Genomic DNA, 55881 nt, shown 5'->3' on the forward strand with positions numbered 1-55881 from the left:
AGCGTGTTGATGGTGACGCCGATGGCGGTGTTCTGCATGATGATGGCGGGCCGTTTGCCCCCCATCCAGGCACCGGCACACAGGCCCATGCCTTCATCTTCCTTGTTGGAGGGGATGTGAAAAATCTCCTCCCGCGCGTCAATCTCGTCAATCACGCCAGCCAGCTGCTTGCACGGCACCGTCGTGACAAACGAAACGCCGTTCGCCACAAGATCGTCGGTGATCTTCTTGTCTATGTTCATGTGGTTATTTCCAATTCTTGGCCCGGCACTGGTGGTGCCGAGCGGAGTGTAATGCAGATATCGTCAAACCGCGGCGCAGCGGGATAACGCGCGCGGGTCAGCCATTGGCGGTCAGGTCGAATGTCTCGTCCGGGAAGTACTTGGCCAGCCGGACGTCAGCGGCGCGGGCGTGCCCCTCCATTCCTTCGAGGCGCGAGATGCGCGCGGTCGCCTCGGCCACGGGTTTGGAGCCCTCGCGGGTGGCGCGCTGCCACGTCACGATTTTCATATATTTGTGCACAGATAGCCCGCCCGTATAACCCGCCGCGCCAGAGGTGGGCAGAACGTGGTTTGTCCCCGATGCCTTGTCACCGTAGGATACGGTCGTTTCCTCGCCCAGAAACAGCGAGCCGTAGCAGGTCAACCGATCAAGCCACCATTCCAGATCTTGCGCCTGCACCGTCAGGTGTTCGGGCGCGTAATCGTCTGAACAGGCTGCCATTTCCTCGCGGTCGGAACAGACAATCACCTCGGCATAGTCGCGCCACGCAGCGGCCGCGTTTTCGCGGTTCACCTCCGGAAGGTCGTCGATCAGGCCGGGCACGAGGTCCATCACCTTTTCCGCCAGCGGGCGGTTGTCCGTCACCAGCCAGACGGGTGAATTGTAGCCATGTTCGGCCTGACTGACCAAATCTGTCGCCACGATATGCGCATCCGCCGTGGCATCCGCAAGAATGAGGCTGTCGGTCGGGCCTGCGATCATGTCGATACCGACACGGCCAAAAAGGATGCGCTTGGCTTCGGCCACGAACTGGTTACCGGGACCGACAAGGATGTTCGCCTTGGGCAGACCAAACAGGCCAAAGGTCATTGCCGCGACGCCCTGTACCCCACCCATGGCCATGATCTTGTCCGCACCGCAGATATGCGCCGCATAGACAATCGCCGGGGCCACGCCCACGTCCGGACGTGGCGGCGAACAGGCCGTAATATGGCGGCAACCGGCTACTTTGGCGGTTGTAACGGTCATGATGGCGCTGGCGATATGGCTGTACCGCCCACCGGGCACATAGCAGCCCGCCGCATCCACCGGGATTGCCTTTTGCCCTGCGATCAAACCCGGCACCACCTCGTATTCCACGTCCGCCACGGTCGATTTCTGTGCTTCGGCAAACCGACGCACGTTGTCATGGGCGAACCGGATGTCGGCCTTGAGCTTTTCGGGGACCAAGGCGTAGGCCGCTTCGATCTCTTCTGCACTCAACAGGATACTGCCGTCGTATTTGTCGAACTTCGCCGCAAAATCGAGCGCTGCCTGATCGCCGCCTGCTTCGATATCGGCCAGAATTTGCGTCACCGTTTCGTGGACATCAGTGGCACCTGTGGCCGCGGTCAGAGTTGCTTTTTTGAGGTATTCACGGGCCATATTTGTACTGGTTCCATTCAAAAGCGTAAAATCAAGGCGCGGTGTGCGACCGCAGGTGATACGCTAATTGCGCAACAGGGACGGAACAAGCGCGTCTCGCCGGGCAATGGATCGCTTCGGAAACAACAAGCCGTATATTTGATAAATGCAATACTGCGCAGCGGGTTCTCATCCCGCGAACAGACGTTTTGCGAAAAGAGGAAGTGGCGGACAGGAAGTACAAGTTTTTTTGATTTCACTCTTTTTCAGAGCCGTTCAATTTCGCTCTCTGTAACAAAAATTTTGTTGCAAAAACGGTAAGTTGCCGCCTTTTTCCCTTTCTATAGCGTTTCACAGTCGCTCAAGCTGTTTTTAAGCGAAAGCGTACCGAAAACGTACTGAACTGAGGGGAAGGACTCGAACAAAGTGGCAAAGGTTTTGACAGCATTGCAGGTAAAGAACCTGCCAAAGGGACAGCACACCATTGACCGTGGGCTACGGATGACGGCCAACGGCGATGGCACAGGCAAATGGCTGGCGCGCTATAAGTGGGGCGGTAAGGACAAGAGCATGGCACTGGGCGACTACCCGTACGTGTCGCTTGCCGATGCACGGGAGGCGCTGGCGGATGTTCGCGCCAAGGTGCGGCGTGGGATCGACCCGCGCAGCGAGATTGAACAGGTGAAGGTTGCGGCCAAAGTTGCGGCGACCACGTTCAAGGAAGTGGCCGAACTGGCCGTGGCCGACTTCAAACCGACATGGAAGTGCGGCGGTGCAAAAAACGGGTTCATTCCAAAACTGCACGCCTACGTGTATCCAGCTATCGGCCACCTCGCCCTATCGGACATCAACGGCAAAGTGTTGGCCGACATGGTGCGGCACATGTGGCACGGCAAGCATCCAACAGCGCACAAGTGCCTCTTGCATACTGGCAAGATTTTGGATTGGGCAGATGCTGCGGAATACGACTGCGATCCTTTAGCCGTCCGCCGCGCTCGCAAGCTACTCGGTAAAACGCGCCACACATCTACGCCTCAAAAGGCGCTGCATTGGACAGATGTGCCGGGGCATTACCAGTCGTTGACGCATCTGACCATGCAGGGCCTTGCCGAAGCGTTTTATTTGCTGAACGCGCCGCGCGCTGGTGACGTTGTGACCGCCACATGGGACCAGATAAGCAAGTGTGGGACGTTGTGGATCATCCCCGACACCAAGAACGGGCGGGAACACGTCGCACCGCTGAGTACGCAGGCGCAGGCGCTTTTGACCAAGGCCGACGCAATCTACAACGACCGCACGGGCTACATCTTTAAGAACCCGCACGCATGGAAAACCGGGCACGTCAGCTACAACAACTGGACGCAGTGGTATCGCCGAAACAACATCCAAGCGACGTCGCACGGTGCGCGGGGATCGTTCAAGACATGGGCGTCCGTGAACAAGGTCGAAGAAAACCAGATTATCGAGGAGTGCCTCATGCACGCCGTGCGACCGGCTCAAGAGCAAGTTTACTTGCGCGACCCTTTGACCGCGCGGCGACGCGTTATCATGCAAATGTGGGCCGATCTGCTAAGCGGTGACGCGTCGTCAAACGTTGTCCCGTTCGAACCCGTCGCCGTGTGATTCACTAGCGCGCCCCGCAAATTGTGGGGCGCGGTTGCACTTGGTGGTGTCAACAAAGGCCACCAAAACTCTGACTTTCCACAAAAATAATTTTGCCACCTTTATACCCGTTCGTTGTGCCTTGCGATGATCTGCCGTGTTCCTGTTTGCTTTGTGACGAAGCGAAAACAAACAAGGTGAAACATGACGCAAGTACCGCCAACCAACCCGCGCGAACCCGGAGACGTCCTTTGGAACCGGGGCGACACCCGCCAAGTGAATCCGGTTTCAAACGCGACGCACTGGCGGCATGTCAAACAAGGCATCCTGCCCGCGCCGACTGTCATTAACGGGCGAAATTATTGGTGGCGATCTGAGTACATGGCAGCGTTGCGCAGTCAGGCCACCCAATGAAAAACCCCTGCCGCTGGGTGAAGCGGCAGGGGTTTCTTATGAGAGCGCGGGCGCTGCAGACGACCGCTTGCGCAAGCACAACATACCGTTTCGCTCGGTGTTGTCAAAACTGAGAGTACCCAAATGAAAAAACGACAAATCAAAGGTCACTTTGGGCGTGTTGGGTTGAGCGTTTTACGAGATCCGCGCATCAAGCTAAGGCATCTCAAATTGCTACTATACGTGTCCGCTCAGGCCGATGATTTTGACGGATACAAGCGCGAGACGATTGCGAATGAAGCTGGCTTGGGGAGTCCTTCGCGGGTGTCCGAGGCGCTCGGCGAATTGCAGGACATGGGGTACGTTTCATCTGCCATTCGCACATACAAAAGCGGCTGGCGTCGTGGTCTTTCGATCCGATTAACGGATGCATTCTTTGATGATGACAGACCTACCCCAAACGCGGACGTCAGAGGTCCAGATTTAGGGGAGGTCAAGAGGTCCGCAAATGGGGTAGGTCATGACGTCCGCAAATTGGGTAGGTCAATAAAGGATACTACAAAATACAATCATCATAATACAGGCGCGCAAGCGCGCGAGGATGATGATTTTGCAGAATTGGAAGAGTCCGACCTGCAACCGTCTCACCCAGACTGGTCACCCCCGAACTCATGGCAAGCATTCGCTCATGGCGAAGGTCTGACGTCAGAGCGCGTGTCGGAATTGACGGTGCGTTTTGTTGAGTGGGCAGGACGTGCCAAACGGCCAGAACAAAATTGGCGCAAGACGTGGGCGAGCTTTGTGCAGCGTGAAGCTGGCGATCTGACGGACCAAGATCGACTAGACGCGCAAAGCCAATTAGCCCCCATCCTGTCGCCGTGCGCTTGTTTCTATCGGTACAAGGGCGAGTCGTACTGGACTGGCAGCTATTTTGAGTATGCCGAAAGCAACGGGCTTGCTGACGACCGAATTGCACTTGAACAGGAAAAACGCACGGCGTGGTTACTTGAACGGTTCCCCGATCTCGATCTACGTCCGCCGATCAACATGGATGATGCACAGGGCCGCATATATGCGCACTACATCGCGCAAGCACGTACCACATGACCGCCGCCGATCTAGACCGCCAAGCGGCGTGTCTGGATCGTGGCGGCGCAGACGGCATGTCAGCGGCGTCTGGCGGACGAATATGACAGCGCGAAGGAAGATGGGCGCATGGCAAAGGGGCGCCCCAAAAGTCCCCAAGGTCCGGGGACTTTTCAAGGCACCACGTCCAGCGCCGGATTGTCCAGCCAACGCCTGTCAGAAGCGCGCAAGGTCCGGGATGCGGAAGAAGCGCCAAATATTGTTACGTCAACGCCATGAACGCAACAAAAGACGCCAGATGGCGCGCTTTCTGACCTTGCCCGCCTTTGGTGCGTCTCGGAACGTCTGATCCAGCGCGCCAGTCGGCCCGTCACTGCAAGTGTCAACAAAACCAGCAACGGGCCACCCCGATCCGTCCAACCACGAATCGAGGCGATCCAAACTGTATCACTTTGATACCAAACGCCAAATTGAGATGACCGATTCACACCATTGCGCCCCCGGTGTATGTTTATGCGACATCAGGCGGGGGCCGAAAATGACCAGACGCGCGCTGCAACAGGGGCCACAAGCCCGCAAAGACGATCCGGCTACCCAACCAACACTGCGCGACCTACTGGCCATGAGAGGCGCGCTTTTGTGGACCTGCAAAAGGGCGGCACCATCGCCCGCGATCGAGGTGACCATTGCCGACGCGTTGGGACGAAAATGGACCTGCCACTGGGATGGTCAAACACATACGTGGCTAAGCTGTTCGACACGTCCATGTCAGCAAGCAACGCGTCGTGTTTTGGATGGTCTGTTTTTGCGGTGGCCGCGTGATCGTCTGGACAATGACGATTGGCGGGGAATCGGGCAACCGCTGATGTATCGCGGGCAATGGCAGTCGGGCGACTGATCCGAATCGCATGGGGGTGCGCGGCGATCTAAATGAACGGCCCCGACAAGCGTCATTGCCGGGGCCTGATCTACCCGCGCGAAAGGATAGCGCGCTGATCTTGTCGGTGTTCTGAGGCGACGTCTCCGACTATCTCCCCCACTGTTTCGGCAACCGGCTTTCGCCACCGAAGCCCAAGGACCGCGTGGGCCGGTCCCTGATTACAAAAACTTGCGGTAGTGCCCGTGCACGTTGACGTCCGGATCGTCGTTACGAACGTAGAGCGTGAACCCCACCGGAATCTCATCGTGCGTCACCCGGTCCCGTTGTTGCAGGATGTGATAGGCCGCGTGGTCATCCGCAGGCAAAGCGTCGGCAATGGCAACGCGCAAATGCCCATATGCGTGGTCATTGGCCAAGGTCAGAGTGGTCGCACCGCCACCTAGTGGCATGTAACTGCCCGATGCTGTAAATTTGACGATCTCATCAGCCATTTTGCACTCTCTTTGATAGCAATATTAATGGGTTACGCGTTTACACTCATTTGATACCATATGTGTCAATTCTTTTACACGGTTTTGGCGCATGCATATCATCAGAGGCGACATCAAGGCGGCGGTATCGCTGGACGACATCAAGGCTGTCGGGCGCGTTGAGCATGATGAGGACGACACCATGTTGGCCCTATTGGCGGCGTCTGTGACGTCTGAGTATTGCCAGCGCCTCAACATTGCGCTGCTGCCTGAGACCATCACTGTGACGTTCGACACGTGGCTGTGCAATGTGCCTTTGCGCCTGCCCATTGGCCCGCTGTCAGAGGCTAACGCAGCGACACTGACGGCAAGCCAGACGATTGAGACGATGCAGGCAATAGCGCCGATTGACCTGACAACGCGTCATGGCGAGCGCCCCACGCTGACTGTGAACGCGTTGCCACAAGGCCCGCTGGTGGTCACCTACACCGCAGGCTTGCCCGCTGCACCGCAACACGTGCGCGCCGCGCTGGCCATGCAGGTGATGCATCAAGTGGACGCTCAGGACGTCGAGACACAGTCACGCCGCTATTCGCCTGCCTTTGCCGCTGCACTCAACACACGCAAACGCGTGTCAATTTAGGGCGGTTTTCCAATGTCTTACCCCTCACATGGTCCCAATGCCCGCTCTCTCTCGCGGACCCCCTGCCGCCTGGCCAACTTACGCGCTCGCAATAGCCGGTGAAAAAAGTGGCAAATGACGCAACAAAATGCATTCGCTTCATCGAGGGTGATTTGAAAATCCCCGAAGGGCCAAAAGCTGGTCAGCTGATGAAACTTGCGCCGTTCCAACGCAAATTTATCCGGGGTGCCCTTGGTTCTGACATTCGAATTGCGTGCCTGTCCGTGGGCCGTGGTGCCGCCAAAACTGCGCTGTCGTCGGCTATTGCTTTGGCTGCTTTCCTTGGCGTGTTCGATCCACAGCCTAACCGTGACGTTGTCATTGCAGCACGGACCCGAGATCAAGGCGCTATCGCATTCCAATTCGTGCTCGGATTCCTGCGTTCGTTGCCCGAGGAACTGCAAAAGACGGTAAAAATCCGGCGTGCGCCGCGTCTGGAATTAGAGATCGAAACAGAGACGGGCCGCCACATTCTACGCGTGATCGCGTCAGACGGCATGACGGCACTCGGATCTTCGCCGACGTTCGTTCTTATGGACGAACGCGGTCACTGGGACGGCGTCAAAGGTGATGATCTAGAGGCCGCATTGCTGTCGGGTCTGGGCAAACGTGCGGGCCGCGCTCTGATTATCAGCACGTCAGCACGTGACGACGCGCACCCGTTTTCGATCTGGCTGGACAATCCCGGACCCGGTATTTTCATTCAAGAACACCGCCCACTGCCGGGGTTGCCTGCGGACGATCCGGACTCGCTGAAAGAGGCGAACCCCGGTGCCGAACACGGTATCGGTTCAAGTCTGGAATGGCTGCAAAGTGAGGCCAAGCGCGCCATTGCACGGGGCGGGCAAACTCTCATAAGTTTCCGCTTGTACAACCGCAATGAACGCGTCAGCGCCGAAGCCCGCGACGTCCTGCTAACGACTGACGAATGGTTGGCGTGCGAAGTGGACGAATTGCCGCCGCGTTCTGGTGACGTGGTGGTAGGGATTGATCTGGGCGGTTCTGCGTCCATGTCTGGTGTCGCGTTTTACTGGCCCGACACATCGCGCCTTGAAGCTTATGGCACCTTCCCCGGCTTGCCGTCGCTGGAGTCCCGTGGCGAGGCGGACGGCGTCAAAGGCCGTTACGTCGAAATGCACTTGCGTGGCGAACTCAATCAAATCGGTAAAAGCACTGTGCCTGTCGCTGATTGGTTGCGCAAAATCATCTCTCAAATTGACGGCGAAAAAATCGCGGCCCTAGTGGCTGATGGATATAAAAAAGCGGAAATTTCAGAAGCGCTTGTAGCAACTGGATTCCGCTGCCCGATCATTTGGCGGCGTATGGTGTGGCAGGAAGCAAGCGAAGACTGTGATCGTTTTCGCCGCGCTGCGTTCGACGGCGAAATTGCCTGTGACCCTTCCCTGTTAATGCGTTCCGCGCTGGCCGATGCCGTCGTACTCACCGATGCAAGTGGCAACATCAAAATCGCAAAAGGCCGCTCTACAGGCCGGATTGACGCGCTGGCTGCTGCCGTTTTGGCAGTCGCACAAGGTGCTCGGATCAAGAACGGTGCAGTCAAAAAATCGCGCGTGGTGTGGGCATGACAACGCGTCGTCAGGAACACAAACGGCATTCCGCCAAAGTCACCAGCACCAAACGGTGGGCCGTTCTGCGCCTCAAAATCATGGAACGCGACGAGTGGCGCTGCGTCAAATGTGGCGATTTTCGCCGCCTTGAAGTGGATCACATTGAACCCGTTCGAACGCACCCCGAACTGTCGTTTGATCCGGCAAATTTACAGACGCTTTGTCGTGTCTGTCATTCCGAAAAAACCCGTCACGAGGTGGGCTTTCGACCAATTTCCCAAGATCGCCAAGACTGGCGGCAACTACTAAAAAAAGAGGCAAAAACACATGCTTGAATCTGCAAAAATCATGCGCCGTCAGTCTGAGATTCGTTCTCAATTGTCGGAACTCGTCGGCAAAGAGACCACCGACGACGAAACGCGCCAGATTGACACTCTGGACGCCGAATATCGTGCAAACGAAACCAAATACCGGGGCGCTTTGATTGTCGAGGCGTCCGAACGTGACGCGGCGTCTGCCGAACTCGAAAACCGCTCTGCCGACGAGTGGCAGGGCCTTATTGACAACTTTGAACTGCGTCAGGTGGTGGCCAATCTGGACACGGGCGCAGCTATCAGTGGTCAAACTGCCGAAGTCGTAACCGAAATGCGTGCGCAAGGTTCATTTCAAGGTCAGCCCATCCCTTGGGGCGCGCTGGAGCGTCGTGCGGGCGAAACTACCAGCGCAACCACGCCTGATCCGACGCGCACCATGCCGCTTGTTGACCGCTTGTTTCCTACCTCAGTGGCGGCGCAATTGGGGGCGTCTTTGGTGCAGGTAGGCCAAGGTTCGCTTGAATATCCGGTGTCCACGGCAAGCACGGTTGCAAGCTGGCAAACGGACGAAGTCACTGACCTGCCGGACCCGGTTCCCTTCACCACGGCTGACGCGAAACTGTCGCCTGATTTTGCCCTTGGCGTCCGCATGAAAATCACGCGCAAGGCGTTGAAACAAAGCGGCGAAGGTCTCGAGTCTGCAATCCGTCGCGACATGAATGGCGCGATGCAAATGGAACTGGATCGCTCTTTGATCCTTGGCAGCGGTGCCGCTGGTGAGCCTCTGGGCATTATCCCCGGCGCGGCCACATACGGGATCAACGTTAACAACCTTGGCGCGGCGGCCACGTGGGCGGCGTTCCGGACTGAGGTGCTTGCATTCATGGTGGGCAATGCTGCAAGCGGCCCCGGTTCGGTTCGCGCGCTGATCCGGCCCGAAGTTTGGGACCGCATGGACGGTTCGTACATCACGGGCACCGCTGTTACCGAATTCGAATTGATGCGCAAAGCCATGCTTGGCGTGATCATGACCACCAACGCCCTTGAAGCGCCTGCGGGTGGTGAAACAACTGCCGTACTGGCGACGTCGGCAGGTGGCCTGCCACCTATCCACATCGGCGCGTGGGGCGGTATCGACCTGATCCGCGACCCGTACACCGACGCCGCGTCTGGCCAACTGCGCCTTACCGCTATCGCGACCATGGACCAGACGGTTGCCCGTGGCGCGCAACTGCGGATCGTAGAGGGTATTCAGTAACATGCTTGAAGGACGCGCGGCGGGGGCCGTTGAGACGCGTTTCGCGTTCGACGGGTCCGCCATTATCGAGGGTGTTTTTCCCTATGGCGAACGCGCCTCTTTTGGCGCTGATCGTTTTGAAACTTTCGCACCGGGTGCGTTCGCCGACTCGGTGCAAAGTGAGGCCGATATTCATTTTGTGTGGCAACACGACATGGGCAAACCGCTGGCCTCACGTGCTGGCGGTTCGCTGACACTTAACGATGCTGGCAACGCGTTGCGATTTGAGGCGCGTATCTCTGCCGATCATATGGCAATTGGCTTTGTAAAGGACGCGGTGGCCGCCATGCAGACCAGCTTGGTCAAGGGCTTGTCACCCGGTTTCCGCGTTTCATCGGCCAAAGATCAGGTGGTTACGCGTGAGGGTAATAACGTCCTGCGCACCATCAAACGCGCCGAACTGATCGAACTATCGGCGGTGACAAAGGGTGCGTATCCCTATGGGCAGGTGCAAGCCCGCAACTGGACGCCTGAACCGTCCGCCCGGTCGGTGCATGTCCTGTCGAGGTGGCGCGCATGATCTGGCCCTTTAAGCGAAAGCCTGTCGAAAATCGGGCATCGGCCACGGGCTACACGGCAAGCTTGATGGCGGCGCGTGCTGCCCTGATCACGGGGCGTGAGGGCATTGGCGAACTCACCAGCGCTGCGCAGTCGTGCGTCAGTTTATGGGAAGGCGGATTGAGCCTTGCGGACGTGAACGGCACGGACCTACTCACGCCGCCCATGCTGGCCCTTGTGGCCCGTTCTCTGGCATTGCGTGGGGAGTTTCTGGCCTTGATCCGGGAGGACGGACTTGTGGCTTGTCACGAGTGGGACGTCAGCACTCGGAACGGACGGCCAGTCGCCTATCGCGCGTCTGTAGCGGACACCGGCGGCGGCTACACAGTCACGGCCCTTGCCCCTGAGGTGATCCACGTGGTGACGGGTGCCCAGACAACAACGCCCTATGTCGGCACTCCACCTCTACGCCGTGCGGCTCTGTCGGCTGGTCTCGCCAATGCCGTAGAATCGGCCCTTTCAGACGTCTATCAGACGGCCCCTATCGGCAGTCAAATCGTGCCCATGCCCGAGGCCCAAGTGGATGATCTGACGGCGCTGCGGGAAGGCTTCAAGGGCCGCCGTGGTTCCGTCTTGGTTGTCGAGGGCGTGGCACAAGCTACCGCCGCCGGTGCCTATCCTGATCTGTTCAAACAGGCCACGGATTTGACGCCGAATTTGCAGCGTCTTGAGTCGTCTCAGGCTATCAAAGAGGCCCGCAATGCTATCGAATCCGTCTTTGGCGTTCTGCCTGCTCTACAGAACCCCGCCGCGACGGGGCCGGTTGTCAGGGAAGCGCAACGACACCTTGGGCAGTGGACATTGCAACCGCTTGCCAAGCTGGTGGCGCATGAGTGTTCTGCCAAGCTGGAGTCGCCGGTGACGCTGGACGTCATGCGCCCACTTCAAGCGTACGACTCGGGCGGACGTGCACGCACTGTCACGGCGCTGGTGCAGGCCATGGCGGCGGCTAAGGAGTCGGGCGTGGATGTAGAACGGGCGTTTGATCTGGTCGATTGGGGGCAGCAATGAGTGGTGCCCTTGCCGACATGATGAATAGCGAATTCGCTCATGGTGAGCCTGTCTATGACGTGGTGTGGCTGAGCAACTTGGACGCTTGGGAGTGGTATAGCATCCCCGGCCCTGATCTGTTCCGCCACGCCGAAGGGTTCGGCATTCCGGAACGTGACGTGCAAGCTGTCGAGATTGACGGCGTTTGGCATATCCGCCTAAGCGAACCGTTGGCGCATGGGTACGGCGTGTACAGGCGGGCTTGCGATGGGTGAGTCGGGGGTGTTCTGGGCGCTGGTGTGCTTGGCGGCTTGGGCGGCTTTGCTGGTGTAGGCTGACGCAACGTCATTGTCCCAGCAAATTCAAAAGCGTACCAGAAGCGTACCAAGGTCCACTAGAGACCTTTAAATATCTGTTTTTATTTCATATTTTTTGTTGAATGGCGGACAGGAAGGGATTCGAACCCTCGAGACGGTCTCCCGCCTACGCACTTTCCAGGCGCGCGCCTTCGACCACTCGGCCACCTGTCCGCTGGCGGGTATATTGAACCCCACCCGTGGGATGCAAGCGCAAATCCATCAATTTACTGGCTTATGGCGCAATGTGCCCTGATGAACGCGGCCAAGGGTTGCACGACACGGGATAGCGACCCGGAGGGGCGGTCAGACTGTTGCGCGCCCGGTCAGGATCAGGGCCATGGCGATCACCAATTCAACAGCTATGGCCAACAGGATGCCGCCGCCCACGACGCCTTGGGCCATTCCCAACACGCCGACCCCGGCGACAAGCAACAACGCCGTCGCCACCCCAGAAGCCAGCGCGCGACGGGCCGGGGATGGCGGCGCATCGCGGACCAGGAACAGCATCACGGCGAACCCGGCAAATGCCGCAGCGAGCCGCTGGCCCATAAAGGCCGCGTCACCTGCGAGCATGAGACCCCACGCAGCCGTAACCACATTCGGCACAGCAAAGAACGCGACCGCGAGAACGGAGAACAGCATGGCGCTCAGGGTTGCGACACTTCGAAACATTATCAAAACCCATCCAGATGCAGGTAGACGCGGCGGTTGCGGCGCCCTTTCTTTTCGATCTTGCCCAGACGCAGCCCGCCGATCTCGCCCGTGCGTGCCACATGGGTGCCGCCGCAGGGTTGCAGGTCGATGGCGTTCGTGTCGCCGCCGATGCGGATCAGGCGAATGCGCCCTGCCCCCCGCGGCGGTTGCACCGACAGCGTTTTGACGAGCGCGGGATTGGCATCCAGCTCTTCTTCGCTGATCCAGTCTTCGGTAACTTTGTGATCCGCCTCGACCTGCGCGTTCAGAGCCGTTTCGATAGCGTCGCGGTCTTCGGGAGCGTCTTCCATATCGAAATCGAGCCGGCCGCGACCGGCGCTGATCGCGCCCCCGGTGACGCCAAAGGGCATGGCCACGGACAAAAGGTGCAGCGCCGTGTGGACGCGCATATGGGCATAGCGGCGATCCCAGTCGAGGGATTGTTCGACCTGCGCACCTGCGGGCGGCAGCGCGCGCGGTTCGGAGGGGACCAGCACAACCGTGTCGCCGTCGCCTTTTACGGCGGTGGCGATGGTCAGCGCGTTGCCGCCCCATGTGATGCGGCCACTGTCGCCGGGCTGGCCCCCACCAGTGGGGTAAAAAACTGTCTGATCCAGAATGATGCCACCTTCGTCCGTGTGACCGATGACTGTGGCCACCGCATCACGAGCATAGGCATCATCACGAAAGAGCATGTGGGTCATCTGCCGTCTCCGTCTGTGTCGGCGTCGTTTGCGTCGTCGTCGCCGACGGACGGGTCGATCTCGGGCTGGGGTTCGGGCGATTGCGCGGCAGTGGCCCCTGCCTGTTGCAGCGTTTCGGGATTGCGCAGCCAGACATCGCGCTGCGCAAAGGGAATTTCGATCCCTTCGGCGGCAAAGCGTTCTGCAATCTGGTGGTTGATGTCGTTGCGCACGCTCAGCGACCAGTTCACATCGCGCAAAATGATCCTCAGTTCAAAATCCAGACTGTCCGCGCCAAAACCGGCAAAAAGGATCATCGGCGCGGGATTGGCCAGCGCCATGGGGTGCGCCTCTGCGATCTCGCGCAGGATGCCTTCGACACGCCGGGTGTCGGTGCCGTACGCCACCCCCACAGAGATGATCACCCGGCCCACCGTATTGCCGCGGGTGTAGTTCGTGACCGTGCCCGAGATCAGATCGGCGTTGGGCACAATCACGTCCGTACGGTCGAATGTCTCGATCCGGGTGGACCGGACAGAGATATTGCGCACATAGCCCATCTGCCCGCCCACCTCGATCCAGTCCCCTTCGGAAATGGGCCGTTCGATCAGCAGGATGATGCCGGAGACAAAATTCGACACGATGGTTTGCAGGCCAAATCCAATGCCAACCGACAGCGCACCAGCAACGATGGCAATGTTGGACAGGTCAATGCCAGCCGACGTTATCGCAACCAGCGCCGCCAGAAAAATACCGACATAACCGACACCCGCGACGACAGCAGTCTGACCACCGGTATCAAGCTTGGTCTTGGGCAAAACCGACGTGCGCAGCGCGGCTTGCGCCCCACGGGTCAGCGCATACCCCAGCGCAAACACAACGATCAGCATAAAGAAGCTGCCGGGCGAAATCGTGATATCCCCGATGGTCAGGCCGTTGCGCAACCGGTCCCACAGATCAGTGAGGTCCGTGATGCGCGCGCCCCAGATCAGCGACAGCGGGATCGCTGCGGCAAGGATCAGGGCAAAGCCCACCAGCGTGGGGATCAGGCTTTCTGCGACGGAATGGCCGGGGCGCAGCGCGCTATAGATATCACGCACCAATTGTTGCAGCAGCGCCAGAACGCCAAACAGCGCCAGCGTCTGGATCGCAGGGTAGATCAACGCCTTGGACGCAACACCGTAGCCAAGGGCCGCCAATACCGGCGCCAAGGCACCGACAATGATCGCGCCCTGCCCCAAGAGCCGGATCACCCGCGCACCAAAGGCGCGTTCAGTCTGGCCGTCGCTTTCCGCTTCGCGCAGGTTGCGGCGCATCAGCCAGCCGATCCGCAACGTCAACAGCGACGCCACCACGATCAGCGGGAAATGCAGCACCGCCCGCGTGGCAAGGCTGTAGCGTTCGAACTCCGAAAACTGGTTGGTCAGGTACGACAGCGCCACAACCACACCAAGGATGAATGCATAGATCCGCCCCTCGGTCCGCCGTTCGGGCGGCAGCGTCAGCGGCGTTGGCAACGCCTCATCGCGCGGAAAAATGCGGCTGGCCAGCCAGAGCGCAAAGAAGATGGTAAAGCCCATGGGCTCCATCGCGCTCAACAACACTTCGGCACGCGGGCCAAACAGGTCGGTCGCCCCCAACGCGCGCAGCAGCGCAAAGAGGCCCAACATGGGCAAGACGATCTGGCCCAGCGACACGACAAAACCCGCAACACCAGAGCCGGTATGCGTATCGGCACGCTGGATACGGGTGGCAAGCGCCTCGCTCCACCGTCGGGACCGCGCCAGCAGCGCCACGCCAAGGATCACCAGCCCGATCACCAGCGGCAGGTTGTCCTGCGCCTGCGCCCGCGTGGCGGGGTTGCGCCATGCCTGCGACATGCCCGCCGCAGTGGCCGCCACAGTTTCCTGCACGTCTCGCCATGCTTCGGGCCAGAGGCCGGGATTCACGGGCCACGGCCCCATGTTCAGTAACTGATCGGCCTGACGTTGGCGCAGAATTTCGTCGATCTCGCCCACAATGCCGCCCGCCCGGCTAAACGCCTCTTCTGCGGTGCGGCGGGGGGTGCTGAGCCGTTCCAGCTGCGCATTCAGTTCGGCCCTGCGTGCCGCGATCTCGGTCGGTTCGGACCCGCCCTCTTCCGGCACAGGGCCAAGGGCGGCGATCTGCTCGCGCAATGTGGCGATGCGGCTGGCATTCGCGTTCAGTTGCTCTTGAAAGCGTCCGCGCCAGTCGACAATCTCGGCGCGCAGATTGTCGAACGCCTCGTCCGATGCACGGGCCGTTTCCACGGCGCGTTCGGCGCGGCTGGCCACGGTTTCCCATGCTTCGTAGTTTGGGCCGTTAGTGTCCTGCGCCCACAGGGCAACGGCAAAAAAGAGGGCCGCGACCAGCGCAAGCCCCGCCCGTATCGATGCAACTCTCATCAAACGTCCTCAAACACACCGGGAATGGAGGCCGGTCCGCGATCAAGCCAGCCGGGCACCGGCAAGTCTTTTTCGCGCAGGAAATCCGGGTTGAACAGTTTTGACTGATACCGTGTGCCAAAGTCGCACAAGATGGTGACGATGGTGTGGCCCGGTCCAAGGTCGCAGGCCAGACGGATCGCGCCCGCCACGTTCACACCTGTAGAGGCCCCCATGCACAGCCCTTCCTCTTGCAGAAGGTCAAAGACGATGGGCAGTGCCTCGGTGTCAGGCACGTTGTAGGCAAAATCGGGCTTGAACCCTTCGAGGTTGGCCGTGATGCGCACTTGCCCGATACCTTCGGCGATGGACCCGCCCTGCATCGCAATCTCGCCCGTGGTGTAATAGCTAAAGAGGCCCGCACCGTCGGGATCGGCGATGCCGATCTTGACGCCTTTGGGCTGCAAAACTTCGGCCACACCGGCCAATGTCCCGCCCGAACCTACGGCACAGATAAATCCATCAACCTTGCCATCCGTCTGTTCCCAGATTTCGGGCCCCGTGGTTTCGACATGCGCCTGCCTGTTGGCGGTGTTGTCGAACTGGTTGGCCCAGATCGCACCATTCGGTTCCGTTTTGGCAAGTTCGGCAGCCAAACGTCCGGAATACCGCACAAAATTGTTGGGATTGCGATAGGGGGCCGCCGGAACCTGCACCAATTCCGCACCGGCAAGGCGCAGCATGTCTTTCTTTTCCTGGCTCTGGGTTTCGGGGATGACGATCACCGTCTTGAACCCCATCGAAGCCCCGACCAGCGCCAGACCAATACCCGTGTTCCCGGCGGTGCCTTCGACAATCGTGCCGCCTGGGCGTAACTCTCCGCTGGCCACGGCGTGTTTGATGATCGACAAGGCGGCGCGGTCCTTGACCGACTGGCCCGGATTCATGAATTCAGCCTTGCCCAGAATGGTGCATCCCGTCTCTTCGCTGGCGCGGCGCAGCTTGATCAGGGGCGTGTTGCCAACGGCAGCGGCAAGGTCGGGGGCAAACTGCATCGGGGTCATCCTTTTGGCCATGTTTCTTGGGTGTAGCGGGCCGCAGGCATGACCTCAACCCATCCGAAGCCGCGCCCGGTGATGCGCCAGCCAGTAGACCAGCAGCGTCAGCGGCGCGTTTGCAGTGCGCCGGTCCTCGGCCATGGCCAGCAGGTCGGCAAAGTCGATCAGGTGACTGCGGATATTTTCACCTTCGTCGACAGCCCCGCCAACTTCGGCGGCATCATCCGGCAGATCACACAAACCGACAAACAGGTGAAAGAAATCCGTGGCAGCGCCGGGTGAGGCATAGCATTCGCCCACAGGCTCCAGTCGACCAAGGGTCAGGTGCGCCTCCTCTTGCGCCTCGCGTCGGGCCGCGTCTTCGGGCGCCTCGCCGGGATCAATTAGCCCCGCCACGGGTTCCAGTTGCCACAGAACCGGGTCGGCCCGCCCAATCGGGCCAAGGCGGATTTGTTCGACCAACAGCACACGGTCGCGTACGGGGTCGTAGGGCAACAGAATGGCCGCGTCGGTGCTGACAAACACCGCGCGGTCCAGCGTGTCAGACATGGAGCCGTCGAAATGCGCGTGCCGCAGCGCGATTTCCTCCAGCGCGAAAAAGTCGGAATAGGGCTGCGTGCGGCGCACAATCTCGACCGCGCCGTCTATCGTCCCTGCCCCGTGGCGGCCTTGCTGTGCGAGCACTTTGCTCCACGCGCGGGCACGGATGCGGGGAAAGCGGCGGGCAATTTCGGTTGCGGGGACGGTGCCGAACCCGGCCATGACCTCTTGAGCGGCGAACGCGGTCATGTCGCCCCACTTGCGGACCCAGCCGTCAAGATCCCACGGGCCTGCCGCCGTCCAATCCGGCGTGTCCGAAACATAGACATCTGCCGTCAGCCCAGACGCGGTTGTGCAAGGCACCACGTCAAACTGAAAACCGGCCTCGTAGTAGTCAAGCCGCGCGCGGTCCGTTTCGGTCAGGCCCGAGACAACGATACCCGGTGCCGCGCTGCCCTTGTCCGGGGTCAGCATCGGGAACGGGCCTTCGGCGACAGCGTCCGTGCGGTATCCCGGCAAGCTGTCATCGGTCACATCAAGGCTGTTGAGCGCGCGGCCCAGCACAAGGGCGAGCAGCGGCCTGTGCCGTAACGTGCCAAAAAAGAACATGCGGGACATGCGCGTCAGCGCCATCTGCGCCAGGCAATTTCGGTTGCGATCCCGGTCAGGACGCCCCCGATTGCCACGGTTCCCCAGATTTGAATGGTCGACATCAGGATCACCCATTCTGCGCCGATCTCGAACACGGCTGTCAGCGCCTCGCCCGCACCGTCATAGCGGTTCTTCATCGCAAGGCGCGTCATCTCGTTGCAGGACTGGATGAACAGGCCCCAGAACACCAGCACAACGCCGCCCGTCAGGCCCACATTGACGGCAGATGTCCAGCCCCGTCCCGCGCGCCGTCCGATGAACACCCAACCCACGGCAAGACCCAACAGAACGTTCACATGAACGAACCAGCCAAAATTGGTGTCCTCTTCGAACAGGCGCATCACCATGCCTGACACGACAAAAGCGAGGATCGCCAACCCCATTGCGCCAACCAGTTTGGCTGCGTCAGGCATTGGCGTAATCCATCATGGTTTATCCGAGACGTTTGATTGTGATCTGCGTTACGTCGCAGTTGGCACTTTCGAACGTGGCCGCGCAAGAGGTGAGGTAAAAATTCCACATCCGGCGAAAGCGGCTGTCAAATCCCATATCGGCGATCTGGTCCCACTTTTCGTTGAACGTCTCGTGCCAGCGGCGCAGCGTGATGTTGTAGCTTTGACCGAATTCCACGGACCGCTCCACCGCCAGTCCCGCCTTTTGCACCTGCGTGCGCAAGGCAGAGGGGCTGGGCAGCATCCCGCCCGGAAAGATGTATTTCTGAATGAAATCCACGCCTCGCTGGTATACATCCCAGCGTCTGTCGGTGACGGTGATGATCTGGAGCGTGGCGTTCTTGCCGGGTTTGAGCCGTTCGCGCACTGTCTCAAAGTAGGTCGGCCAGTATTTCTGGCCCACGGCTTCGAACATCTCGATCGAGGCGATGCCATCATAGGTGCCACGTTCATCCCGGTAATCCTGCAACTTGAATTCGACCTGACCGGAAAGACCTGCTTTTTCAATGCGTTTCTGAGCGTACTTAAACTGTTCTTCGCTGATGGTCAGGCCCGTGACCTTGAGACCGCGTTCCTTGGCTGCGTATTCCGCAAACCCGCCCCAGCCGCAGCCGATTTCCAGAATGTGATCCCCCGGCTGGGCCCCCATCTGGTCCACCATGCTGGCATATTTGGCGATTTGGGCGGCCTCATGGCTTTCCTGTCCGGTCTCGAACAGGGCCGAGGAATAGGTCATCGTCTCGTCCAGCCAGAGGCTATAGAAATCGTTGCCCAGATCGTAGTGATAGCTGATGTTCTTGCGCGCCTGTTCCTTGTGATTGCGCTGCAACCAGAACCGGAACTTTTCAAAGCGGCGCACTAGCCCCATGCCCGGAAAACCATCATAGATGTCTTCGTTGTCGGCGTGGACCCAATCCATAAAGGCCTGAAGGTCCGGCGTGCTCCACCATTCGTCGAGATAAGCGTCACAGAAACCCAGATCGCCCTCGCGGATCAGCCGGGCAAACAGGTCTTTGTTGTGGATGTGCACCGCGGCCACAGGTCCGGGATTTGGCCCCTCGACCCGAAAGGTTCGGCCATCGGGCAACACAAAGTCGAGCCGCCCGGTATTTGTATTCTGCGCCATGGAAAAAACGCGGGCAAAATAGCGCGGCAGATGGCTTTGGCCATCAGTGTTGGTCAGGATCATGCTCTCTCCCATCAGCATGACTGTCAGGCTAACTGGACAGTCTGGCGGACGCAACCGTTCGGAGCCGTCCTCATTCAAAAATCTCGGTTTTCATAAGCGCTTAGCGCGCGTTTGCGACCTTCGTCCGCAGCCACAATCGGGGCGGGATAGGTATCGGACGGCGACAAACCCCATGCGCGCGGTATGGCATCGAAATAGTCCAGTGCGTCCTCGTGCGGATTGCTGCGCCCCTCGGCGATCCAGCGGCTGACATAGGCGCGGTTCTTGTCGAATTTATCAAGCTGCGTGACCGGGTTGAACACCCGGAAATAGGGTGTCGCATCCGGCCCCGATCCCGCAGACCACTGCCAGCCCATCGCATTCGAGGCCGGGTCCCAGTCGATCAGGCAGTCTTCGAACCATTTTTGGCCAATCCGCCAGTCAGTCAACAGGTGCTTGGTCAGATAACTTGCCACGATCATGCGACCGCGATTGTGCATCCGGCCCGTTACGTACATCTCGCGCAGGGAGGCATCGACAAACTGGATACCCGTGCGCCCCTGTTTCCAAGCCGTGACCTCTTCGGTGTCCTCATCGGTGTTCCAAGGAAAGGCGTCCCAGTCGGGTTTCCAGTTGTCGGCCAGAATATGCGGCGTGTGATGCATCAGGTGATAGGCGAATTCGCGCCACACCAGTTCCTTGAGAAACGTCTCCGCCCCCGCTTTGCCCTCTTGGAGTGCCGCAAAACCTGCGTGCCAGCATTGGTGCGGGCTGATCTCTCCCAAGGCGAGGTTTTCGCTGAGGTTCGACGTGCGGTCAGCGGCAGGCAGGTCGCGCCCTGCATCATAGCCTGCGATCAGCTCGTCCGTGAAATAACCCAAGCGGTCGCGTGCCGCGTCTTCGCCCAAGCGCACAAAGGGGCGCACGATCTCTGCCCCACGGCGCATGTCGCGGCCAAGATCCCAGTCCATGATGTCCTCACTGCCCGGCCACGTCTCGGGTGTGGGCACCTTGCCCGGCGTGGGCAGCGGCACGTCGACATCGCGGTCTTTCACCGCGCGCCAGAACGGGGTGTAGACCTTGTAAAAGCCGCCGGTCTTGGTCTCGGTTGTCCACGGCTCGAACATCAGGTGCCCGCCGTAGCTGCGCGCGTCGATATCCGCCTCTTTCAGGCGCGCCTTGATCTGAGTGTCGCGCACCACCGCCTGCGGATCATACAGCCGGGACCAATAGACGGCCCCTGCCCCTGTATCCTTGATCAGCGCTTGCAGAACCGTCAGTGCGTCGCCCGACCGGCAGATCAGCCGACTGCCCTTGGCTTCGAGCGATTGGGCCACATGCGCCGCACCCAGGCCCCAGCGCCATTTTGGGGCTGCGCCCAGATCGTTGATACTGTCATCGCGGATGACAACAGGGATCACGGGCCGCCCCGTTTTGCAGGCGGCGGCAAAGGCGGTGTGGTCGCTCAGACGCAGGTCGCGCCGGAACCACATGATAATGGGGGAGCTGCTCACTCTCGGTTTCCGTAACTGTTTGGTAATCTTACGTAGGGCGTGCGGATATGGATCAAGCCACGGGGACTTTACCCAAGGTCATCGCAAAGAAATGGCCCCGGCACTGCCGCGCCGGGGCCTGTTTCTGTTGCCAAGGGCGGTCCGCCTATTCTGCGGGGGTCGCACCCTCGATCTCGGAATGCACTGTCGGCACACCAATGGCTTCGCGTTTGCCATCGTTGTAGATCGCCTTGATCAGCGACAGACACATCAGCACCATCACCACGCTGAAGGGCAACGCGCCGATCACCATCGCGGTCTGGATCGCCGACGTACCGCCAGAGATCAGCAGACCGCCCACAACCAGCGCCAGCGCACCACCCCAGAACAGGATGTGCGGACGCGCCTTGGGACCTTCGTCACCGGCGGCATTGATCGTGTTCACGATCAGCACGGCGGAGTCAGCGGAGGTGACAAGGAACGTCATCAGCAGCACAACGATCAACATCGCCATGCCCCAGGCCAGCGCCTCGGCAATCGGGGCCAGCATGAACTCGGTCATGGCAAAGATCTTGTCGCCATTGGCCGCGTCAAAGATCACGCCACTGGCGCCACCGTTCAGTTCCAGATCAATGGCGGTGCCACCGGCCCATGCGAACCAGACAAAGCACATCAGCGACGGCACGATCATCGCGCCCAGCACAAACTCACGGATGCTGCGCCCACGCGAGATGCGCGCAAGGAACAGGCCGACAAAGGGTGCAAAGGCGATCCACCACGCCCAGTAGAACACCGGCCACCAGCCCTGCCACTGCGTCAGCAGGAAGGATTCCGACCCTTCGACACCATCCGAAGACCAGACGTTGAGGCTCATCTGTGGCAGCGCGAGCAGATAGTCCCAGATCCCCACCACAAAGGCGGTCGCACCGAACCATGTCGCGCCAAAGATGATGAAAAAGCCCAAAAGGACAATCGACAGCACCATGTTGATGTTGGACAACCACTTGATGCCCTTGCCGACACCTGACAGGGCCGAAAGCGTGGATGCGCCCATAATGGCCACAAGTGCCACCACGATGCCCACGAATGTCGCGCCGCCTTCGGCATCCATGAGGCCGCCGATCCCGATGCGGGTCAGACCTGCCACGAATTGTTCCACGCCAAAGCCCAGCGTTTGCGCCACACCGAGAATGGTCGCCACAACGGCCACGATGTCGATCAGATGCCCGACCTTGCCCGACAGCGACTTGCCAAACAGCGGTGTCAGCGACGACCGGATGGTCAGCGGCAGACCGCGGCGGTAGCTGAAGAAAGCAAGACTAAGTCCCGCAACCGCGTAGCAGGCCCAAGCGCCCAAGCCCCAGTGCAGGAAGGACCATTTGTAGGCCATGCGCACGTTGTCCGCTTCGCCACCCGTCGTCACGCCCATGATGGTTTCGGGGTTCGATCCGAAATGCGCGACGGGTTCGGCCACGGCCCATGTCAACATGCCGACACCGATGCCTGCACCGAACATCATCGAGAACCACGAGAAATTGGAAAATTCCGGCTTTTCACCCGGCTGACCCAGATTCATGCGTCCCGCCGTCGGCCAAAGTGCAAGGCCAAGGCAGACAATGATGAAAAAGGCCACGACCCAGATGTACCACGCCGCAAAGTTGGCGAGGATCACCGAGTTGAGATCACCCAGCACCCGGCCCGACTGTGTCGGCCAAAAGATGCACCAGACCACAAGGACCGAAATGATGATTTTACTGACGACCGTCACATCGACGCTGAAGCCACGGTAAAAACCGTTATCAGCCGTGCGGATCGGCAAATCCGTCAAAGGGGGTTTCATAAGGGGTTACCTTCCTGTTTGTCTTTTTTATGACCGACAGGAAACCACGGGTGCACTGATTAACGAAGGATTAATTACTCCCTTTCAGGTCGTAATGAGACTCAGATCGCCGTTTTTGTTTGTGCGGTGAAAAAGGGCGCCGCGTTTTCAGGGCGAGCGGCGATTTCACGCTGAGCGTGCCGCCTGCTTTCTGCGCGGTCGATCGAGAATCGCGGCGGCATGTGTCTGGCGTCCGTGTCCCATGACAGCCAATAAACCGTCCAAAAGCGTCAAACCGCTGGGGCCGTTCGTCGTAATTCCACGGCCCTTTGCCCCACACCCTGTCACCCTGATCGCACGGACCGCGTGGCAAGCCCGGTCCCAGGGGCGTTTCCCGAATAGCGGGAAATCGTGTACCCTCAGCCCACGGTCAATGACACGCAAGATGCCGGACCGCACACAGAACAGGGAGCCAAGACATGGCGATAAAGGAACCGTTCACGGACCTTGATATCAACAAACAAGAGTCCGGATTTTATGAAGGCTACAGCCTTCCCATCGCGCTCAAATCCAAGACTATCATGGTCGCTCTTGTGCTGTGGGCCATCATCTTTCCGGTCAGCGCCAATGGCACGCTCGACAGTTGGAACTGGGCGTTGTTGCAGGGCTTTAACGCCTTTTACATCATCTCGGTCGGCTGTTTCGCCTTCTTCCTGTTTGCGCTGGCAATCCTGCCGACGGGCAAGCGAAAGTTGGGCGGGCATGACACTGTACCCGAGTTTTCCAACTTTTCATGGTTCTCCATGATGTTCGGCGCAGGTCTGGGCGTTGGCCTGATGGTCTTTGCCACCGCCGAACCGCTGGGTCTGTGGGGGTCAAACCCTGAAACGGTGGCAGGCAACGTCGCGGGCAATTCACCCGAAGCGCTGACGTCAGCCTATCGCTACACGTTCCTTCACTACGGATTTCACGCGTGGGCCATCTATGTGGTGACCGGGCTGAGCCTCGCCTATTACGCCTATACGCGGGACATGCCGCTGACCATTCGGTCGGCGCTGACACCCATTCTGGGCAAGGTCGCCAATGGCATCGTGGGTCACATCGTTGACGTGCTGGGCGTTGTGGCCACGATCCTTGGCGTGTCCGTCACCATCGGCTACGGCGTCAGCCAGTTTGTCGACGGGGTCTATGCCGTCACCGGTATGGGATGGCTGATGGGTGTCGCCGAAGGTGACGCGCCGCCGACGCCGTCCACGGTCGGCCTGTTGTCCGCACTGGCCGTCATCATGTTCCTGTCGATCCTGTCTGCGGTGTCAGGCGTGGGCCGCGGCATCAAATACCTGTCGAACCTCAACCTCGTCCTGTCCATCATCCTGCTGATGACATTTGTCATCTTCGGCAGTTTCATGTTCGCGATGACAACCTACGGCACAGCGCTGGTGGACTATATCATCCAGTTCATTCCGTTGAGTTTTGAGGCCTACAGCCCGCTGAGCGAAGAGGCGTTCACCGCCAATCTGCCAGAGGCGGCAGCCCCCCTTGCCACCGACCTCTATGGCGGAGCAACGAATGCATGGGGCAGCCTTGACGGCTTTACCGGCGGGCTCGAAGGGGCCGCGGCAGCGCTCGCACCCGAGGCACAGGCCGCAGCCTATGCGGCGGGCACCGAAGGTCGTCTGTTTGGCTGGCAATCGGGGTGGACGACGTTCTACTGGGCATGGTGGATCGCGTTCTCGCCCTTTGTCGGATTGTTCCTCGCGCGCATCTCCAAGGGCCGGACAATCCGGGAATTCATTCTCGGCTGTGTCTTCGCCCCGGCGCTGGTGTGCTTTGCGTGGATGACCATCTTGGGCGGCACCGCAATTGATCTGGAACTGCAAGGCGTGGCAGAGGGCGCCATCATTGGCGCGTCCAACACCAACAAGCTGTTTGTCACCCTCAGCTACATGATCGAGGGCGGTTTCCTGTCAGCGATTACCGTGATGTGCGTGGTGCTGATCATGACCTTCCTCGTCACCTCGGCGGATTCGGGCATCCTTGTGATGAACACGATCATGTCGGGCGGCGCGCAGGAAACCGGCGTCAAGCACCGGATCATCTGGGGCCTGATCATGACCGGCGTGATTGGCGGTTTGATCATCGCGGGTGCCTCGGGCCGTGGCGGTGATCCGCTGGCCTCGCTGCAAGACGCGATGATCATCGGCGCCCTGCCCTTTACCATCGTCATGGTGCTGATGATGGTGTCGCTGATCAAGGCGCTGTTCAACGACAGCCGCCGTGCCAAGGCGGGCGACGTGGTGGGGCAACCCGCCGAATAAGACCGGCACCTGAATGCGGCAGGGGCGCCCGACCGGCGCCCCTTTTGTATTGAACTAGAGGGCCGCGCGGATTTTCTCCGCATGGGCCTTGATCGCGTCCATATCCCCCATGGTGCCCGGCGGGCGCATCGCGACGCCTTCGTGCCTTGGATGGATGTGAAAATGCAGGTGAAACACTTCCTGCCCGCCTGCCGTCTCGTTGAACTGCTGCAAGGTGATCCCGTCTGCGTCAAATCCGGCCTTGGCGGCACGGGCCACCCGTCTGACCGTCCGCATCACCGCGGCCAGTTGCGCGTCGCTCGCATCCAGCACGTTCCGGCACGGTGTCTTGGGGATCACAAGGCAATGCCCATCCGTGCGTGGCATAATATCCATAAAACACAACGTGTCGTCATCTTCATAGACGGTCACGTTTGGAATTTCGCCCCGCAGGATCTTGGCAAAGATGTTCTGGTCGTCATAGGCGGTCATGACCTGCCCTCTTTTGTCGCTGATGTCGCGGCACCCTAACGGAGATCGTAAAAAGCGCCAGCCTCATTGCTGCGACGATCTATGCGTCGTGAGACAGGCGTCTGAAATTATTTTCACACGCCTTCTTGAACAACGTTCACGTTCTTCCTAAATCGTGAACATCGTTCAAGGAGCAAGAAAAATGAGTGATATGACCATGTTTGCCATCCCAGCCGGGATTGCCCTCGTCGCAGGTGTTTTTGGGTGGCTCACCGTGCATCTGCGCGCAAAGCCACTGTTCTGGTCCGTGCTGGGTCTGATTGCGGTGGTGTCGCTGGGCCTGTTTATGGCGGCGACCCAAGCATCCGGTTGGGATGGGCTGGCCTATATGATTATCCTGCTCTTCGGTGGTCTGCCCGCCGCCGCCGCCCAGTTGATTGGTGGAGGCGTCGGACTGGTGACACGCCAGCAGTTGCCGTTGCCGTCCTAGGCGTTCACATCCACAACCGCGCGGCCCTTGACCTGACCTTTGAGAATGTCGGCACCCAGTTGCGGCAGGTCAGACAGGGTCGCGGGTTGCACCATCGCCTCCAGCTTGTCCATCGGCAGGTCCTTGGCGATCCGCTCCCATGCGCGAACCCGGTTGTCATAGGGCTGCATGACGCTGTCGATGCCCAAAAGGTTCACGCCGCGCAACAAAAAGGGAATGACAGTGGCGGGCAAGCCTGCCCCACCGGCCAGCCCAACGGCAGCAACGCTCGCGCCGTATTGCATCTGGCCCAGCAGCCGCGCCAGCATTGCGCCACCAACCGCGTCCACGCAGCCGCCCCATGTTTCGCCTTCGAGCGGGCGTTTGGTGGTCTCGTTCAGCTCTTCGCGTGCCACAATCTGCGTGGCCCCAAGTGAGGTCAGATAATCCGCAGTCTCGGGCCGCCCGGTCACACCCGCAACCTCATGGCCCAGATTGGCAAGGATTGCGGTCGCGACAGACCCCACACCGCCCGCGGCCCCGGTGACCAACACCGGACCACCTTTCAGCCCGTGATCTTCGAGCGCCATGACAGCCAGCATGGCGGTGAACCCGGCGGTGCCCACCGCCATCGCCTGCCGCGTGTCCAGCCCCGCAGGCAGTGGCACCAGCCAGTCCGCCTTGACCCGCGCCTTTTGCGCATAGCCACCCCAATGCGCCTCGCCCACGCGCCAGCCGGTCAGGACAACCTTGTCACCGGGCGTGTAGCGATCATCATCCGACGCCTCGACGGTGCCCGCAAAATCGATGCCCGGCACATGCGGATAGTTCCGCACCAGACCGCCACCCGGCCCGATGCACAGTCCGTCCTTGTAGTTCACCGTCGAATATTCGACGGCAACGGTCACTTCGCCTGCGGGAAGATCGTCCAATGACAGCTCGGTCACCGCAGCAGAGGTCTTGCCGCTGTCTTCATCCTTATTGACCACCAGTGCATTGAACATATCGCTCTCCATGTCGCGGGGATGTCCCCGTCTCTGTTCCAAAAAAATCCCGGGGTGTCTGAGGGGCTGGCCCCTCAGTCCCGCACGTCAAAGCCAGAAGGCGTCCTGAACCGTTGCGCCCCGCATACCATCGGGCGTCTCGACCTCCAATGCCGTTCCGGCATCCCAGTGGGTCATGCGCACCATGCCAATGGATACGTTGGTCTCGAAATCCGGGCTCCAGGCGGCGCTTGTCACCTGCCCCACCCGCTTGCCGTTGCCGAAGACGGGCCACGCCCGGTCGCAGGGCGGCACCGCGTCGCCGTGGATTGCGATGGGACGGATCTGTTGCACCGGCCCTTCCTTGGACACCCGCAACAGCGCATCGCGCCCGATACAGCCGATGGCGGTCTGCGTGTCGCAGAACCGGCCCAGCCCGCATTCATGCGGAGTGTTGTCGTCGGTCATGTCGTTGCCGTAACTCAGCAGGCCGCCTTCGATCCGTTCGATGCCATTGGGGCAGCCTGCGCGCACCTCCAAGTCCTCTCCAGCCGTGAAAAGGTCGTTCCAGAGCGCCATGCCAAGGGCGCTGTCGGGCAGGTAAATCTCGAACCCGCCCTGTTTGGAATAGCCCGACCGCGCAATGGCCAGATCAAGGCCCTCATACTGGAACATGTCAAAGCGGAAAAACCGGATGTCACGCACCCGCTCGCCAAAAACCCGTTCCATCAGTGCATCGGCCTTGGGACCCTGTACCGCCAGCGGTGACACGTCCGGTTCGTCCACCAGCACATCCAGCCGGTAGCCATTGGCGATCCCCTTGACCCACAGCAGCAAATCCGAATCCGCAATGGAGATCCACCAACGGTCTTCGCTCAGCTTGACCGCCACGGGGTCGTTCAGCATCCCGCCGGTCTCATCCACGATGGGCACGTAATAGCACTGCCCCGGCAACATCCGGCGCAGATCGCGCGGGGTCAGCATTTGCATCAGGCGGCCCGCATCCGGGCCGCGCAGTTCAACCTGCCGCTCCACCGAGACGTCCCAGACCTGCACATGGTCCTTCAGGTGGCGATAGTCGGCCTCGACGCTTTCAAACACCGTGGGCAGCAGCATCCGGTTGTAGACGGTGTAGGCTTTGACGCCCGCGGCCTCGACCCCTTCGGAAAACGGTGTGCGGCGCAGGCGGCGCGATGGGGATATGACGGCCATCAGTCGTCCTCTGGCATAAAGATGATATCACTGACCGGCGCGGTCAGGCCCGCAGCGGTCATCATGGCGTGCAACTGACCCCGATGATGGGTCTGGTGCGTAAACAAATGCATCACGCAGCTTTCGAAAGGCGCGCGAAAGTCCTTTTTCATCATCCCGGAGTACCAAGACAATTCCCCCTTGAGCGCAACAGTGTCCAGCGCATCCGCCCAGAGCCGGATGGCCCCATCCATGCGGAAGCGTTCGGCGCTCCACACGGCGAACGTGGGTGTGAATTCTTTGTGCTGTTCGGCGGGCACCTCTGGCGCGGGAAATCCCGCGTCAAATCGGCTCATCCACATAAAATCGGCCCACAGGATGTGGTTCAGCGTCTCCATGATGGACCCAAAGAAAGCCCCGCGATCCTTGCGCAATATGTCGTCCGGCACACCTGCTAGCATTTCCATCAGTTGTTGGTTCTGCCAGGCGTTGTAACGGGCCATGGTACGTACATAACCCGCGTCGATCATGGTTTGGGGCCTTTCCAGTCGATCGGGCAGATCTCGGCCGATTTGCCGCCAAAGTCCCAGATACGACCGTAGTCACGCACTTTGGATTTCACGCCGCGCGCGGCGATAATGTCGGGACCCATCCAGTATTTGGAATTGCTGATCATCACCGGGTGGTCGGGCGATTTGCCGTCGATCATCTCGATCTCGCCCTGAATTTTGCGCCCGATATAGAGGCCCCGCTTCTTGCCTTCGCGCACGATCTCGACCTTTTCACGCTCCGCCCCGCGGATGTCACTGACCAGCATGGTAAACAGACCCGTCGTGCCGCCCGCCGCACCCGAGAAAATCTGCAGGATGCCGTTATAGGCCTTGCCGCTGGCGCGTTCGTCCACATAAGCCGCGACCTTCCAGCCGCCCTCGCCCATGCGACCCGGAATTTCGACCATGAGACCCACGTTCAGGCCGCTCAGGTCCTCGCCTTCGAAATGGCCTTCGTCGATGGCGATGGCCATCCACGCATAGCAATGCCCTTCGGTTGGCGGGTGCGCACCAAGGCTTACCACGCAGGGGCAGAACACCTCGCAGGAGCAATTCAGAAAAAGCTCGCCCTTGATCGCCCATTCGGTCGGACGCATCTGGCGCCGCCCCGGGTTGGGCATCCGGCTGTCGATCCGTTGGCTGATGGGGAGCTTGTCCGCATCGGGTCGTTTTTTCACCGCCATCTTATCCTCCTATCGCATAGGGCCAGGCCAGAACGGCCAACCCCGCAAGGGTCAGCACGACCCCCATCGGTTTGGTCACAAAATGCCCGATCTGGGGCAGTTTTTCGATGACCATAAACAACGTGGCAAGGCCCATCCAAAGCAGGCTCATTACCCCGCCGACAAAGCCAAGCGCCATGAACCCCCAGCAGCAGCCCACGCAAAACGCGCCCAGACCCAGCCCCATGCGCACACCGCCCCGAAACCCGGTGCGCCAATGGCCCAGGAAATACATCATCGGGCTGTGGCAAACGCCGTGGCAGACCTCTTTGGCGCGGGTAAACTGGAACGCCCCCACCGCAAGCAGCAATAGTCCCGCGAAGGTGGTTGTCTTGGAAATGCCCAGCATGTCGATCACCCCGCCATACAGCAGCGCCAATTGCACGCCCGCGATAATCGCAGCGAACGCCACCCACACAACGAAATAGCCCAGCACGACACCCAACCACCCGGTGCGCGTGCCGTCCGCACTGACCATCAGGTCCTCATAACTGCGCAAGGTCGGCACCAGTGTCGGCAGCATCATGGCCGCCATCATGATCGCCCACATCGTAAAGAGCGGGCCAAAATGCGCCATCGGCATATACATCGGCATCCGCGGGTCCATCGCGGCCATGCGCGCGCCCATCTCACCGGGGCGTCCCAACAGGTCGACATCCATGTTCACAGACATGGAAAACATGACCCACCAAGACGCAAGAATGGCCCCGAAGAACCCCAGCCACAGCGTGGAGCGGATCAGATGCGGCATGAGACCTCCCTAAAGCCCAAACAGCGCGACTCAACCCTGAGCACATTTCTCTTGGCAGATTAAATGTCAGACATTAAAATGTAAGACAAATGAAAATTGACCCCGACAGCACCAAGGACCTCTCCGCCCAGATCGCCGAGGCGATCCGCGCAGAGATTGTGGGTGGTCAGTTGATCGTGGATCAGCGCCTGCCGTCAGAGGCGGAACTGGCAGATCATTTTGAAGTATCGCGGCCCACGGTCCGCGAGGCGCTCAAGCGGCTGGCGGCGCAATCGCTGATCCGGACACAGCGCGGCGCCACGGGTGGCGCTTTTGTGAATCGCCTGCGATTCGAGGACGCTTATGACCAGCAAGTGACCACGGCATCTCTGTTGCTCAGCATGAATGCGGTGAGTTTTGATGTGGCCTGCGAGGCGCGCTATGCGCTGGAACGCGCCTGTGCGCCACTGGCCGCGCAGCGCCGCACACCGGATCATCTGGCTACGATGCGGGCCGAAATCCATCGCCAGTGCCAGCCGGGCCTGACGGACGAGGCGTTCTGCGCGTCGGACGTGACCTTTCACCGGGCGTTGGTGGATGGTGCGGGCAACAAGGTGCTCAGCTACCAGTTGGCGGGCGCGGTCGAGGCGATGCAGCCCCTGATGAACATGATCACCTTCACCGCGCGGTCGCGCGAGGCGATCGTGGCGCTGCACACCGACATTGCCGACGCGGTTGAAGCGCAGGACGCCGCCAAGACCGACGCAACCCTCATAAAACTAGAAGCCTATACCCGCGAGCTGGCGCATTCTGTCGTCACCGCGCGGGCGCAAAAGGCCACGTCAAAGGAGCAAACATCCGCCTGATCCCTGACAGAACAATAACCGCATGGGGCCGGGCATCGCATTCAGACCACACGTCAGGGAGGACGTTATGAATTTAAGACCTGATCCGACATTTTACCCCTCGCCCAAAGACGCAATCAACGCTCCGGTCGAGAAACTGGCGTTTACGCTGATGCTCAGCCCGGACGGCACGAAACCCGATGGATTGGCTGTTGTGGACGTGGACCCCGAAAGCAGCACCTACAGTCAGATCGTGCACGAACTTTATGTCGACAACCTTGGCGACGAGTTTCACCATTTCGGCTGGAATGCCTGTTCCTCGGCACTGTCGCCGCTGACGGGGCACGCGTTTTTCGAACGCCGCTACCTGATCATTCCCGGCATCCGGTCGTCCCGCATCTACATCATCGACGTCAAGGAACCGCTCAAGGCCAAGGTCCACAAGGTGATCGAACCCGAAGAGCTCTTTGCCAAAACGGGTTATTCCCGTCCCCACACGATCCATTGCGGCCCCGAAGGCATCTATGTTTCGACCCTTGGTGGCGGTGGTGAAGATGGCACCGACGGCCCTCCGGGCATCTTCATCATGGATTGCGAGACCTTTGAAATCCTTGGCCGCTATGAGATGGACCGGGGCATTCAGGACAAGCACTATGATTTCTGGTGGAACCTGCCGCGCGACTACATGGTCAGCAGCGAATGGGGCCTGCCGCCGCAATTCGAGAACGGCGTGGTGCCCGAGGATCTGTTGTCGAACAAATACGGCCACACGATCCACTTCTGGGATCTGCGTGGGCGCAAGGTAACCAAATCCATCGATCTGGGTGAAAACCACCAGATGGCACTGGAAATCCGGCCCGCCCACGACCCGGTCAAGGAATATGGCTTCTGCGGTGTGGTGGTCGACACCACCAATCTGCAAGGCGCAATCTTTACCTGGTGGCGGGATGAGAATGGCGAATGGCAGGCGAAAAAGACCATCACCATCGACCCCGTGCCCGCCGATGCCGACGACCTGCCCGACCTGCTCAAAGGGTTTGGTGCGGTGCCGCCGCTGGTCACGGATATCGACCTGAGCCTTGATGACAAGTACCTCTATGTCGCGTGCTGGGGTCTGGGCGAGATGCATCAATACGATGTGTCCGACCCGATGAACCCGGTGCTGGCGGGCAAGGTCGAGATCGGCGGCATCGTCGCCAAGACCAAGCATCCCAACGGCGAGGATTTTGGCTATGGGCCCCAGATGGTCGAGATCAGCCGCGACGGCAAACGGGTCTACTGGACCAACTCGCTCTATTCCACATGGGACGACCAGTTCTATCCCGGCGAGCGTGGCGCCGCGATGGTCATGGCGCATGTCGGCGAGAACGGTGGCCTGACGTTGGACAAGGACTTCTGGACGAAGTTCCCAGAAGGCTATCGCAGTCACCAGATACGGCTTGAGGGCGGCGACTGTTCGACGGACAGTTTCTGCTATCCGTCCGTCTAGATGGGCGTGACGTGGAACTGACAGGGGCGGCGGGCCTGTGGCTCGCCGTCGTCCTTTCGGGTCTGTATCACGGACTCAATCCCGGAATGGGCTGGCCGCTCGCGGTCTCCTCCGCTCTGTTCGAGCGTCGTCGAAGCGCCCTTTGGCCTGCGCTCGGGGCGCTTAGCCTTGGCCATTTCGCGGCGATGCTGGGCATCCTGCTGCCCTTCTCCATGATGGCGATCCTGATCGACTATCAGCGGGAAATCCGCATCGGGGCCGGTCTGATTGTCATCGGGATGGGTCTTTATCTGGTCATCACCCGCCGCCACCCACGGTTTCTTGCACGAATTCCGCCACACAAGCTCACCCTGTGGTCGTTCCTCGTGGCGCTGGCGCATGGGGCGGCGCTGATGCTGGTGCCCATCTATCTTGGCCTTTGTGCGATCGAAGAACTGGACGCAGGCCACCGCGCCGCCTCCGCGCTTATGGCCACAACCGCGCTCGCGCTTGGCGTGGCGGTCCTGCACACCGCTGCCATGATCGGATCAGGCGGCGCACTGGCCTATGCCGTTCACCGGTGGTTTGGCCTGCAATTCCTCAAAAAGGGCTGGTTCGACCTCGAAACGGTCTGGGCTGTCAGCCTTATCGGGGTTGGTGTTCTTGGGCTTTGGACAGCACTTTGAACTGGCGTAGAACCGTGCAATGGCTAACCTGTGGTTCAGTGACGCGCGAGAGCGTCTGTTAATGCGAACCGGAACGTCCCGTATATGATGCGCTTTATCGATTCCACGCTGGGCCGCTGGACCCGCCACTTCTTTTTCATCGTGGTGCGCAGCTACTATTCCCTGTTTTACAATGTCAGTTGCTCGGGCAAACACCTGCTTCAGGATCACCCGGGCGCATTGATCCTTGCGACACATGTGAGCCGCCATGACGGGCCGATCATTGCGGCCATTCTGTATACGACCACGCGGGTGCGCACGGTCGTGCATTACAACGAATACTACAATTGGCTGCAATGGTTCCCGATGTTCGTGATTTCGGCCATTCCGGTCAGTTCGCCACGCGAATGGCCAAAGGAAAAGCGCGCCGAACGCAAGGCGTTCAGCCTTGGTGTTGTCAGCAAGGTCCTGCACAGGGGCAACGCCGTGCTGCTCTTTCCTGCGGGCAAAACACGCCGCCAGCCCGAAGAAATCGTCGAACCGCATTATTCCGGTGCCTTTGATGTGGTCCAGTCCAATCCTGACATCCCCATCATGTTGGTGCGCATCGACGGCTTGGGCAAATTCCAGACCGCGCGCCACGACAGCTTTTACACCTTCATCGGTCGTAAAAAGGGCCGCCGCCACGTGAGCATCGACATCAAGCGGGTGGACGATCTGGACACGTCACGCGATCTGGCCGCTTTCAACGCCGACCTTGAGGCCCGCTTCAACACGCCCATCCGCTCGACCTGGTGAGACACGCCACTTGTCGGGCCCGGGCGACCGGGCTACGTGCGACGAATGACGGACATTCTGAACCTACTGGCCTGCCTGCTCACCATTGCCTTCGGGCTCTTTGGTTTTCTGGCCCCGCGCTATACGGCGGCGGCGCTTGATCTGGCCCCCACAACCAGCACCATGGGCCTAAGCGAAATGCGCGCCAGCGTGGGCGGGCTGTTTGTTGTGGCGGGCGCGGCTGCGCTCTGGCTCGACCATCCGCTGACCTATGGTATGATCGGCTTTGCCTTTGCGGGGGCGGCGTTGGGGCGGGCACTGTCGCTGATCCTCGATGCCCCACCCGTGCGCAAGGTCCTGATCTTTGGCGGGATCGAGGCAGCCCTCGCCGCATGGTTCCTGTCTGCCAATTTGTGAACCAAAACGCGCCTGCCGCGTTGGGGTCCTGAAACAGGCCAAGGATCCCACATGATGGAACTGATCTCATTTCTTAACTATGCCCTCGCGGGGGTGTCGATCATCTTTGGGGCTTTGGGTTGGCTCGCCCCGCGCTACACAATGGAAACGGTTGATCTGCGCGACGGCGGCTCGACGATGGGCCGGTCCGAAGTGCGCGCTGCATCCGGTGCACTGTTCGTCATTGCGGGTCTTGGGGCGCTGTGGCTCGACACGCCCGCCGCCTACGCCATGATCGGTTTCATCTGGGCAGGAGGTGCTGTGGGCCGTGCCACGTCGCTGATGCTCGACGGTCAAACCCGGCTAAAGTGGATTTTCTTTGGCTCCGAGGTTGCGGTTGCCGCCATGGCCCTAGCGATCAACCTTTGACTAAAATATCGTAAAATCAACGCATAACGCCACCGCCTTAAACCGACACTCCACCCGTCTCTGTCCCAAAAAAATCCCCGCCGGAGGCTCCCACAGATTGCAAACCGTGCACCGCTGGCCTACATATCAACTGTTCTTCGGAACTATGGACATAAACGCGCTCGTAATAAACGGATCGGACCCGGGGGCGGTACCCGGCGGCTCCACCAAACATCCTTTCGTTTGAAGGATCATGGGGCCGAAACAGGATCGACGGACGTCTAAAGGGGTTAGCTTTGTCTCGGCTGTCTGCCACCGTTACCGGCGAAAACAGTACAATTGCAAACGACAATCGTGCTCCGGTTGCTCTGGCTGCGTAAGCAGTTCGAGTCGAACCGACTTTAAGCCCTCTCGCCTAGCCGCGTGAGGCGGGGTTCGCAGGCACCTGGCAACAGAAGCCTGCACTTCCCCACAACTGACGTAGCTTCAATCAGCACACAGGGGCTGTTCAATTGGAATTAACCCAACGCGGTTAAAGATGCGGTATCGGCCAATGGGAAGGACCGCGCTGTGCCACATAAGCCCGAAATTTTGCAGGCATGGCTTGACCGCATCTGGACGGCGGGTGAGATGGACGCCATCCCCGAATTTTTTTCGCCCGACGCAACCGCAACCGGCATTCTGCCGGACATGGCCCTGTCCGCAACTGATATGCCGGAACTGGTGCAACTGATGCGCGCGCAATTGGGACCAATCGACGTGCGACTGGCCAAGGTCATGGATCAGGGCGACTGGATTGCGGCGTTGGTTGAGGTGCGCAGCCATGTGATCGACACCGGTGATCCTGTCCATGTCTTTGGCCAGATCATGGCGCAATTCGAAGGCCGTAAGATGGTTGAGGTCTACCACAGCTTCGACTTCCTCAGCTATTTCGAACAATTGGGGCAACTGCCGCCAAATGCATTGGCGCTGTGTCTCACAGGGACCCGCCTGCGATGATCGCTTGACCGCGCCGCGCTGCCCCGGCTAACAACAGCATACGGGGGCATATGCGACTGCCCCATCAGGTCATACCGGCCCAAAGTCGCATCCTTTTGCATGGCGTAAAGGATGCTCAAATGGACCTGACCCTTTTCACAACAGCAGATGTTCTGCTGCCCCGACTTGGCACGGGGCATACCCCCACCCTGTTCGACGTATGCGTGCCCAAAGATGTGGCAGCAGACCCTTGGCGGTTGCCCGGCGCGCAACGGTTTGCGCATCGCGATATCGCTCGCATGGCTGACCGGATGGCCGCGGAGCAAGAGGCCGTTGTGATCTGCCAAAAGGGGCTGAAACTCAGCATCGGTGTCGCGGCGCATCTGCGCGCCCTGGGCCATTCGGCCCACGCCCTTGCGGGCGGTGTGCTTGGCTGGGGCGATGCTGGCCTGCCCCGTATCCGCGACACCAAAGCGGCGCAGACCTATGTCCTGTCGCCCCCCTGCACGCCAAACGCTTGTCTGGCAGTGTGGCTCATCCGGCGCTGGATCGCGCCCATGGCGGATATCCTTTGGGTGCCAGAGGATGCAGGCCCCGCTGTCGCGGACCGGTTCGATGGGGTTCACGTGCCGCCCGGAGAGGACACGGCAGCAATACTGGCGGATGCGGGGCTGCATTGGGCCCCCCTCGACACCTTTATGAATGAGGCGCGCGCGCAGCCTGATGGATGGGCCGCATTGCTCCGCGCACCGGAAAAAGTGCACAACACACCCGACAGCGCGGCACTGGCCGCCCTGCCGGTGATCGACGCCGCGTGGACCGCCCTGCGAAAGGACATACCATGACCCCGAGCTGGACCGAAATGACCCGCGTGTTTGGCCGCATTGGCGTTTTGTCCTTTGGTGGGCCAGCGGCGCAGATTGCGTTGATGCATGACAGCCTTGTGTCCCGCCACGCATGGCTGACCGAACAGCAATATCTGCGCGCGCTGTCGCTGTGCATGTTGCTGCCGGGCCCCGAAGCGATGCAACTGGCCACCTACGCGGGCTGGCGTTTGCGCGGCACGGCGGGCGGGCTGCTGGCCGGACTGCTGTTTGTGGTGCCGGGCGCGCTGGTGATCGTCGCGCTGGCGCTGGGATATGTCTGGTACGGGGATTTGCCGCTGGTGCGTGCAGCGTTTCTGGGCATCAAGGCTGCGGTGATTGTTATCGTGCTGCAAGCGCTGCTGCGTCTGGCGCGCAAGGCCTTGACTGGTGCGGCGGCGTGGGCGCTGGCCGGGGGGGCCTTTGTCGCGCTTTTTGCGCTTGGCCTGCCCTTTCCGCTGATCGTGCTGGCCGCCGGGCTCTTTGGGTATGTCACTGCGCGAACGCACAACGCGCCCGCCCCGCCTGCGGACAGACCAAAAGGGACTGTGCGCACCGTGCTGGTCTGGGCCGCGATCTGGGCCGCGCCGCTGCTGCTGTGCTGGATTTTTGCGCAACCTTTCCTGCTGCAAATCGGGCTCTTTTTCTCAAAACTTGCTGTGGTCACTTTTGGCGGCGCCTACGCGGTGTTGGCCTATATGACGCAGGAGGTCGTGCAAAACTATGGCTGGATCGAAACGGGTCAGATGATCGATGCGCTTGGTCTGGCGGAAACCACGCCCGGCCCGTTGATCCTTGTGACCGAATTCGTGGCCCTGCTGGCCGGATACGCGCAAGGCGGCCTGCCCGTGGCCATTGCGGCGGGGGCGCTGACACTGTGGGTTACGTTTACCCCCTGTTTTCTATGGATTTTCGCCGCCGGCCCTTACCTTGACCACATCGCGGCGCGCCCGCGCCTTGCGGCGGCCCTTCAGGCCATTACGGCGGCTGTTGTGGGCGTGATCCTGAACCTATCAGTGTGGTTTGCCTTGCATGTGATCTTTGGCCAGATCGGCACCGGTGACGCGCTGCCAATCCCGGTGCCGGTGCTTGCGTCCATCGACCTGTGGGCCGTCGTCCTCACCGCATTTGCGATGGTCCTGATGCTGTTGTTCCGGCTTGGCCTGCTCTGGAGCCTCGCGGTGCTGGCGACCTGTGGCGCGGCACTTGGCATGGTCGGGGTGGTATAATCACGCCATTTGTCCGCCTGCCCCTTTCCTTGCCCGCAAATTGGGATAAGGTAGAACCAAATGGCGGAGAGTATAAATGAGCCGCGGCATTGATTACGGCAATTTGATGCATGAGGCCATGCGTGGCCTCATCCGCAAGGTCCTGACGGACGTGTCGCAGAACGGGCTACCGGGCGCGCACCACTTCTTTATCACCTTCGACACCAGTCACCCCGACGCAGAACTCGCCGATTGGCTGAGCGACCGCTATCCGGGGGAAATGACTGTGGTGATGCAGCACTGGTACGACAATCTTGATGTCGGGACCGATGGCTTTGCCGTGACGCTGAATTTCGGCGACGCACCAGAGCCGCTCTATATTCCATACGACGCGATCAAGACATTCGTGGACCCGTCGGTGGAATTTGGTCTGCGCTTTGAGACGCAGGACAGCGATCAGGAGGATGCGCCCGCAGCGCCGCCCGAAATTCTGCCCAGCAGCGCCATCACCACACCCGAGGCCGACGGTCAGGACAAGGATGACAGCGGCAAACCCGCCGATGTCGTGTCACTGGACAGTTTCCGCAAATAATCCCGTCAATCGATGCGGGTCAAAAACGTCTCAACCGCGCGCAAAATCTCACCATCCCGGATGTTCTGGAACCGCAGGTCGAGACCGCCATCGGCAAGCGTCCGGTCATATTGCTGAAGGCTGTACCCGCCCGCCTCGCTGACAAACAGCGAATAGACCGTCAGCGTGTCACCATCAATGCGCGCCCAGACATACGGTTCCCCCTTCATCGGGTCTAGCTGTACACGGTGACCAAACACATTCTTTTGCTGAGCCGCCGCATAAACCGCTGCCCGCCCGCTGGGCACAAAGTCGATCGTGTAGGATTTTTCCTTGGTCCGCCCGTCGCTGCGATACGTCACAGAGGTCCATTTGACCTGAAACCCTTCCTTGGTTTCCGATATGTCGACGCTCATGTCGCGTGGAATCTTGGTGCCGTCAGCCGCGGTCACCTCTGCCGACCCTTCGTAACTGCCTGCAAACTTGGCGATTTCCGCCCGCGCGACGCTGGTCCACACCATCAGGGCGGCAATCAACACCACGCAAAGCGCGGGCGACAAGCGGGAGCGGATCATGGGGCAGTCCTTCTGAACGGGCATATGCACCTTTCTATATAGGGGGACAGCCCGCGTCTTGCACTAGCTGCGCGCAATTTGAACCACCGCGACATGGCTGCCGCTTGTGAGCGCAGGCAGGCGCAGGTAAACGCAATCAACCGGAACTGACATCGCAGGAGAGCCCAATGGCCGACACGCGCACCGAAACCGACAGCTTTGGCCCGCTGGAGGTGCCTTCCGACAAGTATTGGGGCGCCCAGACCCAGCGGTCGATCATGAACTTTCCCATCGGCTGGGAAAAGCAGCCTGTGCCGGTTGTGCGCGCGCTTGGCGTGATCAAAAAGGCGTGTGCGATGCAGAACAAGGCCCAGGGCACGCTGGATGCGCGTCTGGCAGACGCAATAGTCGAGGCCGCGGGCGAGGTTATCGACGGCAAGCTCGACGACAATTTTCCGCTGGTGGTCTGGCAAACAGGTTCGGGCACACAGTCCAACATGAACGCCAACGAGGTGATTGCGAACCGCGCCATTGAATTGCTGGGTGGTGTGATCGGTTCCAAGGATCCGGTCCATCCGAACGATCACTGCAATATGGGACAGTCATCGAATGACACCTTTCCCACCGCTATGCACATCTCGACCGCGATGACCGCGCGGGACGTGTTGCTGCCGGGATTGCGCAAGCTGCACGCGGCCTTGGCGGCCAAGGCAGAGGCGTTCAAGGACATCATCAAAATCGGGCGCACGCATACGCAGGACGCCACTCCGCTGACACTGGGTCAGGAGTTTTCCGGCTATGCGCATCAGGTCGCCATGGGCATCGCCCGGGTCGAGGGCGCCCTGCCCCGCATCTATGAACTGGCCCAAGGCGGCACCGCCGTTGGCACCGGGCTGAATACACAACACGGCTGGGCCGAGGCGGTGGCAGGCCATATGGCCGACATCACCGGCCTGCCCTTTGTCACCGCCCCCAACAAATTCGAAGCGCTGGCCGCCCACGACGCCATGGTCGAAATGTCGGGCGCGCTAAAGACGGTTGCAGCATCCCTGTTCAAGATTGCCAACGACATCCGGCTGCTGGGCTCCGGCCCGCGGTGTGGTCTGGGCGAATTGATGTTGCCTGAGAACGAACCCGGCTCGTCCATCATGCCGGGCAAAGTGAACCCGACGCAGTGCGAGGCGCTGACACAGGTTTGCGCCCACGTGATGGGGAACGATGCCGCCGTCGGATTTGCCGGGTCGCAGGGTCATTTCGAGCTGAACGTCTACAAACCCATGATGGTGTACAACGTGTTGCAATCCATGCAGCTGATCGGCGACGCCTCTGTGGCGTTTACAGACAACCTTGTGGACGGGTTGCAGGCGGATGAGGTGCGTATCGACAAGCTGATGCGCGAGTCACTTATGCTGGTCACCGCGTTGGCCCCCGAGATCGGCTATGACAACGCCACCAAAGTTGCCAAGACCGCGCACAAGAACGGCACCACCCTGATCGAGGAAGCGGTGAAGATGGGATTTGTCACCGAAGAGCGGTTCAATGAGGTCGTGCGCCCCGAAAACATGATCGGACCCAAGTGAGCACGCCCATCAATCTGAACAAGGCCCGCAAGGCCCGCGCGCGCGCCGAGAACAAGGCGCGCGCTGACGCCAATGCGGTGACGTTCGGATTGACGAAAGCAGACAAACGCTCCGCTCAGGTTGAAAATGCCCGCGAGGCGCGAAAATTGGATGGCCAAGCCCTTGAGATGCCGCGCAAAGGCGCAGATGACGGCTCCGAAAAGCCATAAATTGTCTGTATTCGCTTGGACCGTGACAGTGACAGGTGTTTCGATGACGCAACCCAATGCCGCCGATCAGGCTCAAAAACAGCGGATCCGTGCATTGCGCCGGGCGCGCCGCTATCTGCGTGCCAATCAGGGCGCTTTGGCGCGGGTTCTGAACACCTATGCGCGGGTTGCAGAGCTTGACCCCGCGCGCCGTTTCCTGCCTGACCAGTGAGCGGTCGCCCCGAAAAACACTCCCTGACCCTCAAGGGGCACCGGACCAGCGTATCGCTCGAGCCTGAATTTTGGGACGCGTTCCGCGAAATTGCTGCCGAAGACGGCTTACCAATCAATGCTTTGGCCGCTGAAATTGATGTAACCCGCGGCGCCGATGTTGGCCTCGCTTCGGCCATACGTGTATTCGTACTGCGCCGGGTGCGTGCGCGGGGCACGAAGGCATAAGCGGTCCCGACATCTTCGACCCACACAGATGATCCAACCGCGACGGCTGGCCGGAAAACACCATGCGCCCCGGCCAGACATGCGTTTGGCAATCGCTTAGCTGATCGACGCGTTGTAAATCTGGTCGATATTCTTACCCAAGGCCGCCACGAACCCTGCATCGTCCATGTCGCGGCGCAGCCCTTCGGTCAGGGCACGGCTAAAGCTGGCGATCATCTTGTGGTTCTGTGCCAGTTTCGCGCTTGCCTCATCCGTCGAATACCCCCCCGACAGTGCCACCACGCGCAACACGCGCGGATGATCTGCCAGCGCGTCGTAACGGCACGGCACATCCGGCAAGGTCAGCTTGAGGATCACGTTTTGATCCGCCGACAGTTTTTCGATATGCGCCATCAGCGCATCTGCCAGCATATCTTCGCACGCGGCCTTGGTGTCGGAATGAATGTTGATCTCGGGTTCGATGATCGGCACCAGACCGGCCGCCAGCACCTCGTGGGCAACATCGAACTGATTTTCAGCAATGGCGGCGATGCCGTCCGCGTTGGCGGACTGGATCACCGAACGCTCCTTGGTGCCAAAGATGCCCATGTCACGCGCCTCTGCCAACCGCGCGGCGAGGCCGGGCATGGGTTTCAGCAATTGCACGCCCTGCGCCTCGTCCTCAAGGCCCTTGTCGATCTTCAGAAACGGCACAACGCCGCGCGTTTTCCACAGATGCGTCGCAACCGGCGTATCCCCGATCCGTTCATGGATTGTCTTTTCGAACAGGATCGCGCCAATCACCTTGTCGCCAGTGAAATCCGGACTCTCGATGATGCGCGCCCGCATTTTCTGCATTTCTGCAAACATCTCTTCGTCGCCGGAATAATCCTCTGGCATAACACCGTACAGCGCGAGGGCCTTGGGTGTGGACCCGCCCGATTGGTCGAGCGCAGCGATAAAGCCTGCCCCTTGCTCCATTTGAGCGCGCATCTTGGCAAAATCGGACATCAGGTACTCCTTGGACGTCGGGGGTTGTTGCGACCCTCCTAACCCATTCAACACCCCCGGTTAATCCCGCAGACGCGGTGTTAGCGCTGACGTTTGCGGATTTCTAACCAGATGCCGTCTTTGGCGCGCACTGTGAGGTGTGCAACAGGCACCGGGACACGGTCAGGCACGGGCAAAACCACGTGATCGCGCAAAAGACGCGCCAGAATCAGTGGCCCTTCGACCATCGCAAAGCCCGCGCCGGTGCAGACCCGCGCCCCGGCCGAGAACGGAATGAACGCATCACGCATACAGCTTTTGCCGTTTTCGGTCTGCCAACGGCCCGGGTCAAAGTCGTCAGGCTGATCCCAAAGACGCGTGTGGCGATGCAGGTGCCACGGGCTGATGACGACCTGCGCGCCCTTGGGCACGTCGCGATCCCGGAATGTTTCGGGGCATGTCGTTTCCCGCACCATCATCGGCACCGGAGGATAAAGTCGCAGGGTTTCACGAAACACGTCCCGCGCCACGGGCAGTTTGGACATCACGCTGAATTCGCAGGTGTCCAGAGCTTGCGCCTCTGTCGCGATGCGGTCTTGCCACTCTGGAAAACACGCCACAAGGTAGAGCGCCCATGCCAGCGCAGAGGCACTGGTTTCGTGCCCTGCGAGAAAGAAGATCGCGACCTGATCCACCATCTCTTCGGCGTCAAAGGTCTCGCCGGTTTCGGGATCGACGGTCGTCATGATCTTGGTCGCCAAATCATCCGGCGCGGTGCCATCCGCGATTTCCGCCGCGCGCCGCTCGACCAGTTGGGTGATCAGCCTGCGGATCTCAGCCGCAGTGGCGCGCGTGTTCCGCCGAAACCCACGCGGCAGCCACGCCGGCAGCGGGACAAAAGCGGCAAGGTTCAGGATCGGCTGGCTGCGCTGATAGGCGCGGAACGCGTGAAAAACGGCCCCCGCCAATTCATCCTCAATCGGCAAGGAAAAGAGCGTCCGAAAAATCACATCAGCGGCGGCATGGCTGATCTGGGCCTCAATTTCTGTCGGCCCCTCTGGCAAACGTGCCGCTGCCGCTTCGGAGGCGTCCCACATGGCCGGGAACGTCTCGCGCAGGCGACCGCCCTCAAAGGCGGGGTCGATGATACGACGCTGCCGCTCCCATTGCGCGCCGTTGGTCAAAAAGACGGAATTGCCCAGCAACGGCCGCAGCCCCTCGCTGATCCGGTCGGATTTGGGGAAGTCCTTGGGCCGTTCCCTGAGCACGGTTTTGACCAACGCGGGCTGGTTCATCAGGTAGCTGCGAAAAAACGGAGTGCGGAACTCGGCCATCCATGCGCGGTAGAGACGCTCGGGTTGTGCCGACAATATGTCCTGTCGAAACAGCCGCATGTACCGCCACAGCGACACGCGGTCCGGCCTGCTGGGCGGTTTGGGCGGTGTCATACCGCAACCGAGGTGTATTTGGACACAGGAATGTCGATCCGGGATTTGGAGGGCCGGCGATCCGCATAGCGGTCCGCCAAGGTAACAGGCCCTGCGGTGATCTGGAAATAGTCATAATCCTTGGGCCGGTCAAAGGCGCACAGGTACTGGAAATGCAGACGAAAAAAGCGCCAGCGCAATTCCTTCCACCGCTCCGGGCTGAGGGTCTGGGTGAAGGCGGCGGAAAAGACCAGCGGCCAGCGTTTGCCCTCGGGTGCCACGCCAGAGACGGCCACAGGATCACACAGCGCAAAGGCACAGCCATCGCCGGGCGCTGTGACATCCACCCATGTCAGTTCGTCGCGCATCGACAGGTATTGCAAGTCAGCCCGCAGGCGGTGCGCCTCGGGCAAAAAGGACACCATGGGCACAACCTGCCCCAACGACAGGAACCCAAGCGCAGGACCGGTCGCGGGCACCCGGCCCTCGCGGATCAGGTCGGCAAGGATGGACACGGCCAGATGCGCGCCAGAGGAATGGCCAACCACCAGCACCTCGTCGACATCGTCCTGCATCGCTTCGGCAATGCTGTCGCCAAAGCTGCGCATCCGCGCCTCCAACGCGTCCGGGTTCGCACCACGCGAGGCTGCCGAATAGGCGTAGTCGTGCATCAGGTAGTAGGCAAAAAACCGGCCGTCCTTGGATTTGAACCAGCGCAGCAAGCTGACAAAGGCCACCGCCCCCCCGCCGCTGCCCAACCATGATCCGACACCGGGCCAGATCGTGTCCCCAAGGCGCCAGATCAGCGCCCATAGCAGAACCGCCAACAGCAACTGGCCCACCAACATGCCCACCGGGTAAAGGGCGGCAATCACCGGCCCCTTGCGCAGGCGCATCAGGCGGCGTAGCGCGCCCGACGCGATATAGGTCCATGCGGTGCGCACAAGTTGCAGATAGGTGCCGGGGATCGACGCATCCATGCTGTCACGGACGATATCGGACCAGACCAGAACCTCGACGTCGGCATGGGTTTGCGCGTCGTCAATGCGTGCTGCCACCTGCCAACCGTAATGCGCGCCCTTTGGCGCGGGTGTCAGCGCCAGTTCGTAGCCGGATATGGCCGCCTGTGCGACCCCTTCCTTGCGATAAAGCTCGCGGTATCGGCGGGGGTGAATCGGGTCGTAGCCGGGAATGTAGAACACCCGGCGGCGTGACACGGTTTTTGGATGCGCGCTGCTCATCAATGCACCTTTTGGCGCATTCTAGCGATGTTGTGGGGCCAAAGTAAGGCGGAAGCTGCCGGTTGGTTTCCGTGCCCGAAACCGATCACCCCAGCGTGGCCAAGGCCGGAAACTGCTCCAGCAGCCAAAAGGAGAACCACGTGAACAGTCCGGTCAGCATCGCCAGCCCCACCAGAACCAAAAGTCCTCCCATCACCCTTTCGATCAGGACCATGTGGCGTTTTATCCGGTTCATGAACCCCATGGCACGGCTCATGAACATCGCCGCCAGCAGGAACGGTATCCCAAGACCGGCTGCATAAATGCCCAGCAGGACCGTGCCGCGTGTCACGGACGCCTCAGACGCGGCAAGTGTCAGGATCGCGCCCAGTTGCGGTCCGATACAGGGCGTCCAGCCAAAAGCAAAGGCAAGGCCAAGGATATATGCGCCAAAAGACGACCCGCCCTGATCCCCCGCATCCATCCGCGCCTCGCGATCAAGAAACGAGATGCGGAAGACACCAAGGAAATGCAGGCCAAAAACGATGATCACAGCGCCGGAAATCTGCGCAAATAGCACCTGGTTCTGCAAGAAAAACGCGCCAAAGGCGGACGCGGCAAAGCCAAGGATGATAAAGACTGTCGACAGGCCAAGGACAAAGAACAGCGCCGCAATCGTGGCCCGGCTGCGCCCGCGCCCGTCTTCGGATATCTCGCCCACGCTCATGCCCGACATATACGCAAGATAAGGCGGCACAATAGGCAGCACGCATGGGCTGAGAAAGCTGATGATGCCCGCCAGCAAGGCCACGCTCATGGCAGGCAGCAGGCTCGCGTCGATGATGTCAATTCCGAACATGAAACCCACCTAACCAACCGCACGCCCGGCGTCACGGGGGCACGCAGTCACATGTGCGTGGACATGCTGAAACATCGCGCCTAAATGGCAACTATGACCGATCCACATATGCTTGATGCTGTGGGCCTGCTGTGCCCCCTGCCCGTACTCAAGGCGCGCAAGCGTCTGGCCGCGTTGTCGTCGGGGGACGAGATCACCGTTCAGGCAGATGATCCTGCCGCAATCGTCGACATCCCGCATTTTTGCGCCGAGGCCGGCCATACGCTTGTCTCAAGCGATCTGGACGGCCCCGTGCATGTTTACGTGATCCGCAAGGGCTAGGCCCTTACTTGCCGCCCAGTGACCACCAGCCGCGCCGTTTTGGCTTGGCCGGTTCGTCGGGTGCCGGGGCTTCGGCCACGGGGTCCGGTGCGGCGGCGGCGGCCACGGGCTCCGGCGTGGGCTCAGGCTCTGCCACGGGTTCAGGTTGCGGTTCGGGTGCCGGGTCCGCTGCGGCCTCTGCATCCTCTGCCGGGGCTTCTTTGGCGTCGTCCGCTTTGGCCTTGGTGGAACGCGAACGTGTGCTGCGTGTCCGTGTGGGCGTTTTGCGCGCAGGCTTTTCTTCGGGCTCTGCGGTCTCCTCCGCTGGTGCCTCTGCGGCTTCAGGTTCGGACGATGCGGCGCTGTCCTCGGCCTTGGCTTCGGTTTTCGACTTTGCCGTCGACCGGCTCCGGCTGGAGCGGCGCTTGGGCTTGGCCTCTTCGGCGTCCGGCGTTGCTTCGGCCTCTGCTTCGGCGTCGGGTTGTTCCGCTGGCTCGGCTGTTGTGTCTGCCGGCCCGTCTTCGGACGCAGCATCGGTGTTGGCGGTATCGCCATTGTCCTGCGAGCCATCACCGTTTTCACCGCTGCCGGACTTGCTCCGCCGACGACGGCGCCGACGGCGGCGCTTGGGCTTGGTCTCGCCATCTTCGGACGGGGTGTCGGCACCGGGTGCCGCGGGGGCGTCATCGACTTCTGCTTCGGCTTCGTCCACCTCATCCATGATCGACGTGTCCACCGAGACAACAGGCGCCTCGACGGCCTTGACCACCCGGGTTGCGGTCTTGAATTTTTCGAGCGCAAAGTCGGGGCTGACCAGATGCGGCTCACCCTCGACCCGGACCGACAGGCCATAGCGGGCCTCGATCTGCGCGATGTGCTCGCGCTTCTGGTTCATCAGGAAGTTGGCGATGCCGACGGGGCATTTCACCAGCACCTCGCGCGAGCGGCGGCGCGTGCCTTCCTCTTCGATCTGGCGCAGGATCGACAGCGCAAGGTTGTCGTCCGACCGGATCAGGCCCGTGCCATGGCACGCCTGACAGGGCTGCGTCGTCGCCTCGATCATGCCGGGGCGCAGGCGCTGTCGCGACATCTCCATCAGACCAAAGCCCGAGATGCGGCCCACCTGAATGCGCGCACGGTCCGTCTTGAGACGGTCCTTCATGCGCTTTTCCACGGCGGCGTTGTTCTTGCGCTCGTCCATGTCGATAAAGTCGATGACGATCAGCCCCGCAAGGTCTCGCAGACGCAACTGGCGCGCCACTTCTTCGGCGGCTTCGAGGTTGGTCTTGAGCGCGGTTTCCTCAATCGACCCTTCCTTGGTCGACCGACCTGAGTTCACGTCGATGGCGACCAGTGCCTCGGTGATACCGATCACGATGTAGCCACCTGATTTCAGCTGCACCGTCGGGTTGAACATGCCGCCCAGATAGGTTTCGACCTGATAGCGCGCAAAGAGCGGCAGGCTCTCGCCGTAGAGTTTCACGTTCTTGGCGTGGGACGGCATGATCATCTTCATGAAGTCCTTGGCGATGCGGTAACCGCGCTCGCCTTCGACGAACACTTCGTCAATCTCGCGGTTGTAGAGGTCGCGGATCGACCGTTTGATCAGGTCGCCTTCCTCGTAAATCTTGGCCGGTGCGATCGACTTCAGCGTCAACTCGCGGATTTGTTCCCAGAGCCGTTGCAGGTATTCGTAATCGCGCTTGATCTCGGCCTTGGTCCGCTTGGCCCCGGCGGTGCGCACGATCAGACCGGCACCTTGCGGCACCTCGATCTCGCCCGCGATTTCCTTGAGCTTCTTGCGGTCGGCGGCGTTGGTGATCTTGCGGCTGATGCCGCCACCACGTGCGGTGTTAGGCATCAGGACGCAGTAGCGACCCGCGAGGGACAGGTACGTGGTCAGAGCCGCGCCTTTGTTGCCGCGCTCTTCCTTGACGACCTGCACGAGCAGGATCTGACGGACCTTGATGACTTCTTGGATCTTGTAGCGGCGCGGACGAGGTTTGCGCGGCGGGCGGATGTCTTCCTGATCGTCCTCATCGGCGACGGATTCGATGCTGTCGTCCTTGGACGCGGCATCGGCCGCCTTCCCCTCGGACGCGTCATCGTCATCCGCTTGGTCGGCGGAGGTCGCCTCGTCGCTTTGCTCCTCGGCCTCATCGGCACTGGGCGTTTCGACGGGGGTCTCCTTGACGGTCTCCATGGGCGACGCGGCTTCGTCCTCGGGGACTTCGGCCTCTTCGAGGTCGATGGTTTCCATCCCCTCGATGTCCTTGGAGGTGGTCGCATCCCCGGTGTCGGCCTTGGCCGCCTTGGAACGGGACGAGCGGCGGCGCTTGGGCTTGGGCTTGTCCTCTTCTTCGTCGCGGGCCTTTTGCGCTTCGGCGTAGGCGCGCTCTTCCTCCATCAGGGCTTCACGGTCGGCGACGGGGATCTGGTAGTAATCGGGATGGATTTCCGAGAACGCAAGGAAGCCGTGGCGATTGCCGCCATAGTCGACAAAGGCCGCCTGTAGCGACGGCTCGACCCGGGTTACTTTTGCGAGATAGATGTTGCCAGCAAGCTGGCGCTTGTTTTCGGATTCAAAGTCAAACTCCTCGACCTTGTTTCCGTCCACCACCACGACGCGGGTCTCTTCCGCGTGGGTGGCATCGATAAGCATTTTCTTAGGCATGAAAGTCCATTGCACACGCACCTGCGCCGCGCCCCCGGAGGGGCCAGCGTGCGGTGGATGTGTCTTGTTTGAGCGATATGGGACGCGCGGCAGGGAGAGCCGGTCGGGCCTCCTGCTGGGATCAATCCTGTCCTCACGCGCGTCATCGCGGTTCTTCTCCGATGCGCACCGGCCCTCGGGCCGTCCGCATCCATTCTACGCGCTGCGCCAGACCTCGGCCTGCGTCAGCATCTCATGGCCATTGCTGGCCCAATCGGTCTGAAGAGGGTTTTCACGCCTCGTCAGCGAAACTCATACAGGCTGCGACGCGAATGCGCGTCGCCTGCCCATTGGACTAGATAAGGGCAATGCAGGCGCAAAGACAATGGCCAATCGCGATTGGCGGCGATGCAAGACGCCAATCTTGGCGCAGCAGCCCCGTCAGACCACGACGGCACAGCGTTCGCGGATGCGATACAGTTTCTTGCGGGCCCCGGCGTGCACACCATAATTGAACAGCCCGGGCGTATCCCTAGTCTGGGCGCGCATGGTTTCGCGCACCGCAGGCAGGGCGATGTCCTCGCCCACATATTCAAACGGATTCACGATACGCTGATGTTCCTGCGCCCAAAGCAATGTGCGTTTTTCCGACGCACGTGTGCCGGTCGATAGCGTCATGCATCAGGGCGGCTTGCGGCGCGCGCGCTTCCACCCGGCCATTTAACATGAACCGGTCGAAATGCTTGAGATGCAGCATCTAAAGATGATCCAGCAGGTGCCGTTCGCCCAGAGTGTTGGCATGGCTGCCGGGGGTGAATTTCGCCGGTTTGCGCACGAGGTTCGGTTTGGACTATCTGCGTTTCGGGCCAAAGGTGCGCCGCCGCGACAGGATCGTGTGTGACGCGCCAATGGAATGTGGTTCGTCGCGGGGAGAATGGATCGGGTCAAGGCACAGTGGTGCAATGTTCACTGGCGCCGTGTCGGCATCCCAAATATACGTTTGCAGATGATCGACGAGGTTCGGAGACACCTCCGGGTCCGCCACGACGAACTCATCCATATCGCTCAGGATCATCGAGTTGTAATTCGTCAACATGCCCGAAACGAACTGGCTCATCATGTTCCAGCGCCGCCGTTCGAAACGGAACTTGGTTTCGTTCCGCGGGATGTGGATCACGTTGGCACCTTTGGCAATCGCGTCATGTCTTGGGTCCAGACCGCGACTGAAGATGTAGAGGTTTTCGGGCCCCAGCATCCCGGCACAGTCGTTGTACCACCGCTCGAGGATGAAATAGCCGCGGTACACCATCGCGACCACGCCCAAAGGCGTCTTGGTTGCGTCAATACCTGCTCTCACTGCCGCGATGCGGGCATGGCCCCGCGTGTATTGATGGCAAGACGATATGAGTGATTCGCCCCCGCAACTCTTTGTCAGGGCTTGGAGGGCGGAGCCAAAAACCCATTGCAGCAGACCCTCAGTCGGCGGACAGTCGGGATGCGGCGTCGCTCACCAGATGGGCCGCTGTCCACAGGTCATGGGCGATGTGCTGGCCCAAGTCGGGCAGCGCCAGATCGGGGGCGCGCAGGTCGGGTATCTGCACCGCGCGACACCCCGCGCGCACTGCCGCCATGATGCCCCGGTCGCTGTCTTCAAAGGCCGCGCAATGTGTCGGGTCCACGTCCAGCGCAGCAGCCGCTTGCAAATAGGGCGCGGGATCGGGCTTGTTCGCGTGTACTTCGTCGCCGCCAATCACAGTCTCGAAACATGCGATCAAGCCCGCCACATGCAGATGGTGCCGCGCGGCGTCCCCACGCGTTGACGTCACAACCGCCATGCGCGCGCCCTGCGCACGCAGCCCTGCAAGCGTTTTGGATACAGTCGGACGCAGGGGCACATGCGTTGACAGTTTGTGCTGCACCACGTCACGCCATTCCGACAGAAACCGCGCGCCCTCTTGCGTGCTGCCCATCAGATCGGTGACGCGGTCCTGTGTCATCGCCTCGGACGAGCCAATCAAGGTAAGAAAGAAGGCGTGGGCATCCTCCGCATCATGCCCCCGCGCCGCAGCCAGCGGGACAAAAGCGTCAAGGCAGACCCGCTCGGTGTCGAGCAAGAGCCCGTCCATATCGAACAGATACGCCGCCGGTGGTGAGGTGTAATGTGCCATGTAACTGCCCTGCCCCGTTGCTTGTGCCGCAGGCATGGCAGGTGTGCGGGGCCGAAACCAGCCCCGCGCCAATCAGCTTTTGTGACAGCCCGTTACAGGTAGTCCGCGCGTTGCAGCCCGTATTTGGCCATCTTTTCGTTCAGGGTCCGCCGCGGCAGGCACAGCTCTTCCATGACGGACGCGATGGAACCCTTGTGGCGGCGCATCGTGTTGTCGATCAGCATCCGTTCGAACGCCTCGACATATTCCTTGAGCGGCTTGCCTTCGGTGGTCATCACCGGCTGCATTTCCTCGTGGTCCGACATCAGCAGTGACGCGATAGACCCGGTGCCACGGCGCGATTGCAGTACGGCCCGTTCCGCAATGTTGATCAGCTGGCGCACGTTTCCCGGCCAAGGGGCTTGTAACAGCTGTGCGGCCTCCTGCGCGGACACCTTGGGCGCTTCGCAGCCATATTCGTCTGCAAACTGGTCGCTGAGCCGGGTGAACAGCGTCAGAATATCCTCGCCCCGCTGGCGGAGCGGCGGGACAGTGATTTTCAAAGCGGCCAGACGGTAGAACAGATCAGGCCGCAGCGCGTCTTCGCAGGTCTTGCCCGCCTCCTGCATGTTGCAAATGGCGACAATGCGCGTCTCGGCGGGCGTGCCCTGTTCGTTGATCACCGACAAAAGGCGCGCTTGCAAGCTCTCGCTCAGCGCCTCGATATCCTCAAGCACCAGCGTGCCGCCCCGCGCCTCTTCGACCGCAGGCAGTTGACCGTCCTCGGGCAGCATCGGGCCAAAGAGCCGCTTGGTCAGCGCTTCCTCCTCCCATGCGGAACACGAGATCAGCACGAATTTCTTGCCAGCGCGGCTGCCCACGGCGTGCAGGGCATGGGCGACCAGCGTCTTGCCTGTGCCTGTCTCACCGTCGATCAGGACGTGACCGTCGGCTTGCCCCAGATCCAAGATATCCTCGCGCAGACGCTCCATCACAGGTGCGTTGCCGATCAGCTTTTTCATCAGCTGACCACCATCTGACAGCTCGCGGCGCAAGGCGCGGTTGTCCATCGTCAGACGGCGCGCAACCGTGGCCTTCTTGGCCAGATCGCTCATCCGGTCGGGGTTGAACGGTTTTTCAAGGAAATCGAACGCGCCCACGCGCATTGCCTCGACCGCCATGGGCACGTCGCCGTGCCCTGTGATCATGATCACCGGCAGCGCACTGTCATTGCCCATCAGCTTTTTCAGGAACTGCATCCCGTCCATACCCGGCATCTTGATGTCCGAGATGACAATGCCGGGATATTCCGGCCCCAGCACCTTGAGCGCATCCTCGGCGCTGGCAAAGGTTTCAGTGTCGTAGCCGGACAGCGCCAGCCACTGGCTGATCGATTGGCGCATGTCCTGTTCGTCATCCACGATGGCAATCTTCATGGCTTGGGTCATATGTCTTCCCTCCGGTCTCATTGGGCCGCGGCGATCTTGTTCTTGTCGGCACTCGCCCCATCGTCGAGCACCGGCAACTGCATCTCAAAGACGGCACCGCCCGCTTGTCCGTTGCGCGCGGTGAGCCGTCCTCCCAAATCGTTCACAATGCCCGACGAAATGGCAAGGCCCAGCCCCACCCCGTCGCCGGGTTGCTTGGTTGTGTAAAACGGCTCAAAGAGCGCATCGAGATCCTCGATGCCCGGACCGTTGTCGCGCACGGTCAGCGTCACCGTTTCACCGGCTGACAGGATGATATCCACCTGCGGCTCACTCACCGATTTGGTGGCGTCGATGGCATTGCGCAACAGGTTCACCATCACCTGTTCGATGCGCAGCCGGTCGCCCAGCACCATCATCGGCGTGGGCGGCACAATCCGGTTGATCAAAACCCGCCGCTGACGCAGCTGCGGCTCCATCATCGACAGGGATGAGGCCAGCGCATCACCCATGTTTACAGGGCTCAACTCGTCCTGTCCCTTGCGAGCATAGGATTTTAGCTGCCGCGTGATCGCCCCCATCCGCTCGATCAGATCATCGATCCGGCCAAAGCTGACCAGCGCCTCTTCGGGCCGGTTGCGCCGCAACAGCAGACGCGCGCCGGCGAGGTAGGTCTTCATCGCCGCAAGCGGCTGGTTCAACTCGTGACTGACCGCCGCCGACATCTCACCCAGAGCAGCCAGTTTCGACGACTGCTGCAACGTCTGTTCGGCCACGGCGAGGTCCTCTTGCACACGCATCCGTTCGGCGACTTCTCGCTGCAACTGCGTGTTCAGGCGGCGAAGCTCTGCCGACTCGCGTGCAAAGAGCGCCAGCCGCAGGGCCGACCGGCGGCTCATTGCATAAAACGCCAGCGCCAGAAGCAGTGCGAATCCCATGATTTCCATCGCCAGAACCCCATTCACCCGCTCACGCACCGACGCGTAGGTCGTGAACGACGTCATGCGCCAACCCCGAAACGGAATGCGCGTCTCCAGCCGCATAACCCCTTCGCCCTGCAGATAAGCGTCAGGCGGCAAAGCCGTCCAATCCGCCGTGGCACGGATGGCGCGTTCGATGGCACTTTGCGCCGGTTGCGCGGCCAGCGCATCCTCTTCGGTGCGACCACGCCAGCGCGGCTCCGTTGCCAAAATGATTTCGCCGGTGCTGTCTGTCACAAGCACAGCCGCCGATATCCCGGCCCATGCCCGCTCAAACTTCTGCAAATCCACTTCGACCACGATGACGCCCAGCACATCGCCCCCCGCAACGATCCTGCGTGAGTATACAAAGGCATAGCCGCCGCTCTCGCGCTGCGACGTGGTGAAAATCGTGTCCGTGGCACGCAAGGCTTCGAAAAAGAACGCCGTGCCGCGGTGGTTGGTGCCCAGCACATTGCGGTCTGTGGCGGCAACGACCCGCCCCTCAACGTCCAGCAGCATCAGGTTGGCCGCGCCAATCTCTTCGACAAAGGAAATCAGGCGCGCGGTAGACTGTGCGAAATCCGACGAATTCAACGCGCCGATCAATGTGGGGTCACGGGCCAAAAGCTGCGGGACAACCGCGCTTTGCCGCAGCTCGCTCAACAGGTTGCCGGAATAGAGCGCAAGCCGCAGTTCAGCCCGGTTGCGGGTCGTTTCCGTAAACCGGTCGGTTAGCAGCATGTTGGTAAAAAAGACGGTGGCAATGGCCGTGCCTGCGAACACCAGCAGCGCAAGACGCGCGCGCCAACTGATCGTCCGTGTCCGCGCGGGTGCCCCCGCCTGTTTCGTGTCACGCGCCATGGCGGCCAATCTACGACGCCGCCGCCGCCCGCTCAAGTCACGCGGAGGTCAACTGCCCCGCCAATGCGCGAAAGAGCGCCGTACCGTCCGTGCCTCCATGCCCGGCATCCGCCGCCCGTTCCGGGTGCGGCATCATCCCAAGGATGCGCCGGTTGTCCGACAGGATGCCCGCGATATCGCGTTGCGACCCGTTTGGATTGTCGGTGTAGCGGAACACCACCCGGTCCTCGCCCTCAAGCCGGTCAAGCGTTGCCGTGTCCGCGAAATAGTTGCCATCATGATGCGCGATGGGAATATCGACCACGTCGCCGGCATTGTAGCCTTCGGAAAAGGCGCTTTGCGACGTCTCAACACGCAAGCCAACGGTTTTGCAGACATATTTCAGCCCGGCATTGCGCAACAGCGCACCGGGCAGCAATCCGGTCTCCGTCAGCACCTGAAATCCGTTGCAGATGCCCAGCACGTAACCGCCGCGGTCCGCATGGGCCCTGAGCGCCCCAACAATCGGCGCATTGGCCGCAATCGCACCGCAGCGCAGGTAATCGCCAAAGGAAAACCCGCCTGGAACGCCGACTATGTCCACATTGTCAGGCAAGGCGGTGTCCTTGTGCCAGACCATGTCCACATCCGCACCCGCAGCCCGGAACGCCACCGCAAGATCCCGGTCGCAATTCGATCCCGGAAAGACGATCACCGCCGCCTTCATGACATATCGATCCGGTAGCTTTCGATGACCGTATTGGCGAGCAGCTTTTCGCACATCTCCGTCACCTGCGCCTCGGTGGTGCCATCGGCCAGATCAAGCTCGATGACCTTGCCCTGCCGCACCCCGTTCACGCCCGCGAACCCCGATGCACCAAGCGCATGACGCACCGCTTCCCCTTGTGGGTCCAGCACGCCATTCTTCAGAATCACATGTACCGTCGCCTTCATCCTGTCCCGGTCCCCCGCTTCTTCTCTTTCCAAATACTCAAAAGCCACGTCGCCTCAATTGATGAGGGTCGGTTTGGTCACCGGCTGCGCGTTCATTGGCATCACGCCCAGACGGCGCGCCACTTCGGTATACGCATCCGCCAGATTGCCCAGATCGCGTCGGAACACATCTTTGTCGAGCTTTTCGCCCGTTTCGATGTCCCACAGCCGGCAACTGTCAGGGCTGATCTCATCCGCCACGATCAGGCGCATGAAATCGCCGTCGTAGACCCGTCCGATCTCGATCTTGAAATCGACCAACCGGATACCGACAGCCATCATCACGCCGCTGAGAAAATCGTTCACTCGCAGTGCAAGGCTGACGATGTCATCCATGTCCTGCTGGCTGGCCCAGCCAAAAGCGGCGATGTGCTCTTCGGTCACCAGCGGATCGCCAAGGTTGTCGTCCTTGTAACAATATTCGACGATAGGTCGTGGCAATTGCGTGCCCTCATCGATGCCCAGTCGCTGGCTCATTGTGCCAGCGGCATAGTTCCGCACGATCACCTCAAGGGGGATGATCTCGCAGGACCGCACCAGTTGCTCGCGCATGTTCAGGCGTTTCAGGAAATGCGTCGGCACGCCGATCTGGTTCAGACCGGTCATAAAGAATTCGCTCAGGCGGTTATTGAGCACGCCCTTGCCTTCGATCACGTCCTTTTTCTGCGCATTGAAGGCGGTGGCGTCATCCTTGAAGTACTGCACGATGGTGCCCGGTTCGGGACCTTCATAGAGGATCTTGGCTTTGCCTTCGTAAATCTTTTTGCGTCGCGCCATGGGCGTCCTTTCGCTGGGGCAGCGCTGCTGAATCTGCCCGACAGTGAGGCTCTCATAAGCAATCGGGTCATATGCCGCAAGCGATGGGCGTGCTGATGCGCATCAAAGGGGTTGCGCGCATCCGCACAGGCTCGCATATCTGGTGC

Annotated in this window: 57 protein-coding genes, 1 tRNA gene, 1 other RNA gene and 1 pseudogene; 27 read left to right on the forward strand and 33 right to left on the reverse strand. The window is 60.6% G+C overall.

Annotated elements, in window-relative coordinates:
* A pseudogene (locus tag Q1A85_RS05815) lies at positions 1 to 242 on the reverse strand (sulfopyruvate decarboxylase subunit alpha); the annotation flags it as partial.
* A gap of 97 nt (positions 243 to 339) precedes the next feature.
* Positions 340 to 1647 (reverse strand): histidinol dehydrogenase, encoded by a 1308-nt coding sequence (gene hisD, locus Q1A85_RS05820; RefSeq protein WP_299686371.1) that lies wholly within the window; start codon positions 1645 to 1647, stop codon positions 340 to 342.
* 405 nt (positions 1648 to 2052) lie between these two features.
* Here hisD and Q1A85_RS05825 point away from each other — a divergent pair, with 405 nt between their 5' ends.
* Positions 2053 to 3249 carry an integrase arm-type DNA-binding domain-containing protein gene (locus Q1A85_RS05825; protein WP_299686373.1) on the forward strand — a complete coding sequence of 399 codons (1197 nt, stop codon included), beginning with the start codon at positions 2053 to 2055 and terminating at the stop codon, positions 3247 to 3249.
* A gap of 516 nt (positions 3250 to 3765) precedes the next feature.
* On the forward strand, positions 3766 to 4728 hold the full coding sequence (locus Q1A85_RS05830; protein WP_299686375.1) for a hypothetical protein: 963 nt from the start codon (positions 3766 to 3768) through the stop codon (positions 4726 to 4728).
* A gap of 1077 nt (positions 4729 to 5805) precedes the next feature.
* Here Q1A85_RS05830 and Q1A85_RS05835 read toward each other — a convergent pair.
* Entirely contained in the window at positions 5806 to 6078 is a 273-nt protein-coding gene (locus Q1A85_RS05835) for a hypothetical protein (RefSeq protein ID WP_299686377.1), read from the reverse strand.
* A gap of 91 nt (positions 6079 to 6169) precedes the next feature.
* Between Q1A85_RS05835 and Q1A85_RS05840 the strand changes: the two genes are divergently transcribed.
* The 7 genes from Q1A85_RS05840 (at position 6170) to Q1A85_RS05870 (ending at position 11741) form a co-directional block, all read left to right on the forward strand.
* Positions 6170 to 6700 (forward strand): hypothetical protein, encoded by a 531-nt coding sequence (locus tag Q1A85_RS05840; protein ID WP_299686379.1) that lies wholly within the window; start codon positions 6170 to 6172, stop codon positions 6698 to 6700.
* A 98-nt stretch (positions 6701 to 6798) separates the two neighbouring features.
* The gene (locus Q1A85_RS05845) at positions 6799 to 8325 is read left to right on the forward strand and encodes a terminase large subunit (RefSeq protein WP_299686381.1); all 1527 of its coding nucleotides are present in this window, start codon (positions 6799 to 6801) and stop codon (positions 8323 to 8325) included.
* Positions 8322 to 8642, forward strand: coding sequence for an HNH endonuclease signature motif containing protein (locus Q1A85_RS05850; protein ID WP_299686383.1), 321 nt, complete (start codon positions 8322 to 8324; stop codon positions 8640 to 8642). Before Q1A85_RS05845 ends, Q1A85_RS05850 begins: the two co-directional genes overlap by 4 nt.
* 13 nt (positions 8643 to 8655) lie before the next feature.
* Complete coding sequence (locus Q1A85_RS05855) at positions 8656 to 9879, forward strand: phage major capsid protein (RefSeq protein ID WP_299686385.1); 1224 nt, start codon at positions 8656 to 8658, stop codon at positions 9877 to 9879.
* Position 9880: 1 nt separating this feature from the next.
* A complete protein-coding gene (locus Q1A85_RS05860; protein ID WP_299686387.1) occupies positions 9881 to 10438 on the forward strand; it encodes an HK97 family phage prohead protease in 558 nt (185 codons plus the stop codon).
* A complete protein-coding gene (locus Q1A85_RS05865; protein ID WP_299686389.1) occupies positions 10435 to 11487 on the forward strand; it encodes a phage portal protein in 1053 nt (350 codons plus the stop codon). Before Q1A85_RS05860 ends, Q1A85_RS05865 begins: the two co-directional genes overlap by 4 nt.
* The gene (locus Q1A85_RS05870) at positions 11484 to 11741 is read left to right on the forward strand and encodes a hypothetical protein (RefSeq protein WP_299686391.1); all 258 of its coding nucleotides are present in this window, start codon (positions 11484 to 11486) and stop codon (positions 11739 to 11741) included. Before Q1A85_RS05865 ends, Q1A85_RS05870 begins: the two co-directional genes overlap by 4 nt.
* 165 nt (positions 11742 to 11906) lie before the next feature.
* On the opposite strand, the gene Q1A85_RS05875 is transcribed toward Q1A85_RS05870, so the two are convergent.
* The 10 genes from Q1A85_RS05875 to Q1A85_RS05920 all read right to left on the reverse strand — a co-directional run bounded on the left by Q1A85_RS05875 (position 11907) and on the right by Q1A85_RS05920 (position 22808).
* Positions 11907 to 11996: transfer RNA gene (locus Q1A85_RS05875), tRNA-Ser, on the reverse strand.
* A gap of 132 nt (positions 11997 to 12128) precedes the next feature.
* Positions 12129 to 12497: a hypothetical protein gene (locus tag Q1A85_RS05880; protein ID WP_299686393.1), complete on the reverse strand. Its 369-nt coding sequence runs from the start codon at positions 12495 to 12497 to the stop codon at positions 12129 to 12131.
* A gap of 2 nt (positions 12498 to 12499) precedes the next feature.
* A complete protein-coding gene (locus tag Q1A85_RS05885) occupies positions 12500 to 13222 on the reverse strand; it encodes an alanyl-tRNA editing protein (protein WP_299686395.1) in 723 nt (240 codons plus the stop codon).
* Positions 13219 to 15627 carry a DUF3772 domain-containing protein gene (locus Q1A85_RS05890; RefSeq protein WP_299686396.1) on the reverse strand — a complete coding sequence of 803 codons (2409 nt, stop codon included), beginning with the start codon at positions 15625 to 15627 and terminating at the stop codon, positions 13219 to 13221. The genes Q1A85_RS05885 and Q1A85_RS05890 overlap by 4 nt, the downstream gene beginning before the upstream one ends.
* A complete protein-coding gene (locus Q1A85_RS05895) occupies positions 15627 to 16661 on the reverse strand; it encodes a cysteine synthase A (RefSeq protein ID WP_299686398.1) in 1035 nt (344 codons plus the stop codon). Before Q1A85_RS05895 ends, Q1A85_RS05890 begins: the two co-directional genes overlap by 1 nt.
* A 54-nt stretch (positions 16662 to 16715) precedes the next feature.
* Positions 16716 to 17837: an NUDIX domain-containing protein gene (locus tag Q1A85_RS05900; RefSeq protein ID WP_299686400.1), complete on the reverse strand. Its 1122-nt coding sequence runs from the start codon at positions 17835 to 17837 to the stop codon at positions 16716 to 16718.
* Positions 17828 to 18268 carry a TrgA family protein gene (locus tag Q1A85_RS05905; RefSeq protein WP_299686401.1) on the reverse strand — a complete coding sequence of 147 codons (441 nt, stop codon included), beginning with the start codon at positions 18266 to 18268 and terminating at the stop codon, positions 17828 to 17830. The genes Q1A85_RS05900 and Q1A85_RS05905 overlap by 10 nt, the downstream gene beginning before the upstream one ends.
* A gap of 19 nt (positions 18269 to 18287) precedes the next feature.
* Complete coding sequence (locus Q1A85_RS05910) at positions 18288 to 19496, reverse strand: cyclopropane-fatty-acyl-phospholipid synthase family protein (protein ID WP_299686402.1); 1209 nt, start codon at positions 19494 to 19496, stop codon at positions 18288 to 18290.
* Between the two features lie 74 nt (positions 19497 to 19570).
* A complete protein-coding gene (locus tag Q1A85_RS05915) occupies positions 19571 to 20968 on the reverse strand; it encodes a deoxyribodipyrimidine photo-lyase (protein ID WP_299688523.1) in 1398 nt (465 codons plus the stop codon).
* 166 nt (positions 20969 to 21134) lie between these two features.
* On the reverse strand, positions 21135 to 22808 hold the full coding sequence (locus Q1A85_RS05920; RefSeq protein WP_299686404.1) for a BCCT family transporter: 1674 nt from the start codon (positions 22806 to 22808) through the stop codon (positions 21135 to 21137).
* A 458-nt stretch (positions 22809 to 23266) separates the two neighbouring features.
* Here Q1A85_RS05920 and Q1A85_RS05925 point away from each other — a divergent pair, with 458 nt between their 5' ends.
* A complete protein-coding gene (locus tag Q1A85_RS05925) occupies positions 23267 to 25105 on the forward strand; it encodes a BCCT family transporter (protein ID WP_299686406.1) in 1839 nt (612 codons plus the stop codon).
* Positions 25106 to 25159: 54 nt separating this feature from the next.
* Here the strand turns inward: Q1A85_RS05925 and Q1A85_RS05930 are convergent, their stop codons facing one another.
* The gene (locus Q1A85_RS05930) at positions 25160 to 25576 is read right to left on the reverse strand and encodes an HIT family protein (protein ID WP_299686408.1); all 417 of its coding nucleotides are present in this window, start codon (positions 25574 to 25576) and stop codon (positions 25160 to 25162) included.
* 181 nt (positions 25577 to 25757) lie between these two features.
* Here Q1A85_RS05930 and Q1A85_RS05935 point away from each other — a divergent pair, with 181 nt between their 5' ends.
* Positions 25758 to 26045, forward strand: coding sequence for a hypothetical protein (locus tag Q1A85_RS05935; protein WP_299686409.1), 288 nt, complete (start codon positions 25758 to 25760; stop codon positions 26043 to 26045).
* On the opposite strand, the gene acuI is transcribed toward Q1A85_RS05935, so the two are convergent.
* The 5 genes from acuI to Q1A85_RS05960 form a co-directional block, all read right to left on the reverse strand.
* Positions 26042 to 27028, reverse strand: a complete 987-nt coding sequence (acuI, locus tag Q1A85_RS05940; RefSeq protein ID WP_299686411.1) for an acryloyl-CoA reductase — start codon at positions 27026 to 27028, stop codon at positions 26042 to 26044. The genes Q1A85_RS05935 and acuI overlap by 4 nt on opposite strands.
* 87 nt (positions 27029 to 27115) lie before the next feature.
* On the reverse strand, positions 27116 to 28219 hold the full coding sequence (locus Q1A85_RS05945; RefSeq protein ID WP_299686413.1) for a dimethylsulfoniopropionate demethylase: 1104 nt from the start codon (positions 28217 to 28219) through the stop codon (positions 27116 to 27118).
* Entirely contained in the window at positions 28219 to 28728 is a 510-nt protein-coding gene (locus Q1A85_RS05950) for a DinB family protein (RefSeq protein ID WP_299686415.1), read from the reverse strand. The genes Q1A85_RS05945 and Q1A85_RS05950 overlap by 1 nt, the downstream gene beginning before the upstream one ends.
* A complete protein-coding gene (locus tag Q1A85_RS05955) occupies positions 28725 to 29432 on the reverse strand; it encodes a DUF1326 domain-containing protein (protein ID WP_299686417.1) in 708 nt (235 codons plus the stop codon). The genes Q1A85_RS05950 and Q1A85_RS05955 overlap by 4 nt, the downstream gene beginning before the upstream one ends.
* Position 29433: 1 nt before the next feature.
* A complete protein-coding gene (locus tag Q1A85_RS05960) occupies positions 29434 to 30222 on the reverse strand; it encodes a DUF2182 domain-containing protein (RefSeq protein ID WP_299686418.1) in 789 nt (262 codons plus the stop codon).
* Positions 30223 to 30311: 89 nt separating this feature from the next.
* Between Q1A85_RS05960 and Q1A85_RS05965 the strand changes: the two genes are divergently transcribed.
* From Q1A85_RS05965 to Q1A85_RS06015, 11 genes are all read left to right on the forward strand, one after another.
* Entirely contained in the window at positions 30312 to 31067 is a 756-nt protein-coding gene (locus Q1A85_RS05965) for an FCD domain-containing protein (RefSeq protein WP_299686419.1), read from the forward strand.
* 67 nt (positions 31068 to 31134) lie between these two features.
* Positions 31135 to 32535, forward strand: coding sequence for a selenium-binding protein SBP56-related protein (locus tag Q1A85_RS05970; RefSeq protein ID WP_299686420.1), 1401 nt, complete (start codon positions 31135 to 31137; stop codon positions 32533 to 32535).
* Between the two features lie 17 nt (positions 32536 to 32552).
* The gene (locus Q1A85_RS05975; protein ID WP_299688526.1) at positions 32553 to 33200 is read left to right on the forward strand and encodes a hypothetical protein; all 648 of its coding nucleotides are present in this window, start codon (positions 32553 to 32555) and stop codon (positions 33198 to 33200) included.
* Positions 33201 to 33284: 84 nt separating this feature from the next.
* Positions 33285 to 33977 carry a 1-acyl-sn-glycerol-3-phosphate acyltransferase gene (locus Q1A85_RS05980; protein ID WP_299686421.1) on the forward strand — a complete coding sequence of 231 codons (693 nt, stop codon included), beginning with the start codon at positions 33285 to 33287 and terminating at the stop codon, positions 33975 to 33977.
* 45 nt (positions 33978 to 34022) lie between these two features.
* Positions 34023 to 34373: a DUF4345 family protein gene (locus Q1A85_RS05985; protein WP_299686422.1), complete on the forward strand. Its 351-nt coding sequence runs from the start codon at positions 34023 to 34025 to the stop codon at positions 34371 to 34373.
* 51 nt (positions 34374 to 34424) lie between these two features.
* A complete protein-coding gene (locus tag Q1A85_RS05990) occupies positions 34425 to 34781 on the forward strand; it encodes a DUF4345 family protein (RefSeq protein ID WP_299686423.1) in 357 nt (118 codons plus the stop codon).
* A gap of 93 nt (positions 34782 to 34874) precedes the next feature.
* Positions 34875 to 35226: a transfer-messenger RNA gene (gene ssrA, locus Q1A85_RS05995) on the forward strand.
* Between the two features lie 104 nt (positions 35227 to 35330).
* Entirely contained in the window at positions 35331 to 35759 is a 429-nt protein-coding gene (locus Q1A85_RS06000) for a nuclear transport factor 2 family protein (RefSeq protein WP_299686424.1), read from the forward strand.
* A 119-nt stretch (positions 35760 to 35878) separates the two neighbouring features.
* The gene (locus Q1A85_RS06005; RefSeq protein ID WP_299686425.1) at positions 35879 to 36583 is read left to right on the forward strand and encodes a hypothetical protein; all 705 of its coding nucleotides are present in this window, start codon (positions 35879 to 35881) and stop codon (positions 36581 to 36583) included.
* Entirely contained in the window at positions 36580 to 37830 is a 1251-nt protein-coding gene (gene chrA / locus Q1A85_RS06010; RefSeq protein WP_299686426.1) for a chromate efflux transporter, read from the forward strand. Before Q1A85_RS06005 ends, chrA begins: the two co-directional genes overlap by 4 nt.
* 76 nt (positions 37831 to 37906) lie before the next feature.
* Positions 37907 to 38401, forward strand: coding sequence for a ClpXP protease specificity-enhancing factor SspB (locus tag Q1A85_RS06015; protein ID WP_299686427.1), 495 nt, complete (start codon positions 37907 to 37909; stop codon positions 38399 to 38401).
* 5 nt (positions 38402 to 38406) lie between these two features.
* On the opposite strand, the gene Q1A85_RS06020 is transcribed toward Q1A85_RS06015, so the two are convergent.
* Positions 38407 to 38955 (reverse strand): hypothetical protein, encoded by a 549-nt coding sequence (locus Q1A85_RS06020; protein WP_299686428.1) that lies wholly within the window; start codon positions 38953 to 38955, stop codon positions 38407 to 38409.
* Positions 38956 to 39122: 167 nt separating this feature from the next.
* Between Q1A85_RS06020 and fumC the strand changes: the two genes are divergently transcribed.
* The 4 genes from fumC to Q1A85_RS06040 are packed head-to-tail and all read left to right on the forward strand — an operon-like array spanning position 39123 to position 41161.
* Positions 39123 to 40514 carry a class II fumarate hydratase gene (fumC, locus tag Q1A85_RS06025; RefSeq protein ID WP_299686429.1) on the forward strand — a complete coding sequence of 464 codons (1392 nt, stop codon included), beginning with the start codon at positions 39123 to 39125 and terminating at the stop codon, positions 40512 to 40514.
* The gene (locus tag Q1A85_RS06030) at positions 40511 to 40723 is read left to right on the forward strand and encodes a DUF4169 family protein (protein WP_299686430.1); all 213 of its coding nucleotides are present in this window, start codon (positions 40511 to 40513) and stop codon (positions 40721 to 40723) included. The genes fumC and Q1A85_RS06030 overlap by 4 nt, the downstream gene beginning before the upstream one ends.
* Positions 40701 to 40934 (forward strand): hypothetical protein, encoded by a 234-nt coding sequence (locus Q1A85_RS06035; protein ID WP_299686431.1) that lies wholly within the window; start codon positions 40701 to 40703, stop codon positions 40932 to 40934. Before Q1A85_RS06030 ends, Q1A85_RS06035 begins: the two co-directional genes overlap by 23 nt.
* On the forward strand, positions 40931 to 41161 hold the full coding sequence (locus Q1A85_RS06040; RefSeq protein ID WP_299686433.1) for a ribbon-helix-helix domain-containing protein: 231 nt from the start codon (positions 40931 to 40933) through the stop codon (positions 41159 to 41161). Before Q1A85_RS06035 ends, Q1A85_RS06040 begins: the two co-directional genes overlap by 4 nt.
* Before the next feature lie 96 nt (positions 41162 to 41257).
* On the opposite strand, the gene Q1A85_RS06045 is transcribed toward Q1A85_RS06040, so the two are convergent.
* The 4 genes from Q1A85_RS06045 to Q1A85_RS06060 all read right to left on the reverse strand — a co-directional run bounded on the left by Q1A85_RS06045 (position 41258) and on the right by Q1A85_RS06060 (position 45636).
* A complete protein-coding gene (locus tag Q1A85_RS06045) occupies positions 41258 to 42151 on the reverse strand; it encodes a fructose bisphosphate aldolase (protein ID WP_299686435.1) in 894 nt (297 codons plus the stop codon).
* 80 nt (positions 42152 to 42231) lie between these two features.
* Positions 42232 to 43578 carry a cytochrome P450 gene (locus tag Q1A85_RS06050; RefSeq protein ID WP_299686437.1) on the reverse strand — a complete coding sequence of 449 codons (1347 nt, stop codon included), beginning with the start codon at positions 43576 to 43578 and terminating at the stop codon, positions 42232 to 42234.
* On the reverse strand, positions 43575 to 44798 hold the full coding sequence (locus Q1A85_RS06055) for a hypothetical protein (RefSeq protein ID WP_299686438.1): 1224 nt from the start codon (positions 44796 to 44798) through the stop codon (positions 43575 to 43577). The genes Q1A85_RS06050 and Q1A85_RS06055 overlap by 4 nt, the downstream gene beginning before the upstream one ends.
* Positions 44799 to 44883: 85 nt before the next feature.
* Positions 44884 to 45636 (reverse strand): cytochrome c biogenesis protein CcdA, encoded by a 753-nt coding sequence (locus tag Q1A85_RS06060; RefSeq protein ID WP_299686439.1) that lies wholly within the window; start codon positions 45634 to 45636, stop codon positions 44884 to 44886.
* Between the two features lie 93 nt (positions 45637 to 45729).
* On the opposite strand from Q1A85_RS06060, the gene Q1A85_RS06065 reads away from it, so the two are divergent.
* On the forward strand, positions 45730 to 45957 hold the full coding sequence (locus tag Q1A85_RS06065; RefSeq protein WP_299686441.1) for a sulfurtransferase TusA family protein: 228 nt from the start codon (positions 45730 to 45732) through the stop codon (positions 45955 to 45957).
* 4 nt (positions 45958 to 45961) lie between these two features.
* Here Q1A85_RS06065 and Q1A85_RS06070 read toward each other — a convergent pair whose 3' ends face one another.
* The 9 genes from Q1A85_RS06070 to purC all read right to left on the reverse strand — a co-directional run bounded on the left by Q1A85_RS06070 (position 45962) and on the right by purC (position 55735).
* Positions 45962 to 48610 carry an Rne/Rng family ribonuclease gene (locus Q1A85_RS06070; protein WP_299686443.1) on the reverse strand — a complete coding sequence of 883 codons (2649 nt, stop codon included), beginning with the start codon at positions 48608 to 48610 and terminating at the stop codon, positions 45962 to 45964.
* Positions 48611 to 49030: 420 nt separating this feature from the next.
* Positions 49031 to 49267 carry a hypothetical protein gene (locus Q1A85_RS06075; protein WP_299686445.1) on the reverse strand — a complete coding sequence of 79 codons (237 nt, stop codon included), beginning with the start codon at positions 49265 to 49267 and terminating at the stop codon, positions 49031 to 49033.
* 172 nt (positions 49268 to 49439) lie between these two features.
* Positions 49440 to 49946: a hypothetical protein gene (locus Q1A85_RS06080; RefSeq protein ID WP_299686447.1), complete on the reverse strand. Its 507-nt coding sequence runs from the start codon at positions 49944 to 49946 to the stop codon at positions 49440 to 49442.
* A gap of 118 nt (positions 49947 to 50064) precedes the next feature.
* Complete coding sequence (locus tag Q1A85_RS06085; RefSeq protein WP_299686449.1) at positions 50065 to 50793, reverse strand: HAD family phosphatase; 729 nt, start codon at positions 50791 to 50793, stop codon at positions 50065 to 50067.
* 56 nt (positions 50794 to 50849) lie between these two features.
* On the reverse strand, positions 50850 to 52184 hold the full coding sequence (locus Q1A85_RS06090) for a sigma-54 dependent transcriptional regulator (RefSeq protein ID WP_299686451.1): 1335 nt from the start codon (positions 52182 to 52184) through the stop codon (positions 50850 to 50852).
* A gap of 17 nt (positions 52185 to 52201) precedes the next feature.
* A complete protein-coding gene (locus Q1A85_RS06095; protein ID WP_299686452.1) occupies positions 52202 to 53986 on the reverse strand; it encodes an ATP-binding protein in 1785 nt (594 codons plus the stop codon).
* A gap of 37 nt (positions 53987 to 54023) precedes the next feature.
* Positions 54024 to 54692: a phosphoribosylformylglycinamidine synthase subunit PurQ gene (gene purQ / locus Q1A85_RS06100; RefSeq protein ID WP_299686454.1), complete on the reverse strand. Its 669-nt coding sequence runs from the start codon at positions 54690 to 54692 to the stop codon at positions 54024 to 54026.
* Positions 54689 to 54919 carry a phosphoribosylformylglycinamidine synthase subunit PurS gene (purS, locus tag Q1A85_RS06105; protein ID WP_299686456.1) on the reverse strand — a complete coding sequence of 77 codons (231 nt, stop codon included), beginning with the start codon at positions 54917 to 54919 and terminating at the stop codon, positions 54689 to 54691. Before purS ends, purQ begins: the two co-directional genes overlap by 4 nt.
* A gap of 54 nt (positions 54920 to 54973) precedes the next feature.
* Positions 54974 to 55735 carry a phosphoribosylaminoimidazolesuccinocarboxamide synthase gene (gene purC / locus Q1A85_RS06110; protein WP_299686458.1) on the reverse strand — a complete coding sequence of 254 codons (762 nt, stop codon included), beginning with the start codon at positions 55733 to 55735 and terminating at the stop codon, positions 54974 to 54976.
* Between the last annotated feature and the right edge of the window lie 146 nt (positions 55736 to 55881).

This window comes from uncultured Tateyamaria sp. (genome assembly GCF_947503385.1).
In the GTDB taxonomy this organism is placed as follows: Bacteria; Pseudomonadota; Alphaproteobacteria; order Rhodobacterales; family Rhodobacteraceae; genus Tateyamaria.

Excerpts from the sequence above, each read along its gene's own strand:
- Q1A85_RS06075 (WP_299686445.1), bottom strand. The coding sequence starts at position 49,267 with ATGACGCTATCGACCGGCACACGTGCGTCGGAAAAACGCACATTGCTT.
- Q1A85_RS06050 (WP_299686437.1), bottom strand. The coding sequence starts at position 43,578 with ATGACACCGCCCAAACCGCCCAGCAGGCCGGACCGCGTGTCGCTGTGG.
- Q1A85_RS05915 (WP_299688523.1), bottom strand. The coding sequence starts at position 20,968 with ATGTGGTTCCGGCGCGACCTGCGTCTGAGCGACCACACCGCCTTTGCC.
- Q1A85_RS05955 (WP_299686417.1), bottom strand. The coding sequence starts at position 29,432 with ATGGCGGTGAAAAAACGACCCGATGCGGACAAGCTCCCCATCAGCCAA.
- Q1A85_RS06015 (WP_299686427.1), top strand. The coding sequence starts at position 37,907 with ATGAGCCGCGGCATTGATTACGGCAATTTGATGCATGAGGCCATGCGT.
- Q1A85_RS06090 (WP_299686451.1), bottom strand. The coding sequence starts at position 52,184 with ATGACCCAAGCCATGAAGATTGCCATCGTGGATGACGAACAGGACATG.
- Q1A85_RS06005 (WP_299686425.1), top strand. The coding sequence starts at position 35,879 with ATGGACCTGACCCTTTTCACAACAGCAGATGTTCTGCTGCCCCGACTT.
- acuI (WP_299686411.1), bottom strand. The coding sequence starts at position 27,028 with ATGTTCAATGCACTGGTGGTCAATAAGGATGAAGACAGCGGCAAGACC.
- Q1A85_RS06060 (WP_299686439.1), bottom strand. The coding sequence starts at position 45,636 with ATGTTCGGAATTGACATCATCGACGCGAGCCTGCTGCCTGCCATGAGC.
- Q1A85_RS05965 (WP_299686419.1), top strand. The coding sequence starts at position 30,312 with ATGAAAATTGACCCCGACAGCACCAAGGACCTCTCCGCCCAGATCGCC.
- Q1A85_RS05895 (WP_299686398.1), bottom strand. The coding sequence starts at position 16,661 with ATGCAGTTTGCCCCCGACCTTGCCGCTGCCGTTGGCAACACGCCCCTG.
- Q1A85_RS06070 (WP_299686443.1), bottom strand. The coding sequence starts at position 48,610 with ATGCCTAAGAAAATGCTTATCGATGCCACCCACGCGGAAGAGACCCGC.
- Q1A85_RS06045 (WP_299686435.1), bottom strand. The coding sequence starts at position 42,151 with ATGTCCGATTTTGCCAAGATGCGCGCTCAAATGGAGCAAGGGGCAGGC.
- Q1A85_RS06035 (WP_299686431.1), top strand. The coding sequence starts at position 40,701 with ATGACGGCTCCGAAAAGCCATAAATTGTCTGTATTCGCTTGGACCGTG.
- Q1A85_RS05865 (WP_299686389.1), top strand. The coding sequence starts at position 10,435 with ATGATCTGGCCCTTTAAGCGAAAGCCTGTCGAAAATCGGGCATCGGCC.
- Q1A85_RS05945 (WP_299686413.1), bottom strand. The coding sequence starts at position 28,219 with ATGGCCGTCATATCCCCATCGCGCCGCCTGCGCCGCACACCGTTTTCC.
- Q1A85_RS05880 (WP_299686393.1), bottom strand. The coding sequence starts at position 12,497 with ATGTTTCGAAGTGTCGCAACCCTGAGCGCCATGCTGTTCTCCGTTCTC.
- Q1A85_RS05950 (WP_299686415.1), bottom strand. The coding sequence starts at position 28,728 with ATGATCGACGCGGGTTATGTACGTACCATGGCCCGTTACAACGCCTGG.
- Q1A85_RS06085 (WP_299686449.1), bottom strand. The coding sequence starts at position 50,793 with ATGCCTGCGGCACAAGCAACGGGGCAGGGCAGTTACATGGCACATTAC.
- Q1A85_RS05985 (WP_299686422.1), top strand. The coding sequence starts at position 34,023 with ATGACGGACATTCTGAACCTACTGGCCTGCCTGCTCACCATTGCCTTC.
- Q1A85_RS05850 (WP_299686383.1), top strand. The coding sequence starts at position 8,322 with ATGACAACGCGTCGTCAGGAACACAAACGGCATTCCGCCAAAGTCACC.
- Q1A85_RS05990 (WP_299686423.1), top strand. The coding sequence starts at position 34,425 with ATGATGGAACTGATCTCATTTCTTAACTATGCCCTCGCGGGGGTGTCG.
- Q1A85_RS05920 (WP_299686404.1), bottom strand. The coding sequence starts at position 22,808 with ATGAAACCCCCTTTGACGGATTTGCCGATCCGCACGGCTGATAACGGT.
- Q1A85_RS05970 (WP_299686420.1), top strand. The coding sequence starts at position 31,135 with ATGAATTTAAGACCTGATCCGACATTTTACCCCTCGCCCAAAGACGCA.
- hisD (WP_299686371.1), bottom strand. The coding sequence starts at position 1,647 with ATGGCCCGTGAATACCTCAAAAAAGCAACTCTGACCGCGGCCACAGGT.
- fumC (WP_299686429.1), top strand. The coding sequence starts at position 39,123 with ATGGCCGACACGCGCACCGAAACCGACAGCTTTGGCCCGCTGGAGGTG.
- Q1A85_RS06055 (WP_299686438.1), bottom strand. The coding sequence starts at position 44,798 with ATGAGCAGCGCGCATCCAAAAACCGTGTCACGCCGCCGGGTGTTCTAC.
- Q1A85_RS06095 (WP_299686452.1), bottom strand. The coding sequence starts at position 53,986 with ATGGCGCGTGACACGAAACAGGCGGGGGCACCCGCGCGGACACGGACG.
- Q1A85_RS05910 (WP_299686402.1), bottom strand. The coding sequence starts at position 19,496 with ATGATCCTGACCAACACTGATGGCCAAAGCCATCTGCCGCGCTATTTT.
- Q1A85_RS05935 (WP_299686409.1), top strand. The coding sequence starts at position 25,758 with ATGAGTGATATGACCATGTTTGCCATCCCAGCCGGGATTGCCCTCGTC.
- Q1A85_RS06065 (WP_299686441.1), top strand. The coding sequence starts at position 45,730 with ATGACCGATCCACATATGCTTGATGCTGTGGGCCTGCTGTGCCCCCTG.
- Q1A85_RS05855 (WP_299686385.1), top strand. The coding sequence starts at position 8,656 with ATGCGCCGTCAGTCTGAGATTCGTTCTCAATTGTCGGAACTCGTCGGC.
- purC (WP_299686458.1), bottom strand. The coding sequence starts at position 55,735 with ATGGCGCGACGCAAAAAGATTTACGAAGGCAAAGCCAAGATCCTCTAT.
- Q1A85_RS05960 (WP_299686418.1), bottom strand. The coding sequence starts at position 30,222 with ATGCCGCATCTGATCCGCTCCACGCTGTGGCTGGGGTTCTTCGGGGCC.
- Q1A85_RS05840 (WP_299686379.1), top strand. The coding sequence starts at position 6,170 with ATGCATATCATCAGAGGCGACATCAAGGCGGCGGTATCGCTGGACGAC.
- Q1A85_RS05885 (WP_299686395.1), bottom strand. The coding sequence starts at position 13,222 with ATGACCCACATGCTCTTTCGTGATGATGCCTATGCTCGTGATGCGGTG.
- Q1A85_RS06020 (WP_299686428.1), bottom strand. The coding sequence starts at position 38,955 with ATGATCCGCTCCCGCTTGTCGCCCGCGCTTTGCGTGGTGTTGATTGCC.
- Q1A85_RS05835 (WP_299686377.1), bottom strand. The coding sequence starts at position 6,078 with ATGGCTGATGAGATCGTCAAATTTACAGCATCGGGCAGTTACATGCCA.
- Q1A85_RS05890 (WP_299686396.1), bottom strand. The coding sequence starts at position 15,627 with ATGAGAGTTGCATCGATACGGGCGGGGCTTGCGCTGGTCGCGGCCCTC.
- purS (WP_299686456.1), bottom strand. The coding sequence starts at position 54,919 with ATGAAGGCGACGGTACATGTGATTCTGAAGAATGGCGTGCTGGACCCA.
- Q1A85_RS05830 (WP_299686375.1), top strand. The coding sequence starts at position 3,766 with ATGAAAAAACGACAAATCAAAGGTCACTTTGGGCGTGTTGGGTTGAGC.
- purQ (WP_299686454.1), bottom strand. The coding sequence starts at position 54,692 with ATGAAGGCGGCGGTGATCGTCTTTCCGGGATCGAATTGCGACCGGGAT.
- Q1A85_RS05905 (WP_299686401.1), bottom strand. The coding sequence starts at position 18,268 with ATGCCTGACGCAGCCAAACTGGTTGGCGCAATGGGGTTGGCGATCCTC.
- Q1A85_RS05925 (WP_299686406.1), top strand. The coding sequence starts at position 23,267 with ATGGCGATAAAGGAACCGTTCACGGACCTTGATATCAACAAACAAGAG.
- Q1A85_RS05860 (WP_299686387.1), top strand. The coding sequence starts at position 9,881 with ATGCTTGAAGGACGCGCGGCGGGGGCCGTTGAGACGCGTTTCGCGTTC.
- Q1A85_RS05870 (WP_299686391.1), top strand. The coding sequence starts at position 11,484 with ATGAGTGGTGCCCTTGCCGACATGATGAATAGCGAATTCGCTCATGGT.
- Q1A85_RS05900 (WP_299686400.1), bottom strand. The coding sequence starts at position 17,837 with ATGGCGCTGACGCGCATGTCCCGCATGTTCTTTTTTGGCACGTTACGG.
- Q1A85_RS05980 (WP_299686421.1), top strand. The coding sequence starts at position 33,285 with ATGATGCGCTTTATCGATTCCACGCTGGGCCGCTGGACCCGCCACTTC.
- Q1A85_RS05930 (WP_299686408.1), bottom strand. The coding sequence starts at position 25,576 with ATGACCGCCTATGACGACCAGAACATCTTTGCCAAGATCCTGCGGGGC.
- chrA (WP_299686426.1), top strand. The coding sequence starts at position 36,580 with ATGACCCCGAGCTGGACCGAAATGACCCGCGTGTTTGGCCGCATTGGC.